The 55,457-nt window shown below is 70.1% G+C and carries 55 protein-coding genes (2 of these 55 running past the window's edge); 21 read left to right on the top strand and 34 right to left on the bottom strand.

The window, feature by feature from the left end:
- The 4 genes in view from IEX18_RS15110 to hisC are tightly spaced (at most 45 nt apart) and all read right to left on the bottom strand, a layout consistent with a single transcriptional unit that may run on beyond the window.
- Window positions 1–15, bottom strand: partial view of a methyltransferase domain-containing protein gene (locus tag IEX18_RS15110; protein ID WP_188659586.1) — the start only. It extends 696 nt beyond the left edge of the window; the window shows 15 of its 711 coding nt (coding positions 1–15); it begins with the start codon at window positions 13–15; the stop codon falls past the left edge of the window.
- Window positions 9–1,076, bottom strand: a complete 1,068-nt coding sequence (locus IEX18_RS15105; RefSeq protein WP_188659585.1) for a type III polyketide synthase — start codon at window positions 1,074–1,076, stop codon at window positions 9–11. Before IEX18_RS15105 ends, IEX18_RS15110 begins: the two co-directional genes overlap by 7 nt.
- A gap of 45 nt (window positions 1,077–1,121) precedes the next feature.
- The gene (locus IEX18_RS15100) at window positions 1,122–2,048 is read right to left on the bottom strand and encodes a prephenate/arogenate dehydrogenase family protein (RefSeq protein WP_188659584.1); all 927 of its coding nucleotides are present in this window, start codon (window positions 2,046–2,048) and stop codon (window positions 1,122–1,124) included.
- A complete protein-coding gene (gene hisC / locus IEX18_RS15095; protein ID WP_188659583.1) occupies window positions 2,045–3,145 on the bottom strand; it encodes a histidinol-phosphate transaminase in 1,101 nt (366 codons plus the stop codon). The genes IEX18_RS15100 and hisC overlap by 4 nt, the downstream gene beginning before the upstream one ends.
- 575 nt (window positions 3,146–3,720) lie before the next feature.
- Here hisC and metX point away from each other — a divergent pair.
- From metX to IEX18_RS15080, 3 genes are all read left to right on the top strand, one after another.
- Window positions 3,721–4,836, top strand: a complete 1,116-nt coding sequence (metX, locus tag IEX18_RS15090; RefSeq protein WP_188659582.1) for a homoserine O-acetyltransferase MetX — start codon at window positions 3,721–3,723, stop codon at window positions 4,834–4,836.
- Window positions 4,833–5,426 (top strand): methionine biosynthesis protein MetW, encoded by a 594-nt coding sequence (gene metW, locus IEX18_RS15085; protein ID WP_188659581.1) that lies wholly within the window; start codon window positions 4,833–4,835, stop codon window positions 5,424–5,426. Before metX ends, metW begins: the two co-directional genes overlap by 4 nt.
- 105 nt (window positions 5,427–5,531) lie before the next feature.
- Window positions 5,532–5,933: a response regulator gene (locus tag IEX18_RS15080; RefSeq protein WP_188659580.1), complete on the top strand. Its 402-nt coding sequence runs from the start codon at window positions 5,532–5,534 to the stop codon at window positions 5,931–5,933.
- Between the two features lie 204 nt (window positions 5,934–6,137).
- Here the strand turns inward: IEX18_RS15080 and IEX18_RS15075 are convergent, their stop codons facing one another.
- The 6 genes from IEX18_RS15075 to IEX18_RS15050 form a co-directional block, all read right to left on the bottom strand.
- Window positions 6,138–7,610: a sensor histidine kinase gene (locus tag IEX18_RS15075; RefSeq protein ID WP_188660070.1), complete on the bottom strand. Its 1,473-nt coding sequence runs from the start codon at window positions 7,608–7,610 to the stop codon at window positions 6,138–6,140.
- A 59-nt stretch (window positions 7,611–7,669) separates the two neighbouring features.
- A complete protein-coding gene (gene ssb, locus IEX18_RS15070; RefSeq protein WP_188659579.1) occupies window positions 7,670–8,212 on the bottom strand; it encodes a single-stranded DNA-binding protein in 543 nt (180 codons plus the stop codon).
- Between the two features lie 15 nt (window positions 8,213–8,227).
- Window positions 8,228–10,087: a ferrous iron transporter B gene (feoB, locus tag IEX18_RS15065; protein ID WP_188659578.1), complete on the bottom strand. Its 1,860-nt coding sequence runs from the start codon at window positions 10,085–10,087 to the stop codon at window positions 8,228–8,230.
- Window position 10,088: 1 nt separating this feature from the next.
- On the bottom strand, window positions 10,089–10,334 hold the full coding sequence (locus IEX18_RS15060) for a FeoA family protein (RefSeq protein ID WP_229664642.1): 246 nt from the start codon (window positions 10,332–10,334) through the stop codon (window positions 10,089–10,091).
- Between the two features lie 63 nt (window positions 10,335–10,397).
- On the bottom strand, window positions 10,398–11,084 hold the full coding sequence (locus IEX18_RS15055) for a COQ9 family protein (protein WP_188659576.1): 687 nt from the start codon (window positions 11,082–11,084) through the stop codon (window positions 10,398–10,400).
- Window positions 11,081–12,067: a DMT family transporter gene (locus IEX18_RS15050; RefSeq protein ID WP_188659575.1), complete on the bottom strand. Its 987-nt coding sequence runs from the start codon at window positions 12,065–12,067 to the stop codon at window positions 11,081–11,083. The genes IEX18_RS15055 and IEX18_RS15050 overlap by 4 nt, the downstream gene beginning before the upstream one ends.
- Window positions 12,068–12,117: 50 nt before the next feature.
- Here IEX18_RS15050 and IEX18_RS15045 point away from each other — a divergent pair, with 50 nt between their 5' ends.
- Window positions 12,118–13,206, top strand: a complete 1,089-nt coding sequence (locus IEX18_RS15045) for an alkene reductase (protein ID WP_188659574.1) — start codon at window positions 12,118–12,120, stop codon at window positions 13,204–13,206.
- Between the two features lie 149 nt (window positions 13,207–13,355).
- Here IEX18_RS15045 and ribH read toward each other — a convergent pair whose 3' ends face one another.
- From ribH to IEX18_RS15000, 9 genes are all read right to left on the bottom strand, one after another.
- Window positions 13,356–13,769, bottom strand: coding sequence for a 6,7-dimethyl-8-ribityllumazine synthase (ribH, locus tag IEX18_RS15040; protein WP_188659573.1), 414 nt, complete (start codon window positions 13,767–13,769; stop codon window positions 13,356–13,358).
- The gene (gene ribB / locus IEX18_RS15035) at window positions 13,769–14,905 is read right to left on the bottom strand and encodes a 3,4-dihydroxy-2-butanone-4-phosphate synthase (RefSeq protein WP_188659572.1); all 1,137 of its coding nucleotides are present in this window, start codon (window positions 14,903–14,905) and stop codon (window positions 13,769–13,771) included. The genes ribH and ribB overlap by 1 nt, the downstream gene beginning before the upstream one ends.
- Window positions 14,889–15,512 (bottom strand): riboflavin synthase, encoded by a 624-nt coding sequence (locus IEX18_RS15030; protein WP_188659571.1) that lies wholly within the window; start codon window positions 15,510–15,512, stop codon window positions 14,889–14,891. Before IEX18_RS15030 ends, ribB begins: the two co-directional genes overlap by 17 nt.
- Entirely contained in the window at window positions 15,485–16,552 is a 1,068-nt protein-coding gene (gene ribD, locus IEX18_RS15025; RefSeq protein ID WP_188659570.1) for a bifunctional diaminohydroxyphosphoribosylaminopyrimidine deaminase/5-amino-6-(5-phosphoribosylamino)uracil reductase RibD, read from the bottom strand. The genes IEX18_RS15030 and ribD overlap by 28 nt, the downstream gene beginning before the upstream one ends.
- 26 nt (window positions 16,553–16,578) lie before the next feature.
- Window positions 16,579–16,926: a hypothetical protein gene (locus IEX18_RS15020; RefSeq protein ID WP_188659569.1), complete on the bottom strand. Its 348-nt coding sequence runs from the start codon at window positions 16,924–16,926 to the stop codon at window positions 16,579–16,581.
- 58 nt (window positions 16,927–16,984) lie between these two features.
- Window positions 16,985–17,665, bottom strand: coding sequence for an energy transducer TonB (locus tag IEX18_RS15015; RefSeq protein WP_188659568.1), 681 nt, complete (start codon window positions 17,663–17,665; stop codon window positions 16,985–16,987).
- Window positions 17,666–18,446: 781 nt separating this feature from the next.
- Window positions 18,447–19,775, bottom strand: a complete 1,329-nt coding sequence (gene gltX, locus IEX18_RS15010; RefSeq protein ID WP_188659567.1) for a glutamate--tRNA ligase — start codon at window positions 19,773–19,775, stop codon at window positions 18,447–18,449.
- Window positions 19,772–20,182: a type II toxin-antitoxin system VapC family toxin gene (locus IEX18_RS15005; protein ID WP_188659566.1), complete on the bottom strand. Its 411-nt coding sequence runs from the start codon at window positions 20,180–20,182 to the stop codon at window positions 19,772–19,774. Before IEX18_RS15005 ends, gltX begins: the two co-directional genes overlap by 4 nt.
- Window positions 20,179–20,433 (bottom strand): type II toxin-antitoxin system Phd/YefM family antitoxin, encoded by a 255-nt coding sequence (locus IEX18_RS15000; RefSeq protein WP_188659565.1) that lies wholly within the window; start codon window positions 20,431–20,433, stop codon window positions 20,179–20,181. The genes IEX18_RS15005 and IEX18_RS15000 overlap by 4 nt, the downstream gene beginning before the upstream one ends.
- Window positions 20,434–20,546: 113 nt before the next feature.
- Between IEX18_RS15000 and IEX18_RS14995 the strand changes: the two genes are divergently transcribed.
- Entirely contained in the window at window positions 20,547–21,482 is a 936-nt protein-coding gene (locus IEX18_RS14995) for a ribose-phosphate pyrophosphokinase (protein WP_188659564.1), read from the top strand.
- A gap of 593 nt (window positions 21,483–22,075) precedes the next feature.
- On the opposite strand, the gene IEX18_RS14990 is transcribed toward IEX18_RS14995, so the two are convergent.
- The 3 genes from IEX18_RS14990 to alr are packed head-to-tail and all read right to left on the bottom strand — an operon-like array spanning window position 22,076 to window position 24,793.
- Entirely contained in the window at window positions 22,076–22,423 is a 348-nt protein-coding gene (locus IEX18_RS14990; protein WP_188659563.1) for a RidA family protein, read from the bottom strand.
- 10 nt (window positions 22,424–22,433) lie between these two features.
- Entirely contained in the window at window positions 22,434–23,687 is a 1,254-nt protein-coding gene (locus IEX18_RS14985) for a D-amino acid dehydrogenase (protein ID WP_188659562.1), read from the bottom strand.
- Entirely contained in the window at window positions 23,684–24,793 is a 1,110-nt protein-coding gene (gene alr, locus IEX18_RS14980; protein ID WP_188659561.1) for an alanine racemase, read from the bottom strand. The genes IEX18_RS14985 and alr overlap by 4 nt, the downstream gene beginning before the upstream one ends.
- A 105-nt stretch (window positions 24,794–24,898) precedes the next feature.
- Here alr and IEX18_RS14975 point away from each other — a divergent pair, with 105 nt between their 5' ends.
- Both IEX18_RS14975 and IEX18_RS14970 read left to right on the top strand, forming a co-directional pair.
- Window positions 24,899–25,366 (top strand): Lrp/AsnC family transcriptional regulator, encoded by a 468-nt coding sequence (locus tag IEX18_RS14975; RefSeq protein ID WP_188659560.1) that lies wholly within the window; start codon window positions 24,899–24,901, stop codon window positions 25,364–25,366.
- A 63-nt stretch (window positions 25,367–25,429) separates the two neighbouring features.
- Window positions 25,430–25,858 (top strand): DUF3291 domain-containing protein, encoded by a 429-nt coding sequence (locus IEX18_RS14970; protein WP_188659559.1) that lies wholly within the window; start codon window positions 25,430–25,432, stop codon window positions 25,856–25,858.
- Window positions 25,859–25,862: 4 nt separating this feature from the next.
- On the opposite strand, the gene IEX18_RS14965 is transcribed toward IEX18_RS14970, so the two are convergent.
- On the bottom strand, window positions 25,863–26,369 hold the full coding sequence (locus IEX18_RS14965) for a thiamine phosphate synthase (protein ID WP_229664620.1): 507 nt from the start codon (window positions 26,367–26,369) through the stop codon (window positions 25,863–25,865).
- A 22-nt stretch (window positions 26,370–26,391) separates the two neighbouring features.
- Here IEX18_RS14965 and IEX18_RS14960 point away from each other — a divergent pair, with 22 nt between their 5' ends.
- The 3 genes from IEX18_RS14960 to mauJ all read left to right on the top strand — a co-directional run bounded on the left by IEX18_RS14960 (window position 26,392) and on the right by mauJ (window position 29,418).
- Window positions 26,392–27,060: a YggS family pyridoxal phosphate-dependent enzyme gene (locus IEX18_RS14960; protein WP_188659557.1), complete on the top strand. Its 669-nt coding sequence runs from the start codon at window positions 26,392–26,394 to the stop codon at window positions 27,058–27,060.
- Window positions 27,060–27,731, top strand: coding sequence for an HAD family hydrolase (locus IEX18_RS14955; RefSeq protein ID WP_188659556.1), 672 nt, complete (start codon window positions 27,060–27,062; stop codon window positions 27,729–27,731). The genes IEX18_RS14960 and IEX18_RS14955 overlap by 1 nt, the downstream gene beginning before the upstream one ends.
- Window positions 27,732–28,083: 352 nt before the next feature.
- A complete protein-coding gene (mauJ, locus tag IEX18_RS14950; RefSeq protein ID WP_188659555.1) occupies window positions 28,084–29,418 on the top strand; it encodes a methylamine utilization protein MauJ in 1,335 nt (444 codons plus the stop codon).
- A gap of 295 nt (window positions 29,419–29,713) precedes the next feature.
- On the opposite strand, the gene IEX18_RS14945 is transcribed toward mauJ, so the two are convergent.
- Window positions 29,714–31,573 (bottom strand): ABC-F family ATP-binding cassette domain-containing protein, encoded by a 1,860-nt coding sequence (locus IEX18_RS14945; protein ID WP_188659554.1) that lies wholly within the window; start codon window positions 31,571–31,573, stop codon window positions 29,714–29,716.
- 53 nt (window positions 31,574–31,626) lie between these two features.
- Here IEX18_RS14945 and IEX18_RS14940 point away from each other — a divergent pair, with 53 nt between their 5' ends.
- The 3 genes from IEX18_RS14940 to IEX18_RS14930 all read left to right on the top strand — a co-directional run bounded on the left by IEX18_RS14940 (window position 31,627) and on the right by IEX18_RS14930 (window position 35,413).
- The gene (locus IEX18_RS14940) at window positions 31,627–32,355 is read left to right on the top strand and encodes an energy transducer TonB (protein ID WP_229664619.1); all 729 of its coding nucleotides are present in this window, start codon (window positions 31,627–31,629) and stop codon (window positions 32,353–32,355) included.
- Window positions 32,356–32,596: 241 nt separating this feature from the next.
- A complete protein-coding gene (locus IEX18_RS18660) occupies window positions 32,597–33,511 on the top strand; it encodes a PEPxxWA-CTERM sorting domain-containing protein (RefSeq protein WP_229664618.1) in 915 nt (304 codons plus the stop codon).
- 153 nt (window positions 33,512–33,664) lie between these two features.
- Entirely contained in the window at window positions 33,665–35,413 is a 1,749-nt protein-coding gene (locus tag IEX18_RS14930; RefSeq protein ID WP_188659553.1) for a family 43 glycosylhydrolase, read from the top strand.
- Window positions 35,414–35,652: 239 nt separating this feature from the next.
- Here IEX18_RS14930 and IEX18_RS14925 read toward each other — a convergent pair whose 3' ends face one another.
- The 3 genes from IEX18_RS14925 to IEX18_RS18820 form a co-directional block, all read right to left on the bottom strand.
- Entirely contained in the window at window positions 35,653–36,645 is a 993-nt protein-coding gene (locus tag IEX18_RS14925) for an amidohydrolase family protein (protein ID WP_188659552.1), read from the bottom strand.
- A gap of 77 nt (window positions 36,646–36,722) precedes the next feature.
- The gene (locus tag IEX18_RS14920) at window positions 36,723–37,595 is read right to left on the bottom strand and encodes an SGNH/GDSL hydrolase family protein (RefSeq protein ID WP_188659551.1); all 873 of its coding nucleotides are present in this window, start codon (window positions 37,593–37,595) and stop codon (window positions 36,723–36,725) included.
- A gap of 219 nt (window positions 37,596–37,814) precedes the next feature.
- Window positions 37,815–38,456 (bottom strand): DUF5694 domain-containing protein, encoded by a 642-nt coding sequence (locus IEX18_RS18820; RefSeq protein ID WP_308419354.1) that lies wholly within the window; start codon window positions 38,454–38,456, stop codon window positions 37,815–37,817.
- Between the two features lie 619 nt (window positions 38,457–39,075).
- On the opposite strand from IEX18_RS18820, the gene IEX18_RS14910 reads away from it, so the two are divergent.
- From IEX18_RS14910 to IEX18_RS14900, 3 genes are all read left to right on the top strand, one after another.
- Complete coding sequence (locus IEX18_RS14910; protein ID WP_229664617.1) at window positions 39,076–39,516, top strand: DUF2231 domain-containing protein; 441 nt, start codon at window positions 39,076–39,078, stop codon at window positions 39,514–39,516.
- A complete protein-coding gene (locus IEX18_RS14905) occupies window positions 39,513–40,838 on the top strand; it encodes a PQQ-dependent sugar dehydrogenase (RefSeq protein ID WP_229664616.1) in 1,326 nt (441 codons plus the stop codon). Before IEX18_RS14910 ends, IEX18_RS14905 begins: the two co-directional genes overlap by 4 nt.
- Window positions 40,839–41,031: 193 nt before the next feature.
- Window positions 41,032–41,868 carry a hypothetical protein gene (locus tag IEX18_RS14900; protein WP_188659549.1) on the top strand — a complete coding sequence of 279 codons (837 nt, stop codon included), beginning with the start codon at window positions 41,032–41,034 and terminating at the stop codon, window positions 41,866–41,868.
- A 196-nt stretch (window positions 41,869–42,064) separates the two neighbouring features.
- Here IEX18_RS14900 and IEX18_RS14895 read toward each other — a convergent pair whose 3' ends face one another.
- From IEX18_RS14895 to IEX18_RS14885, 3 genes are all read right to left on the bottom strand, one after another.
- Window positions 42,065–43,729 carry a flotillin family protein gene (locus IEX18_RS14895; RefSeq protein ID WP_188659548.1) on the bottom strand — a complete coding sequence of 555 codons (1,665 nt, stop codon included), beginning with the start codon at window positions 43,727–43,729 and terminating at the stop codon, window positions 42,065–42,067.
- The gene (locus IEX18_RS14890; RefSeq protein WP_188659547.1) at window positions 43,726–44,343 is read right to left on the bottom strand and encodes an OB-fold-containig protein; all 618 of its coding nucleotides are present in this window, start codon (window positions 44,341–44,343) and stop codon (window positions 43,726–43,728) included. Before IEX18_RS14890 ends, IEX18_RS14895 begins: the two co-directional genes overlap by 4 nt.
- A 67-nt stretch (window positions 44,344–44,410) precedes the next feature.
- Window positions 44,411–45,535, bottom strand: coding sequence for a zinc-binding dehydrogenase (locus tag IEX18_RS14885; RefSeq protein WP_188659546.1), 1,125 nt, complete (start codon window positions 45,533–45,535; stop codon window positions 44,411–44,413).
- 99 nt (window positions 45,536–45,634) lie between these two features.
- On the opposite strand from IEX18_RS14885, the gene IEX18_RS14880 reads away from it, so the two are divergent.
- A complete protein-coding gene (locus IEX18_RS14880) occupies window positions 45,635–48,019 on the top strand; it encodes a glycoside hydrolase family 127 protein (RefSeq protein ID WP_188659545.1) in 2,385 nt (794 codons plus the stop codon).
- Between the two features lie 149 nt (window positions 48,020–48,168).
- Here IEX18_RS14880 and IEX18_RS14875 read toward each other — a convergent pair whose 3' ends face one another.
- The 4 genes from IEX18_RS14875 to IEX18_RS14860 all read right to left on the bottom strand — a co-directional run bounded on the left by IEX18_RS14875 (window position 48,169) and on the right by IEX18_RS14860 (window position 51,684).
- A complete protein-coding gene (locus tag IEX18_RS14875; RefSeq protein ID WP_188659544.1) occupies window positions 48,169–48,921 on the bottom strand; it encodes an IclR family transcriptional regulator in 753 nt (250 codons plus the stop codon).
- Window positions 48,921–49,310, bottom strand: a complete 390-nt coding sequence (locus IEX18_RS14870) for a nuclear transport factor 2 family protein (RefSeq protein WP_188659543.1) — start codon at window positions 49,308–49,310, stop codon at window positions 48,921–48,923. Before IEX18_RS14870 ends, IEX18_RS14875 begins: the two co-directional genes overlap by 1 nt.
- A gap of 269 nt (window positions 49,311–49,579) precedes the next feature.
- A complete protein-coding gene (gene desA, locus IEX18_RS14865) occupies window positions 49,580–50,980 on the bottom strand; it encodes a syringate O-demethylase (RefSeq protein WP_188660058.1) in 1,401 nt (466 codons plus the stop codon).
- Between the two features lie 5 nt (window positions 50,981–50,985).
- Window positions 50,986–51,684 carry an alpha/beta fold hydrolase gene (locus IEX18_RS14860; RefSeq protein WP_229664641.1) on the bottom strand — a complete coding sequence of 233 codons (699 nt, stop codon included), beginning with the start codon at window positions 51,682–51,684 and terminating at the stop codon, window positions 50,986–50,988.
- 103 nt (window positions 51,685–51,787) lie between these two features.
- Here IEX18_RS14860 and IEX18_RS14855 point away from each other — a divergent pair, with 103 nt between their 5' ends.
- The 4 genes from IEX18_RS14855 to IEX18_RS14840 form a co-directional block, all read left to right on the top strand.
- Window positions 51,788–52,657 (top strand): methylenetetrahydrofolate reductase, encoded by an 870-nt coding sequence (locus IEX18_RS14855; protein WP_188659542.1) that lies wholly within the window; start codon window positions 51,788–51,790, stop codon window positions 52,655–52,657.
- A 28-nt stretch (window positions 52,658–52,685) separates the two neighbouring features.
- Window positions 52,686–53,543: a formyltetrahydrofolate deformylase gene (gene purU, locus IEX18_RS14850; protein WP_188659541.1), complete on the top strand. Its 858-nt coding sequence runs from the start codon at window positions 52,686–52,688 to the stop codon at window positions 53,541–53,543.
- 337 nt (window positions 53,544–53,880) lie between these two features.
- A complete protein-coding gene (locus tag IEX18_RS14845; protein WP_188659540.1) occupies window positions 53,881–54,996 on the top strand; it encodes an FAD-dependent oxidoreductase in 1,116 nt (371 codons plus the stop codon).
- Between the two features lie 43 nt (window positions 54,997–55,039).
- Window positions 55,040–55,457 carry the start of a VOC family protein gene (locus tag IEX18_RS14840; protein WP_188659539.1) on the top strand. The gene runs 485 nt beyond the window's last position, so only the first 418 of its 903 coding nucleotides appear in the window; it begins with the start codon at window positions 55,040–55,042; its stop codon lies beyond the right edge, outside the window.

The raw sequence follows: 55,457 nt of genomic DNA, 5'->3' as shown, positions 1-55,457 counted from the left end.
GGGATCGTTCAGCATCGCACGCTCCGGAAACCGAGGCCCTCGGCGGCGAGACCGGGGCCGAAGGCGAGGGCGACGCCCTGCGACACCGGCGGCCCGGCGAGCATCCGGGCGAGGGTGAAGAGCAGGGTCGCCGAGGACATGTTGCCATGGTCGCGCAGCACCGCGCGCGAGGCGTCGAGCGCGTCGGCGGGCAGCGCCAGCGCCTGCCCGACCGCATCGAGGATCGAGCGGCCGCCGGCATGGACCGCCCAGCCGTCGATCGCCGCCGCGCCATGGCCGGCGGTGACGGTCGCGGTGAAGGCGGGATCGGCGAGCGCGGTGCCGATCCGGCGCGGCACCTCGCCCGACAGGGCCATGACGAAGCCCCGATCGGTGATCGTCCAGCGGATCAGCGCGTCGCTGTCGGGCAGGGTGGCGGCGAAGGGCGCATCGAGCGCGAAGCCGGTCTCGTCCGCGGTGACCAGCGCCGCGGCCGCGCCGTCGCCGAACTGGAGCTGGGCGAGCAGGCTTTCGGGATCGGGCGTGTCCTGCAAATGGAGCGTCGACAGCTCGCAGGCGATGACGAGGACGCGGGCCGCCGGCTCCGAGCGGACGAGGTGGCGCGCGGTGCGCAGCGCGACGACCCCGGCATAGCAGCCCATGAACCCGATCAGCAGCCGCTCGACCGACCCCGCCAGCCCCAGCCGGCGCGCGACGATCTGGTCGAGGCCGGGCGCGACGAAGCCGGTGCAGCTGGCGACGACGAGATGGGTGATGCCGGCGAGCGACACCTGCGCCGCCAGCCGTTCGACCGCGGCGAGGGCCAGCGCCGGCGCAGCCTCGGCATAGACGGCCATGCGCGCGCCGGTGCCGGGCAGCGGATCGACGGCGTAGAAGCCGCCGGGCGCGGTCGGCGCACCGTCATCGGGCGCAGGCGGCAGCACCGACCAGCGATGGCCGATGCCGGCGCGGTTCGCCATGCGCTGGAACAGCCGGCGCGATTCGGGCGCGACCCGCCGCTCCGCCCAGTCGATGAAGGCGGCGTGGACGTCATGGTCGGGAACGGCGACGCCGATGGCGTTGATACAGGCCGGCAAGCAATAACCCTTTCGCCCGATCAACGCCGGGCAGGGCACGCAGGTTCAAGCCGAATCGTCGTGGCGGCGACCGAAATCGACGGCGGCGTCGTCCTGACCCTCGGCGATGATCGAGCGGCGGATCGCGCGGGTGCGGGTGAACAGGTCGAACAGCGCATCGCCATCGCCCCAGCGGATCGCGCGCTGGAGCATCGTGACGTCCTCGGTCAGGCGCTGGAGGATCTCCAGCACCGCCTCGCGATTGTTGAGGAAGACGTCGCGCCACATGACGGGATCGGAGGCGGCGATGCGGGTGAAGTCGCGGAAACCGCCCGCGGAGAACTTGATCACCTCGCTCTCGGTGACCTGTTCGAGGTCGGAGGCGGTGCCGACGATCGCATAGGCGATGAGGTGCGGGACATGGCTGGTGACGGCGAGCACCCGGTCGTGATGGCGCGGGGTCATCAGCTCGACATTCGCGCCCAGCGCCTCCCAGAAGGCGCGCAGCGCGGCGACGGGGGCGTCTGGCGTGCCCTCGTCCGGGGTCAGGATGCACCAGCGGCCGCGGAACAGCGTCGCGAAGCCCGCCTCCGGCCCGCTATGCTCGGTGCCGGCGACGGGGTGGCCGGGAACGATCAGCGCATCGGGCAGGGCTGCGCGGAGCGCAGCGAGGACGCTCTCCTTCGACCCGCCGACATCGGTGACGAGCGCGTGCGGGGCGAGCGCGCCGGCGAGGTCGCGCGCGGCCGCCCCCATCGCGCCGACCGGCACGCAGAGGATGACGAGCGCGGCGTCCGCCACCGCCTCTGCGGCCGTGTCGGGAATATTGTCGGCAAGGCCGAGCCGCCGGGCGGTGTCGCGCACGGCGGGATCGGCATCATAGGCGGCGATGCGCACGCCCGGCATATAGCGCCGCACGCCCCGCGCGACCGAGGAGCCGATCAGCCCCAGCCCGACGATCGCGACGCTGGAGAAGGGCGCAGCGTCGCTCACCCGGCGCGTTCCGCCTCGGTGCGGAGGATTTCGGCGACCGCGCGCATATCCGCCTCGGCGCCGATGGTGATGCGCAGGCCATGGGCGAGGCCCTGGCCGGGCAGCCAGCGGGTCGCATAGCCGGCGGCCATCAGGGCCTGATAGGCGGCCCCGGCAGTGAGCGCGCCCTCGAACAGGACCATGACGAAATTGGCCTTGCTCGGCACCGCGCGCAGGCCGTGGTTCGACAGGGCGGCGATCTGTCGCTCGAACCAGCCCCGCCATGTGCGATTATGGTCGCGGCTGGCGGCGATGAAGTCATGCGCGTCGAGCGCCGCGATCGCCGCGCGCTGCGCGCCGATCCCGAAGGAGAAGGGCGCGCGGATGCGGTGCATCGCGTCGATGATCGCGGGCGAGGCATAGCCCCAGCCGATCCGCTCGGCGGCGAGGCCGAAGATCTTGGAGAAGGTGCGCGTGACCAGCACATTGGGCTCGGTGCGCGCCAGCGCCAGCGCGCCGTCGTCGTCCTCGGGATCGAGATATTCGGTATAGGCCTGGTCGATCACCAGCAGCACGTCGCGCGGCAGCGCCGCATGGAGCCGGGCGATGTCCTCGCGCGACGTATAGGTGCCGGTGGGATTGTTGGGATTGGCGACGAAGATCACCTTCGTCCGCTCGGTGACCCGCGCCAGGATCGCGTCGACATCGGTCGCATAGTCGCGGTCGGGCGCGACCACCGGCACCGCGCCGACGCGGCGGGTGGCGATGTCGTAGACGGCGAAGCCGTAGCGGACATGGATGATCTCGTCGCCGACCCCGGCGAACGCGCCCGCGGCGAGGTGGAGCACCTCGTCCGAGCCGGTGCCGTAGACGATCCGGTCGGCCTCGATCCCGTAATGCGCGGCGAGCGCCGCGCGCAGCTCGGCGGCGCTGGCGTCGGGATAGCGCTCCAGCTCGGTCGCGGCGCCGCGATAGGCTTCGCGCGCGGTGTCGGGCGTGCCGAGCGGGTTCTCGTTCGAGGACAGCTTGACGACGCGCCGCCCGTCATCGGCGGTCGCGCGGCCGGGCACATAGGGAGCGATCGCCGCGATCCACGGCTTGGGGGCAGGTGCGGTCATGCCGGTGCGCATAGCCGGGCGGTGGAGGGAGGGCCAGTGGGGGCGGCGATGGAGAACTCGCGCAGAGGCGCGGAGGGCGCAGAGAGAGGGTCACGCGACGGCGCGAAGAGCTGGGGTTGGTGGGTGGAGAGCGGTGCTCGGGTCTGATCCATTGGCCGGAAGCGTCGCCCCGGCAAAGGCTGGTGCCTTCTGCAGCTCTTGCCGTTTTCCACGACAGGGAGGTCCATCCTTCGCGCGACCTCTGCAAGACTCCTCTGTTCACCCCGGCGAAGGCCGGGGTCCAGCTGGGTGAAGCTTTGCGATGACTTACGACCGTCTCCCAACTGGGCCCCGGCCTTCGCCGGGGTGGACGTGGGGGTGGGTCGTTGCACTGACTTTCGCAGAGGTCTCGTCTTCGCGGGGATGACGGCGTTTGTGCGGAGGCCATGCAAAGGACGCGGTGGACGTTCGATGATGGCGCGGGCTCCAGCCTCGGGCGACTTGGCGCTGCGGTCGGGAAAGGCCCCAGCCGCCGCCGGGGCGACAACGGGAGGGTGGCTTGCCACGTCGCGCCGGTCGCCGTAGCGCGCTGGCGCATGGACGATCAGCGCTTCGGTCTGGCCCGGAAGGTGACGCTGCCGGGGCTGTTGCGGCTCGACGGCGGCGGCACGCTGAGCGGGGTGGAGATCGCCTATGAGACGCATGGGCAGCTGGCGCCGGATGGCGGCAACGCGATCCTGATCTGCCACGCGCTGACCATGGACCAGCATGTCGGCAGCGTCCATCCGCGCACCGGCAAGCCCGGCTGGTGGGCGGCGATGGTCGGGCCGGGCAAGCCGATCGACACCGACACCCATTGCGTCATCTGCTCCAACGTCATCGGCAGCTGCATGGGCTCGACCGGGCCGGGGAGCATCGACCCCTCGACCGGCCAGCCCTATGCGATGACCTTCCCCGTCATCACCATCCGCGACATGGTGCGCGCGCAGGCGATGCTGCTCGACCATCTGGGCATCGCCACGCTGAAGGCGGTGGTGGGCGGATCGATGGGCGGGATGCAGGCGCTGAGCTGGCCCGCGACCTTCCCGGAGCGCGTCCGCTCGGTGGTGGTGATCGCCTCGACCGCGCGCCACACCGCGCAGAACATCGCGTTCCACGAGGTCGGGCGGCAGGCGGTGATGGCCGACCCGAAATGGCGCGGCGGCGACTATTACCGGCACGACGATCCGCCCGCCGCGGGCCTCGCCGTGGCGCGGATGGCGGCGCACATCACCTATCTGTCCGAGGCGGGGCTGACCGAGAAGTTCGGCCGCAAGCTGCAGGCGCGGCAGGCCAAGGGCTTCGGCTTCGACGCCGATTTCCAGGTCGAGAGCTATCTGCGCCACCAGGGGCTGAGCTTCGTCGACCGGTTCGACGCCAATAGCTATCTCTATATCACCCGCGCGATGGACTATTTCGATCTGGCCGAGGAGCATGGCGGGCTGCTCGCCAACGCCTTCCGCCAGAGCGCGGCGCGCTTCTGCCTCGTCAGCTTCGACACCGACTGGCTCTATCCGACGATCGAGTCGCGCCACATCGTCCATGCGCTCAACGCCGCGGGGCGGGCGGCGAGCTTCGTCGAGCTGTCCAGCCCCTATGGCCATGACGCCTTCCTGCTCGACGCGCCCGAGATGAACCGGGTGGTCGAGGGTTTCCTGCGGGGCGGGGCATGACGGCCTCGCTGCGCCCCGACCTCGCCGTCATCGCCGGCCATGTCGCAGCTGGCGCGCGCGTGCTCGATATCGGCTGCGGCGACGGGGCGCTGATGGCGGCGCTGCGCGACGAACGGGGAGTCGACGCGCGCGGGCTGGAGATCGATGCGGCCAATGTCGCCGCCGCGGTCGGGCGCGGGCTGCCGGTGGTGCAGGGCGATGCCGATCGCGACCTGGCGGGCTATCCCGACAAGAGCTTCGACTATGCGATCCTGAGCCAGACGCTCCAGACCTGTCGCGCGCCCGACCATGTGCTGGACGAGCTGCTGCGGATCGGGCGGCGCGCCTTCGTCTCCTTTCCCAATTTCGCGCACTGGCGGGTGCGCCTCTCGCTGCTGGTCGGCGGACGGATGCCGGTGACGGGGCTGCTGCCCGAACAATGGTACGACACGCCCAATATCCACCACGTGACGATCGACGACTTCCGCGCCTTCGTCCGCGAACGGCAGGTGACGGTGGAGGGGGCGTGGTTCCTGTCGCGCCGGCGGCTGCGCGGCGCGGCGGGGGCGAACCTGCTCGCCGAACATGCGGTCTTTCTGCTGCGCCGTTAACACAGCTGCGGACAATCCGGCGCTCGTTCTATGACTTAGCATGTTTCACGTGGAACATTCTTGTCGAGCCCTCGTTTCGTGGGGCCAGATGCAGCAGGCATGGCGATGAGCAAAACAGCCCTGATAGTCGAGGACGAGATCTTCGTAGCCCTCGACCTCGAGCGGATCCTGCTCGACGCCGGCTACGAGGTGGCGGCGATCGCCGCCGATGCCGAGAGCGCGCTGGCCGCGGCACCGGAGTGCGGCTTCGCCTTTGTTGACGTGAACCTGCGCGACGGGCCGACCGGCCCCGAGATCGCCGAGCGGATGGCGAAGGACTATGGGATCAAGGTGGTGTTTGTCACCGCCAATCCGACGCAGATCGGCACCGGCCAGGGTGCGCTCGGCTATATCCGCAAGCCGTTCAGCGAGCGCGCGATCCTCGCCGCCGCGGCGCTGGCGACGACCGGCGACGAGGCAGCGGCGCGGGACGAGGTGGTGCCGTTCCCGGAGGAGCGGGCGGCCTGAGGGTCGACCAGAACGAGCCGCAGGTTTCTCCACGGACTTCCACAGCCGCGTCATCCCAGCGAAGGCTGGGATCTCCCCGTTGTGCACGCGAGGCAGGAGCCGCGAAAGGCCCCAGCCTTCGCTGGGGTGACGATGCTGGCCAAACAGACTCAGCCGTGCTTCGACTGCGCTCAGCACGAACGGGGCAGGCGCTGTCGCCCGGTTCTAGCGCCGGATCGAACCCAGCGGGATGCGGATGGTCGCGACGAGCCCGTCCTCGCGCCAGTCGCGGGTGACAGTACCGCCCATCTGGCGCACGGCGGAAAGTTCGATCAGCTGGCTGCCGAAGCCGCCGGGACCGTCCGGCGCGGCCGTGACGCGCGGGCCACCCGTTTCCTGCCAGCGGAGCAGCACATCCTCGCCCTCGCGGGAAATCGCGACGGTGACATGGCCCCCCTCGACCGAGAGCGCGCCATATTTGCTCGCATTGGTGGCGAGCTCGTGGAAGAGCAGCGCGAGCGGGGTGGCCGAGCGATCGTCGATCATGACGTCCTCGCCCTCCACGGTCACGCGCGGCGCGGCGGGGCCGGCATAGGGCTTGAACAGCTCGCCGAGCAGCCCCTTCATGCTGTCCTGCTGCGCCGAGGGGCGCGACTGGGCGCTGTGCGGACGGACGAAGTCGTGGGCGCGGCCGAGCGCCATCACCCGCTGGCGCAGGTCGGTGGCGATCGGCGCGAATTCGGGGCGCGCACGCGCGGCGAACTGGATCAGCCCGGCGATCACCGCGAAGATGTTCTTGATCCGGTGCGACAGCTCCTGGCTGATGATCTCGCGCTCTTCCATCGCGAGCTTCTGCTCGTGGATGTCGGTGCAGGTGCCGAACCAGCGGACGATGCGATCCGCATCGTCGCGCAGCGCCACGGCGCGGCCGAGCACCCAGCGCCAGCCGCCGTCGCGATGGCGCAGCCGATATTCGATCTGATAGGGCTCGCCCGTCTCCAGGCTGTGCCGCCAGCGCGACCAGGCGATCGGCTGGTCGTCCGGGTGGAACATGCCGTTCCAGCCCTCGCCGTCGGTCGACCCCTCCGGCACGCCGGTGAATTCGTACCAGCGGGCGTTGTAATAGTCGTGGAAGCCATCCGGCAGGGTCGACCAGACCATCTGCGGCATCGCGTCCGCCAGGGTGCGGAAGCGCAGCTCGCTTTCGGCCAGGCGGCGTTCGGTGCGGCTGACCGCCTCGCCCCGCTCGCGCGCCTGACGCCGGTCGGCGAGCCGGTCCATCGCCGCGCGCGCCAGCACCGCCAGCCCCTCGCGCTGGAGCGGGGTAAGGCCGGGATGCGGCTCGTCATGCAGGACGCAGAGCGTGCCGAGGATGTCGCCGTCGTCGGTGCGCAGCGGCGAGCCCGCATAGAAGCGGATGTGGAGGTCGCCGGTGACCAGCGGATTGTCGGCGAAGCGCGGATCGGCGAGCGTATCGGGCACCTCGATCGCCTCGCCCGCCGCGATCGCGTGGCGGCAGAAGCTGTCGTCGGTCGCCGTCCCCTCCAGCGTGGTGCCGGTGCGGCCGAGGAAATGCTGGCGATCGCCCTCGATCAGCGTGACGAGCGCGAAGCGCGCCTCGCACAGCCGCGTGGCGAAGCCGGTCAGGTCGTCGAACACCCCGCGCTCGGCCACGCCGTGCGCGTCGTAGAGGTTCATCAACGATCCGGGCGCACCGGCCTCGCAGGCGGGGAGGGGGGGCTGGCCCAAGGCGGATCCTAGAACGGCACGTCGTCGTCGAGATCGTCGGCGAAGCCGCCGCCGCCACCGCCGCCGAAGCTGCCGCCACGGCTGCCGCCGCCGCCCGCGCCGCCGCGGCTGCCGCCGCCGCTACCGCCGCCAAAGTCGTTGCCGCCGCCCCATTCGTCGCCGCCGCGCCCGCCGCCGCCCTGGCCGCCACCGCCGCCATTGGGGCCGTCGAGCATCGTCAGGACGCTGTTGAAGCCCTGCAGCACGATCTCGGTCGAATATTTGTCCTGCCCGTTCTGGTCCTGCCATTTGCGGGTCTGGAGCTGGCCCTCGATATAGACCTTCGACCCCTTGCGCAGGAACCGCTCGGCGACGTTGGCCAGCCCCTCGTTGAAGATCGCGACCGAGTGCCACTCGGTCTTTTCCTTGCGCTCGCCGGTGTTGCGATCCTTCCACGATTCGGAGGTGGCGATGCGCAGGTTCACCACCTTGCCGCCGTTCTGGAAGCTGCGGCTTTCCGGGTCGCGACCCAGATTACCGACCAAAATCACCTTGTTGACGCTGCCCGCCATGATCTTCCCGAAAATCTACAGGCCGACGGCGACCGCCAGCCAATATGTCAATCCGGCCATGATGTAGGCTGCGGCGAACAGATAGCCAACCATGAAGGCGGGCCATTTCCATCCGTTCGTCTCGCGCCGGGTCACCGCGATGGTCGAGATGCACTGGGGGGCGAAGACGAACCACATCAGGAAGGCGAGCGCGGTCGGCAGGCTCCAGCGGCCGCGCAGCTTGTCGCCCAGCGCGCGCTGCCCGCCCGCACCTTCCGGATCGTCGATCGCATAGACGGTGCCGATCGCCGACACCGCCACCTCGCGCGCGGCCATGGCGGGGATCAGCGCCAGCGCGATGTCGCGGTTGAAGCCGATCGGACGCACCACCGCCTCCAGCCCGCCGGCGATCCGGCCCGCGACCGAATAGTCGACCGGCGACACGCGGCTGCCCTCGGGCGGCTTGGGGAAGGAGAGGAGCGCCCAGAGGACGACGGTGGTCAGCGCGATGATCGTGCCCGCGCGCTTGAGGAAGATCAGCGTGCGCGTCCACAGGCCGAGCGCGACGTCGCGCCATTGCGGCCATTGATATTTGGGCATCTCCATCATGAAGCCCGAGGACGCGCCCTTGGTCACGGTCCGCCGCAGCGCCAGCGCCGCCACGAACGCGCCGAGGATCCCCATCACATAGAGGCCGAGCAGGACGAGGCCTTGCAGGCCGATCCAGCCCGCCACCGTCCGGTCGGGGATGAAGGCGCCGATGATGATCGTATAGACGGGCAGCCGCGCCGAACAGGTCATCAGCGGCGCGATCAGGATGGTGGTCAGCCGGTCGCGCTCGTCGTCGATCGTGCGGGTCGCCATGATCCCCGGCACCGCGCAGGCGAAGGAGGAGAGGAGCGGGATGAAGGCGCGGCCCGACAGGCCGACGCGCGCCATCATCCGGTCCATCAGGAAGGCGGCGCGGACCATATAGCCGCTCGCCTCCAGCACGAGGATGAAGAGGAACAGGATCAGGATCTGCGGCAGGAACACCAGCACCGCACCGACGCCGGCGATGAGGCCGTCGGTGATCAGCGAGCGGAGGAAGCCCGCGGGCAGCGCGCCCGACACGAAGGCCTCGAGCGCGGCGAACCCGTCCTCGATCCAGCCGATCGGCGCTTCCGACCAGGCGAACACCGCCTGGAACATGACGAACAGCAGCGCGAGGAGGAGGAGGGGGCCGAACACCGGGTGGAGCGCGACCGAGTCGAGCATCATTCCCCAGCGGCGGCCGGGCGTCTCCGCCAGGATCGCAGCCTGGGCGATCTGGCGCGCGCGGCGCTGGAGGACGGGCATCGGCGCCTGCGCCTCGGGGGAGACGGCGGCGGCCGGCGCGGAGCCGCCGACCAGTTCGGTCAGCGCCGCGCGCAGCGAATCGAGCCCCCGCTTCCTCACCGCGACGGTGGGGATCACCGGCACGCCGAGCTCGCGCGCGAGTACCGCGGGATCGAGCGTCAGTCCGTCGCGCTCGGCAAGGTCGACCATGTTGAGCGCGACGATCACCGGCAGGCCGAGCGCGATCAGCTGGAGCGCGAAGCGGAGGTGATTGTCGAGATTGGCGGCGTCGACCACCACGACCAGCGCGTCGGGCCGCCGCTCGTAGCGGCCGCTGCCGGTGACGACGTCGCGCGTCACCCGCTCGTCGGCGGAGGCGGGGTCGAGGCTGTAGGCGCCGGGCAGGTCGACCAGCTCGACCGGGCGGCCGTCGTCGAGCGCGAGCCGCCCGGAGTGGCGCTCCACCGTGACGCCGGGATAATTGCCCACCTTCTGCCGCGCACCGGTGAGCGCGTTGAACAGCGCGCTCTTGCCGGCGTTGGGATTGCCGACGAGCGCGACCAGAGGCGGGTGGATCACGTCAGTCGTTGGCGGAGACGCTGATCGCCGCCGCCACGGTGCGGCGCAGCGCCACGGTCATCCGGCCGATCCGGCAGGCGATCGGGCCGCTGCCGAGCCGCGCGCGGTGCAGCACCTCGACGCCCACGCCCTCGTCGAACCCCAGCTCGCGCAGCCGCCGCGCCTCGGGCTGGGCGAGTCGCTCCCACTCGATCGCGAACACGGTCGCGCGCTGGTTGCGGGGCACGGTGACGAGGCTGTCGATCATGGTCGCCATGCGTGGCAGATAAAGCGTTTGCGAACGATTATCAATTGCCTTTACGCGTCCAATTCACACCGCCGGGTACCGCAACCGGCCGATGAAGCGCGACAGGCTGGGCCGGTGCTCGGTGCGGCGGAGGAAGCCCGCCTTGGCCTGTTCGAAGCGCATGATCCCGTCGATCCGGCGGGCGAGGAAGGCGCGGGTGTCGGCCTGATCCTCGCTGTCGTCGTCGAGGAAGACGGTGACGGTCGCGCCATAGACGGCGAGCAGCATCGCGCGCTTGGTATAGTGGTTGTAGTCCGTCGCGGTGTCGCCGGCGAGCCGCCACATCCGGTCGACGCTGCGCCAGCCGAGTCGCGCGGCAAGCGCGAGGTTCTGCGGCATGGCGAGGATGGCGAGCGCGCGGCGCAGCGCCTCGCGATCCGGGGCGACGATGCGCAGCCGCGCCTCGACCAGCGCGGTGATGCGCGCGCGGATCTTCATCGTTGCCAGCGCCTCGGGCGGCAGCGCGGCAGCCATGGCGGCGTCGATCGAATCGAACCAGGCGTCGATCATCGCGGCCGGCCCCTCGGCATAGGCGAGTCGCGCGATGTCGGGGTCGACCCCGGCCGCCTGAGCCGCATAGTCGCGCGCGGCGTCGCCCCAGCCGTCGAAGGCGGCATTGCTGGCGATAGCGGGGGCGAGATCGCGGCGGATCTCGTCCAGCGTCGGGTCGGCGGGGGTTTCGGCGGGCGTCGAGGCGGTCAGGTCGGTCATCGCGGCTCCTCCGCCTCCACATGCGCATCGACCGGCGCGAGCGCAAGCTTCGGCTCGCGCCGGACGCCTTCGGTTTTCGGCTCGCGCCGGACGAGTACCAGCGCGGCGGCGACCATCGCGACGCCGATCAGGTCGGGCGCGGCGAGGCGCTCGCCATAGGCGACCCAGCCGATCGCGCCCGCCACCATCGGCTGGATCAGCAGCGCGATCCCGACCACCAGCGGCGACAGCCGCCCGAGCGCGTAGATCATGCAGCCCTGGCCCAGCACCTGGCTGGCGAGCGCCATGCCGATCAGCGGCGTCCAGTCGCCCGGCCACAGCCGCTCGCCGAGGAGGTGCGCGTAGAGGAAGAGCGGCAGGATGCTGGCCAGGGTGGACAGCGCCAGCGCCGACAGCGGCGCCATGCTGGCCCGCACCCGCGCCATCAGCACGAAATAGAGGGTGTAGAGCAGCCCGGCGAGGAGCGAGAGCATGTCGCCCAGGAGGTTGCGCGGGTCGAGCTGGTAGGAGCGTCCGAGCAGCAGCCCGCCGCCCAGCGCCGCGAGGAGCAGCGCGAAGCCCTGCATCCGGGTCGGCCAGGCGCGCGCGACGAGGAAGCCGTAGAGGGGGAAGATCAGCGTCGCGCAATTGCCGAACAGCGTCGCGTTGGCGAGCGTGGTGTGGATGATGCCGATATGCCAGGTGCCGAGATCGCCGGCAAAGGCGATGCCGGCGAGCGCGAGCAGCCACCACAGCCCGCCCGGCAGCCGCTGCGGCCGCGCGCCGCCGGCAAAGGCGAGGACCGCGAGGAGCGGGGCGGCCAGCGTGATCCGCCAGAAGGCGGAGGCGACCGGGCCGGTATCGGCGGCGCGGACGAAGACCGGGCCGAAGGCGAGCGCGACATTGGCGACCACGATCGCGGCAAAGGCGAGGCCGCCCCCCTCCGCCGGCGCGCCCGCGCTTTGTTGCTGCGCAGTTTTTCTTTTCCCGGGCGCCTGATGCATGCGGCCCTCTAGCCTCCTATCTCGCCGGCCGACAATCAGCAGGAGCCTTCATGCCCAGCCTTTTCGACGCGATCGACCTCGGCGCGATCCACGCCCCCAACCGCATCCTGATGGCGCCGCTGACCCGGGCGCGGGCCGACCGGCGGGCGGTGCCGACGCCGCTGATGGTCGACTACTATCGCCAGCGGGCGAGCGCGGGGCTGATCATTTCCGAGGCGACCGGGATCAGCCGGTCGGGGCTGGGCTGGCCCTATGCGCCGGGCCTCTGGTCGGACGAGCAGGTCGAGGCGTGGAAGCCGGTGACCGAGGCGGTGCACCAGGCGGGCGGGCGGATCGTCGCGCAGCTCTGGCACATGGGCCGGCAGGGGCATTCGAGCGTGTTCGAGGCACAGCCCGTCTCCTCCTCCGCCACCGCGACCAGGGGCGAGGCGCATACCTATGACGGCAAGCAGCCGTTCGAGACCGCGCGGCCGCTGACGCTGGACGAGATCCCGGCGCTGCTCGACGATTATGCCAACGCCACCCACAACGCGCTCGCCGCCGGGTTCGACGGGGTGCAGATTCATGCCGCCAATGGCTATCTGATCGACCAGTTCCTGCGCGACGGCGCCAATTACCGCGACGACGCCTATGGCGGCGCGCCGGAGAACCGCATCCGCCTGCTGCGCGAGGTGACCGAGCGGGTCGCCTCGGTCGCGGGTGCGGGGCGGACCGCGGTGCGCCTGTCGCCGAACGGCGATTCGCAGGGGGTGGACGACAGCGATCCCGCCGCGGTCTTCCTGCCGGCGGTGACGGCGCTGTCGGAGATCGGCATCGGCTTCCTCGAACTGCGCGAGCCGGGGCCGGACGGCACCTTCGGCCGCACCGACGTGCCCAAGCTCTCGCCGCGCATCCGCGAGGTGTTCGCAGGGCCGCTGGTGCTGAACTCCGACTATGACTCCGCCGAGAAGGCGCAGGCGGCGCTCGACTCGGGCGTGGCGGACGCGATCAGCTTCGGCCGGCCGTTCATCGCCAATCCGGACCTGCCCGAGCGGCTGCGCACCGGCGCGGCGCTGGCGACGAGCGAGATGCGCACCTGGTACAGCCAGGGGCCGGAGGGGTATGTGGACTATCCGGCGCTGGAGACCGAGGCGGCGTAAAGGGGGGGGGCTTCTGCCCCCTTCCTTGATCCGTCATCTCAGCGAAGGCTGAAATCTCCCGGTGAAAGCGCGGGACAGGAGCCGCGGAAGGCCCCAGCCTGCGCTGGGGCGACGCTCGGGGCCGAGTGGATCGGGCTTTTACGTCACCTTCACCCGAAGCGCTGCTGCAGCTCCAGCATCGCGAGCGCGGCCTTCGCCGCCTCGCCGCCCTTGTCCTTCTGCGCGGGGTCGGCGCGGACCAGGGCCTGGGCCTCGTTCTCGACGGTGAGGATGCCGTTGCCGATCGCCAGCCCGTCCATGGTCAGCGCCATGATGCCGCGCGCGCTTTCGCCGGCGACGATCTCGAAATGATAGGTCTCGCCGCGGATCACGACGCCGAGCGCGACGAAGCCGTCATAATGGTCGGCCGCCAGCGCGATCGCGCCGGGCACCTCGAGCGCGCCGGGGACGGTGACCGTCTCGTGGCCATGGCCCGCCGCCTCGATCGCGGCGCGGGTGCCGGCGAGGAGCAGGTCGTTGAGATGGTCGTAGAAACGCGCCTCGACGATCAGAATACGGGCCATCAGCAATCCTCGATGCGGCGCTCGGCGACGATCGACAGGCCATAGCCGTCGAGCCCCACGAGCGTGTGGTGGGTGTTGGTGAGCAGGATCATGTCGTGGACGCCGAGTTCGGCGAGGATCATCGCGCCGACGCCATAGTCGCGCAGCTCCTCCATCGGCACCTCGACCCGCTCGCCGGCCTGGGCGCGGACCGCGGTGGTGAAGGCGTCGGCGCGCTGGCGGTTGATGAGGACGATGACGCCCGACCCCTCCGCCGCGATCATCTCCATCGAGCGCTGGAGGATGCGGCCGCGCGGGCTATCCTCGCCGAACACGTCGGCGAAAGGCGACAGGGCGTGCATCCGCACCAGCACCGGCCGGGTCACGTCGAGCCGGCCCTTGACCAGCGCGACCTGCTCCGTCCCCGTCGCGGTGTTGCGATAGGCGCGCACCGCCCACTCGCCGCCCCAGCGGCTGGTGAAGCGCGATTCGCTGACCAGCGCGACGAGATGGTCGTAGCGGCGGCGATAGGCGATCAGGTCGCGGATCGTGCCGATCTTGAGGCCGTGCAGCTGCGCGAAGGCAACGAGGTCGTCGAGCCGCGCCATCGTCCCGTCCTCGTTCATGATCTCGCAGATCACGCCCGAGGGGTTGAGCCCGGCGAGGCGGGAGACGTCGACCGCCGCCTCGGTATGGCCCGCGCGGACCAGCACGCCGCCGTCGCGCGCGACGAGCGGGAAGACATGGCCCGGCGTGACGATGTCGGCGCGGTCCTTGGTCGAATCGATCGCCACCGCGATCGTGCGGGCGCGGTCGGCGGCGGAGATGCCGGTCGTCACCCCCTCGCGCGCCTCGATCGAGACGGTGAAGGCGGTCTCGTGCCGGGTGCCGTTGTTGCGGCTCATGAGGTCGAGGCCGAGCGCGTCGACCCGCGCGCGGGTCATGGCGAGGCAGATCAGCCCGCGGCCGTGCCGGGCCATGAAGTTGATCTTCTCGGGCGTCGCCATTTGGGCGGGGATGACCAGATCGCCCTCATTCTCGCGATCCTCGTCGTCGACCAGGATGAACATGCGGCCGTTGCGCGCCTCGTCGATGATCTCCTCCGGCGAGGAGAGGAAGGCGTGGCGCAGGCGGGCGACCTCAGCGGGGACGGACACTGTACTGCTCCATGCGTTGCAGATAGCGGGCGAGCACGTCGATCTCGATATTGACCGTGTCGCCGGCCGCGAGCGCGCCGAGCGTGGTGGCGGCCTGGGTGTGCGGGATGACGTTGACGGCGAAATGCGTCGCCTCGGGATGATCCTCGACCGTGTTGACGGTGAGCGAGACGCCGTCGACCGTCACCGAGCCCTTGGGCGCGACGAAGGGCGCGAGCGCGGGCGGCAGCGCGAAGCCGATGCGGCGCGAGTCGCCCTCCGCCGCGAGCGCGACGACCGTGGCGACCCCGTCGACATGGCCGGTGACGATATGGCCGCCCAGCTCGTCGCCCAGCTTCAGCGCGCGTTCGAGGTTGAGGGCGCGGCCCTCGCGCCACTGGTCGGCGGTGCGGCGGATCGTCTCGGCCGAGACGTCGACCGCGAACCAGTGGTCGCCATCGGCATCCCCGCCCTTGTCGACCACCGTCAGGCAGACGCCCGAACAGCTGATCGACGCGCCGAGATCGACGGTGGCGGTGTCATAGGCGGTGGCGATGGTGACGCGCAGGTCGCCGCCGCCCTCCACCTGCCGGATGGTGCCTATGTCGGTGACGATGCCGGTGAACATGGGGTGCGCTCGTAGACCTCCAGCCGGTCGCTGCCAAGCTGACGCGCGTCGGTGAGCCGCCAGCGGCCATGCGCGGCGGCGAGATCGGGAAGGCCGATATCGGGCAGCGTCCGCCCGCCGCCGATCAGGATCGGCGCGCGGTAGAGGAGGAGCCGGTCGACGAGGTCGGCGCGGAGGAAGGCGGCGGCGGTCCGCGCGCCCCCCTCGACGAAGAGATGGTCGGCCGGGAGGATGGCGATGGCGGAGGGGGTGGGAAGGCGGACGATATTTTGGTCTTCGTCACCCCAGCGCAGGCTGGAGTCTTTCGCGTGGCGCGTATCGTCCTCCGCCGCCGGGAAGCCCCAGCCTTCGCTGGGGCGACGGTCTTGGGGGGCGATGGGGGCGCGGGAGGACAGCACCACGCGCAGCGGCGAGCGGTCCTCCAGCCCCGGCAGGCGCACGTCGAGCCGCGGCTGGTCCGTATCCCATGTGCCGCGCCCGACGAGGATCGCGTCGTGGCGGCTGCGCTCGAGATGGGTGTGGGCGCGCGCCTCCGGCCCGGTGATCCAGCGGCTGCTCCCGTCCGCCAGCGCCGCCGCGCCGTCGAGCGACAGGGCGAGCTTGAGCGTGACGAGCGGCCGGCCGCGCGCGCGACGGGTGAGGAAGCCCGCCATCGACCGGCGCGCCTCGGCCGCGAGAAGGCCGGTATCGACCGCGATCCCGGCCGCTTCCAGCCGGGCGAAGCCTGCGCCGGCGGTGCGCGGATCGGGGTCCTCGATCGCCGCCACGACCCGCGCGACGCCGGCCGCGACCAGGATGTCGCTGCACGCCGGGCCGCGCGGCGAGACATGGGCGCAGGGCTCGAGCGTGACATAGGCGGTCGCGCCGCGCGCCGCCGCGCCGGCCTGGGCCAGCGCCTCCGCCTCGGCATGGGGGCGCCCGCCGGGCTGGGTCCAGCCGCGGCCGACCACCCGGCCGTCGCGGACGATCAGGCAGCCGACATTGGGATTGGGCGCGGTCCGCCCGCGGCCGCGCGCCGCGAGCGCCAGCGCGGCGGCCATCCAGCGCGCGTCGTCGTGCCGGTGTGTCAGAGGCCCCAGCGCGACATGGCGTCGTCCATCCGCTTGAACTCGGCCTGCTTCTTCTCGCGCGCCGCCTTGTCCTCGGCGAGCCGCTTCGCCTTGATCGGCGCGTCGATCGCCTGTTGCGCGCGGATCTCCGCATCGGTGCGGTCGGCGCGCCACTGTTCGACATAGACGATGTCGCGCTTGTACGGCGCCTCGACCGAACTGTCCTTGGCGAAAGCATAGATGAAGAAGCCGGTGATGAGCATCGCGGCGATGAGGAACCACAGCTCATAGGGCTCGCGGCCTGCGAAGAAGACGCGCAGGTCCCGGTACGCGCGCAGCGGCGACATGCGACCGAAGAAGTTCATGGCGCCAAGATAGGCGTTCCCCCGCCGCCGCGCCAGAGGCGGCGGCGGGGGCGCCCGCTCACTGTTCGGTGAGGAGGAAGGTGACGCTCATCGTCCGCCACGCTTCTTCGGCGACGCCGTCGCGGGTGGCGGGGCGGAAGCGCCAGCGTCGCAGCGCCTGCTGCTCGGTGGCGCGGAAGAAGGCGTCGCTGGTCGCCTCGACCCGCTCGACCTGCTTCACCCGGCCGTCGGTGCCGATCAGCACGCGGACCGTGACCCGCCCGTCGCGCCCCGCGCGCTGCTCGGACGGGGGATAGGCGGGCTGGAAGGCGTCAGCATAGCGCGGGTCGACCGCGGCACCGACGAGGACGGGGGCGGGCTTGGCCTGTTCGGCGGTGCCGGTGCCGGAGCCGGTGCCGGTCCCCGCCTCCGTGCCGCCGGTGAGCGGCGGGAAGGGTTGGGGTGGATAGGCGTCGACGCGCCAGTTGTCGCTCGGGGGTAGCGGGATCGGTGGCGGGGGCGTGTCGATCCGCGGCTCGACCGGCGCGGTGCGCGGCAGGGTCTTCGCGACCGGATCGGGCGGCGGCGGCGGCTCGATCGGGACCGGATAGGTCTCGATCGGGGGATCGATCGGCGGCTTGCCCGTGACATAGGGCGCGGCGACCATCAGCGCGCCGATCACCGCGGCGTTGACGCCGATGGCGACGGCAAGGCCCGTCGGGCTGAACCGCTGTCCGCCCGTGTAACGATCCGCATACATGCACCCGTCTCCTCGTAATCGAGAGTGAGCGAGTCGGCCGTTTCGCAATTTGAGATGCTATATCATATGAGGGTGAATGCAAGGGGGGCGGAGGGGTTCGCGCGGAGGCGTGGAGATGATGATGTTCGCGCGAAGGCGCTAAGGCGCGACGAAGAGGGGATTCACGCGGAGACGCGGAGACGCGGAGAGGAAAAGGAGGTTCGCGCAGAGGCGCTGAGGGCGCAGAGTTGTTTGAGGGCCTTCGGCGGTTTTTTGTGACGCCTATCTCCACGATCCACCCCGGCGCAGGCCGGGGTTCGACTGGGTGAAGCTTCGCGATAGCCTACTGCCGTCTCCTAACTGGACCCCGGCCTTCGCCGGGGTGGACGGAAGAGCTTCGCAGATGTTTCGCCTTGCGGGGTTGACGGCGTTTTGTGCGAGGATTCTGTCTTCGCCGGGGTGGTTATGGGGATGTTTCGGGAGCCTTGTCCCGCCCCACAAGTCACCCTCTTCGTGCCTTGGCGCCTTCGCGTGAACCCCTTTCTCTCCCTGCGCCCTCCGCGTCTCCGCGTCTCCGCGCGAACCATCTCGCAGCCTTGCGCCTGCGTCACCCCGGACGTGTTCCGGGGTCCACAGTGCCGCGCATTACGTGCCCGATCATGTGCGGAACGGTGGATGCCGGGACAGGCCCGGCATGACGATGGGTTATGCGGACGCCGCTTCGCTCCTTCGCGTCTTTGCGCGAAAACCCCTCTGCGCCCTCCGCGCCTCTGCGCGAACCCAATCCACGTCGCCGCGCGCCCTATCCTCCCAGCCGCGCCACCGCTCGCTCGCGTCCGATCAAAGGCAGGAGCGCGGCCATGTCGGGGCCGTGGTCCATGCCGGTGAGCGCGCGGCGCAAGGGGAGGAAGAGGGGCTTGCCCTTGCGGCCGGTCGCCGCCTTGAGCGCGCCGGTGAGCGCATGCCAGGGGTCGGCGCCCCAGTCGAGCGTCGCGGCGAGGCTGGCGGCTTCGGTGAGGAAGGCGCGGTCTTCGGCGTCGGGCTCGGGCGGCGAGACCGGGCCTTCGATCACCTGCCACCAGCCGGCGGCCTCGGCGACGGTGGAGAGGTTGGGGCGCACCGCGTTCCAGGCGGCCTCGTCCATGCCGGCGGGCAGGCGGTCGGCGACGGTCGCGACATCGAGCTGGTGGACGATGCGGGCGTTGAGCTGCGCCAGCTCCGCCTCGTCGAAGCGTGCGGGCGCCCGGCCGAAGCGGCTAAAGTCGAAGCCGGCGACCAGCGGCGCGGCCTCGACCAGCGGCTCGACGGGGTCGCTGGTGCCGATCCGGGCGAGCAGCGCGCGCACCGCCTGCGGCTCGATCCCTGATCCACGGAAATGATCGACGCCGAGCGAGCCGAGCCGCTTGGACAGCTTGCCCTCCGCCCCGGTCAGCAGCGCGGCATGCGCGAAGGCGGGGGCGGGGGCATCGAGCGCGGCGAACATCTGGAGCTGGAGCGCGGTGTTGGAGACATGGTCCTCGCCGCGCACGACATGGGTCACGCCCATGTCGATATCGTCGATGACCGAGGGGAGCATGTAGAGCCACGAGCCGTCGGCGCGGCGGACGACGGGGTCGCTCATCGTCGCCGGGTCGAAGCTCTGCGGACCGCGGACCAGATCGTCCCAGGCGAGCGGCGCGTCATGGTCGAGCCGGAAGCGCCAGTGCGGGTGCGTGCCCTGCGCCTCCAGCGCGGCGCGTTCGGCCCCGGTCAGGCGCAGCGCGGCGCGGTCATAGACCGGCGGCAGGCCGCGGCCGAGCAGGATCTTGCGCTTGAGGTCGAGCTCCTGTGCACTCTCATAGGCGGGATAGAGGCGGCCGGCTTCGACCAGGGCGTCGAAGCGACGCTGATAGAGCGCGAACCGCTCCGACTGGCGTACGACGGCGTCGGGGGCGAGGCCGAGCCACGCCAGATCGGCATGGATCGCCTCGACGAACCGCTCCTCGCTGCGTTCGGCGTCGGTATCGTCGATGCGGAGCAGGAACCGCCCGCCATTCCGCTGCGCCCAAAGCCAGTTATGCAGCGCGGTGCGGATATTGCCGACATGCAGCCGCCCGGTGGGCGACGGGGCGAAGCGGGTGGTGATGGTCACTGTATGAGGGTCTCGACTTCTTGCGACCGCGCTGCCTCGGCGAGACGGCGGTCGAACGTCAGCAGGGGCGCATTCTGGCTTTGTGCAGCAATGATATAGGCGGCGTCATAGGCGCTGATACCGCAGCTCAGGGCAAGCGTGACGATCTGGTCGAGGGGTGCTTCCGCAACGGTCGTGACGGTTCGTGCCAGCATCGCGCCGATCCGCAGCGCGGCGGCAAGCAACGCATCGTCAAGCCGCTCGCGCCGACGCGCCTTCCACAAGATGTTGGCGATCTCGGCCGACCAGTGGTTCGGTACGAAAAGGTGGCGTTCGCGGCAGAGGGCACGGGTGAAATCGGCGGCTGCTCCCGCCTCGTCAGGCAGCAGGATCGTCGCGATGGCGGAGGCATCGGGAACGAGGATCATGCGCGCCCGTGTTCCGCCCATTGCCGGATCTCGTCGGGATGCGTCGGCCCGTGACGGCGGCGGACATCCTCTCCCAACGCGCCGAGCGCGTCGATCGCCTCGCGCTGGCGCGCCAGCCGCTCAAGCTCAATGCCGACAAGACGAACCACATCGCGGCCGTGGCGGGTGATTACCACCTCCTCACCCGCCTCGACCGCGGCAATGATTTCGGATGCCTTGTCCTTGAACGCGGCGATCGGTACGTGGCGCATGGCTGCTCCTTCTGGCCAGAAATCTAGCCAGAATGTGCGCAGGGCGCAATCTGCGCCGTTGCCGTCGCTCGGCCGTGACCCTAAGGGCGGGCGCGTCGCGGGGAGTCACGAACATGAAACTCATCACGGGTAACTCGAACCTGCCGCTCGCGCGCGCGATCGCGGGCTATCTCGAACTGCCGCTGGCCGATGCGCTGGTGCGGCGCTTCGCCGACGAGGAGATCTTCGTCGAGGTGCAGGAGAATGTCCGCGGCGAGGACGTGTTCGTCATCCAGTCGACCGGCTATCCGGCCAACGACAATCTCATGGAGCTGCTGATCATCATCGACGCGCTGAAGCGCGCGTCGGCGAAGCGGATCACCGCGGTCGTGCCCTATATGGGCTATGCCCGGCAGGACCGGAAGCCGGGGCCGCGCACGCCCATCTCGGCTAAGCTGGTCGCCAATCTGATCACCGTCGCGGGCGCCGACCGCGTGCTGTCGGTCGACCTGCATGCGGGGCAGATCCAGGGCTTCTTCGATATTCCGACCGACAATCTCTATGCCGCGCCGGTCATGTCGGCGGACATTTTGGCGCGGTTCAAGGGCCGCAACCTGATGGTCGTCTCGCCCGACGTGGGCGGCGTGGTGCGCGCGCGCCAGCTCGCCAAGCGGCTCGACAATGCGCCGCTCGCGATCGTCGACAAGCGGCGCGAGCGGGCGGGCGAATCCGAGGTGATGAACATCATCGGCGATGTCGAGGGACGCTTCTGCATCCTGATCGACGACATCGTCGATTCGGCCGGCACGCTGTGCAATGCGGCGGCGGCGCTGCGCGAGGCGGGGGCGGAGGACGTGGTCGCCTATGTCACCCATGGCGTGCTGTCCGGCGGGGCGGTGGCGCGGGTCGAGGGCTCGGCGCTGACCGAGCTGGTGATCACCGACTCGATCGGCAACCACGAGTCGATCGGAGCAGCCGGCCGCATCCGCCACCTGCCGATCGCGCCGCTGCTGGGCGAGGCGATCAAGCGCATCGCGGACGAGACGAGCGTGTCGTCGCTGTTCGACTGAGTGTCTGCCGCGGGACCGGCGGCTGGAAGAAGGTTTTCTCGCGCGGAGGCGCGGAGGCGCGGAGGTGGTGGGCTTGGGGGGTGGCAAGTCCCTCTTCCCCTAAGACGGAATAGCGAGATCGCGTAGGCTCGGTTGGTGCATCTTCGCGTTCTTCGCGCCTTCGCGTGACATGATTTTTTTGCTGCCGCGGGTGCTGAGCTGGCGTTGAGTTGCCGGAGTTGCCCTGTTCGCCCCCTCTGTCAGCGCTCCGCCCTGCCACCTCTCCCTGGCAGAGGGAGATTCTCGGGGGCACTTCTTGCGGGTTCGTGATCGCGACCGGGTGCGATTTTTCGAGATTTGAAGAAGGTTTGTTCGCGCGGAGGCGCGGAGGCGCGGAGGCGTTGCGCCCGGCGTGGCCGTCTGCTCTTTTTGAGGCATCGGAATGGCGCGATGACGCTGCCGCGGGCGGTACCTCTCTGCGTACTCCGCGCCTCCGCGTGAAGTCCATTTGTTGCTGCCGCGGGCGCTGGTGCGGGTTGGAGTCGCGGGAGTTGCCCGGTCCTCCCCTCCGTCAGCGCTGTGCGCTGCCACCTCCCCTGGCGGGGGAGGATTGTTCAGGCCCTGGCGGCCGTCACGATGATCTCGACCTTGTAGTCGGGGCTCGCCAGCTTCGCCTCGCCGGTGGCGCGGGCGGGGGCGGCGTGGTGGGCGATCCAGGCGTCCCAGACGGCGTTCATCTCGGCGAAGTCGGCCATGTCGGCCAGCCAGATCTGCGCGCGGAGCATATGGTCGCGGCTGCTGCCGGTGCGTTCGAGCAGCGCGTCGATCTCGGCGAGGACGGCCCGGGTCTGCTCGGTGACGCTCTCGCCCGGCGCGCCGACCTGACCGGCGAGGTAGATGGTGTCGCCATGGATCACCGCCTCGCTCATGCGCGGGCCCTGGTCGATGCGGGTGATGGTCATGCGGGGTCCTTCAGGCGTAGCGGGCGATCGACAGATCACCGGTTTCGATCTCGGGCCGGCGCCCGCCGATCAGGTCGGCGATGACATGCCCCGAACCGCAGGCCATCGTCCAGCCGAGCGTGCCGTGGCCGGTGTTGAGGAAGAGGTTGGGCAGCTTCGTCGCGCCGATCACCGGCGTGCTGTCCGGCGTCATCGGGCGGAGGCCCGACCAGAAGGTGGCACCGGCCAGATCCCCCGCCTGCGGGAAGAGCGAGCCGACCGAATATTCGAGCGTGCGGCGGCGCGCGGGCGGCAGGTCCTTCGAATAGCCCGACAGTTCGGCCATGCCGCCGACCCGGATGCGGTCGCCCAGCCGGGTGATCGCGACCTTGTAGCTCTCGTCGAGCAGGGTCGAGACGGGGGCGCGGCTCTCGTCGAGGATCGGTGCGGTGATCGAATAGCCCTTCACCGGATAGACCGGCAGGCGGATGCCGAGCGGGGCGAGGAGCAGCGGCGAATAGCTGCCCATCGCGACCAGATAGGCATCGGCGACCACGTCGCCCGCATCGGTCGCGACATGCGTGATCCGGCCGCCCTCGGCGACCAGCCGGTCGATGCCGCGGTTCCAGAGGAAGGTGACGCCGCGCTCCGCCGCCAGCGCCATCAGCGCGTTGGTGAACTTGAAGCAGTCGCCGGTCTCGTCATGCGGCAGGCGCAGCCCGCCCGCGATCGGCACGGCGCTGTTTGCCAGGCCGGGCTCGGCGGCGAGGCAGCCGGCGCGGTCGAGGACCTCGAACGGCACGCCGTCCGCCTCCAGCACCTTCACGTCCTTGCCGATCCCGTCGAGCTGCTTCTGCTCGCGGAACAGCTGGAGGGTGCCCAGGCTGCGCTCGTCATAGTGGATGCCGGTGAACTGGCGCAGCGCGATCAGCCGGTCGCGGCTGAACTCCGCCAGCCGGACCATGCGGCGTTTGTTCACGGCATAGGCGCGGGCGTTGCAGTTGCCGAGCATCGCCGCGATCCAGCGCAGCATCGCCGCATCGGGGCGCGGACGGACGATCAGCGGGGCGTGCTGCATGAACAGCCAGCGCGCCGCCTTGGCCGGGATGCCGGGCGCGGCCCAGGGCGAGGCATAGCCGGGCGAGATCTCGCCGGCATTGGCGAAGCTCGTCTCCAGCGCGGGGCCGGGCTGGCGGTCGATCACCGTCACCTCGTGCCCGGCCTGCGCCAGATACCAGGCCGAGGTGACGCCGATCACGCCGCCGCCGAGGATCGCCACCTTCATGCCGTCATGCCTTCCGTCGCATAATGCCGGGCATAGCGATGCCCGAGCCGGGTCAGGATCTCGTAGGAAATGGTGCCCGCGTCGCGCGCGACCATGTCGATCGTCTGGTGCGGGCCCAGCAGCTCCACCAGCGAGCCGGGGGCGAGCAGCGCGTCGGGCACGTCGGTGACGTCGAGCGTCAAACTGTCCATCGAGACGCGGCCGGCGATCGGCACCCGGATGCCGCCGATGAACGCCGCGCCGATATTGCCGAGGTGGCGGGGCCAGCCATCGGCATAGCCGACCGGCACCGTGGCGATGCGCGACTCGCGGGGCGCGACCCAGCTGAGGCCATAGCCGACGCCGGTTCCGGCGGGGACCGTGCGGGTCTGGACGATGCGGGTCGTGAGCGAGACCACGGGCCGCATCGGGTTCTCCCCCTCCTGCGGCGCGCCGCCATAGAGGGCGATGCCGGCGCGGACGAGGTCGAGATGCCCGCGCGGCAGGAGGCTGCCGCCGCTATTGTCGAGCGAGCGCCGCGCGGCGGGGAGGCGTTCGGCGAGCGACAGGAAGGCGGCGCGCTGGCGTGCGTTGGCGGCGGCGGCGGGATCGTCGGCGCAGGCGAGGTGGCTCATCACCAGCACCGTCTCGATTCCGTCGAGCCGGGCGGAGTCGGCGGCGAGCGCCTCCACCTCCTCGGGCGGCAGGCCGAGTCGCGACATGCCGCTGTCGAGCTGGAGCGCGGCGGGCAGGGTGCGGCCGCGCCGCTGCGCCTCCGCCGCCCAGCGGTCGATCTGGTCGAGCGAATTGAGCACGGGGATCGCGCCGATCGCCGCGCAGGCGGGCTCGGCGCCGGGGTTGAGCCCGTTGAGGACGAAGAGCGGGATGTTGGGCGGCAGCTGCGGCTTGAGCGCGGCGGCCTCGGTCAGCAGCGCGACGAAGAGGTGGCGGCAGCCCGCGCCGATCAGCGCCTCGGCGACCTGCGCCGCGCCGAGGCCATAGCCGTCGGCCTTGACCACCCCCGCCACCGCGGCGGGCGCGACGGCGCGCTGGATGATCCGGTAATTGGCGGCAAGCGCCCCCAGATCGATCCGCAGCACCGCGCCGGCGATCACATCCTCGTCCATGCCTCGTCCTTTACGCCGATCACGTTCGAATATCCTGCCGATTGATCGCAGGATCGTGCAAAGTGATGAGCATCATCACAGACCCTTTCAGGAATTCCATCGATCATGCCCGATTCGCTCGACGCGACCGACCGCGCGATCCTGCGCCAGCTGCGCCTCAACGCGCGCCAGTCCAATGCGGAGATCGCCAAGGCGGTGGGCCTGTCCGCCTCCGCCTGCCACCGGCGCATCCGGCTGATGGAGCAGGGCGGGGCGATCCGCGGCTATACGGTGCTGACCGGCCCGGCCGAGGAGGAAGGGGGCATGGTCGACGTGCTGGTGCAGGTGACGCTGGAACGGCAGACCGAGGACTATTTGGCGCGATTCGAACATGCCGTGCGCCAATATCCGGAGATCCGCGCCTGTTTCCTGATGACCGGTGGGGTGGACTATTGGCTGCGCGTCCAGACCGACAGCGTCGCCGCCTATGAGGCGCTGCACGGCGAGATCCTGTCGCGCATGCCGGGCGTGACGCGGATCAATTCGAGCATCGCGATGCGCGACGCGCTCCACCCGCGGCGGCGGCGGGGCTGAACGCGGCGGATTGCGCGCGCCCCGCCGATCGGCGAGGGTGAGGCCGCGGCAGGAGACAATGCGATGGGCTTCGTCAGTGTCACCCGGTTGCGGCTGCGGTCGGTCCGCTTCCTGCCGGGCTTCGCCTGGCATACCCGCCGCACGCTGGCGCAGATCCGCGTGGCCGAGGGCTATCGGGCCGGGCAGCTGCTCGCCGACCGGCGCTTCGCCTTCTGGACGGTGACGCTGTGGCGCGATCCGGCCGCGATGCGCGGCTATATGGCGAGCGGCGCGCATCTGCAGGCGATGCCGCGGCTGATGCACTGGTGCGACGAGGCGAGCGTCGTCCACTGGCCGAGCGAGGCGGACGGGCTGCCGGACTGGGACGAGATCGACCGGCGGATGCGGGCCGAGGGGCGCCCGTCCAAGGTGCGGCACCCGACGCCGGACCATGCGGGCCTCGGCTATGCGCCGCCGCGCACGACCGGCGTGGTGCCGATCGCGCGGCGCTGACGCGTCACGGCAGCCAGGCATCGATCGCCGCCCAGCCGCCGAAGCCGAGCGTACGGATGCGGCGGTAGCGGCGGGGCGTCATCCCGCCGAGCGCGATCATCGGCAGGCCGCTCCCCCGCGCCATGCGGGCGAGGCGGGCGGGGCCGGTCGCCGGTGCGCCGGGATGCGAGCGGGTGGGGAAGGCGGGGGAGAGGACCAGCAGCCGCGCGCCGGCCCTTGCCGCCGCGCGCACCTCTGCCCGGTCGTGCGCGGGCCATGTGAGGGCGTGGGGCACGCGGCCGTGCGTCCCCGCCGCGCCGGGGAGCGGCGGGTCGGCGGCGACGAGCAGCAGCCGGCGCGCCTGCGCGATGCGGCGGACGCGGCGGAACAGGCGACGGCGCGCGGCGGGCGGGGTGGCGTGGTGGCGGAAGATCACGCCGCCGCCCGGCGGCACCCGCGCGAGCATCGCCCAGAGCGCGTCGCCGACCCGCTCGTCGGTCACCAGCCAGCTCTCGGGGTATCGGCGCGCCACGGCCCCGCCTATAGCGCCGCGCATGACCCAAGACGACAGTGGCGCGCGGCTGCAACAGGTGACCGCGCAGATTGCCGCGGCGGCGAAGACCGCGGGGCGCGAGCCCGGCAGCGTGACGCTGGTGGCGGTGAGCAAGACCCAGGCCGCGGACGCGATCGAACCGCTGCTCGCCGCCGGGCAGCGCGTGTTCGGCGAGAACCGCGTGCAGGAGGCGCAGGCCAAATGGCCGGACATGCGCGCGCGCTGGCCCGATGTCGAGCTGCACCTCGTCGGCCAGCTCCAGTCGAACAAGGCGACCGATGCGGTGGCGCTGTTCGACGCGATCCACAGCGTCGACCGGCCCTCGCTGGTCACGGCACTGGGCGCGGCGATGGCGAAGAGCGGGCGCCGGCCGCGCTGCTTCGTGCAGGTCAATATCGGCGACGAGCCGCAAAAGGGCGGCTGCGCGGTCGCCGACCTGCCGGCGCTGCTGGCGACGGCGCGCGAGGCCGGGGTGCCAATCGCGGGGCTGATGGCGGTGCCGCCGGCGGGGGTGGAGGCCGCGCCCTATTTCGCGCTGCTCGCCAAGCTGGCGCGCGACCAGGGGCTGGCGGAGCTGAGCATGGGCATGTCCGACGATCTGGAGACGGCGGTGATGCTGGGCGCGACCTATGTGCGGGTCGGCACCGCATTGTTCGGGGCGCGCGGTTGATGTTCCGGCCCGACGCGATCCTGTTCGACTTCGACGGCGTGCTGGTCGAGAGCGAATATGAAGGCAACCGCCACGTCGCCGAATGGCTGACCGCGGCGGGCCATCCGACCACGCCGCTCGACGCGATGACGCATTTCATGGGCCTGTCAGGGCAAGGCTTTCTCGACGCGATCGCGCGGCATATCGGCGGACCGGTGCCGGAGGAGTTCGCCGCGGCGCGGACGATCGAGAATGAGCGGGTGCTGCGCGAGGGCGTGGGCGAGGTGGCAGGCGCGGTCGCCTTCGTCCGCAGCCTGCCCGCCGATCTGCCGCGGGCGATCGTCTCGTCGAGCACCACGGCGTGGATCGACGCGCATCTGCGCCATATCGGGCTGCGCGAGGCGTTCGGCCCGCACCTCTATTCGGGCAAGGAGCATGTCGCGCGCGGCAAGCCGGAGCCCGACCTCTATTGGTATGGCGCCAAGGCGCTGGGCGTCCCGATCGAACGCTGCGCGATCATCGAGGATTCGCCCGTGGGGGTGACGGGCGCGGCGAAGACCGGGGCGTTCGTGGTGGGGCTTTGCGCCGGGCGGCACTGCGCGGTGGACCATGGCGAGCGGCTGACGGCGCTGGGAGCGGATGCGGTGGCGGGGGATTTCGGCGAGGTGGCGCGGGTGCTGGGGCTGGGGTGAAGTGCTTCGCGCGGAGGCGCGGAGGGGGCGTTATTATGAAGGGGGCGGCGGGACCGCTGTTCGCTCCAATGTAGGTGCGCTGAAGCAAGGGCGTGTGGGCTCTCTTTTCAGGTAAGGGCGATGACCAATTCCGCCCACTTGCCGACGATCCACGTGCGCTTAGGATCCGCCGATAACACCGACGTCTACGCTACCCGAAACTTGGCGCTGGTTCAGGTATTAGCGAACAGCTTAGACTGGGACAGTTGCTGTCTGGCCGCTATTGGGCGACTTATCGCGCAAGGCAGCCCCTCGGAGAGCCACGACCTAAAGGCGCTGGCGATGTGGCGCTGATTGCGGGGAACATCGAGCGATGATCAACCTGAAGATGAAGTCGCTCAACGAGATCGTCGCTGACACACCCGGTCTATTAGTAAGCGGCGAATGGGTGTGCTTGAATATTGATACTCGTACCGCTTGGCCGACGAAACCACAATTCTTCGCGTTCGAAGGATGCCAAGTTTGGATCATGCCACTCACAACAGACCACTATCCGGGGCTAGCCACGAGCAAGCCCGCCGAAATGGACCGCGATGAGTGCTTCGCTCTCCTTCATCGCGCGTTGAGCCTTTTGGCTTGGCAGCAGGATACGGGGGCAATGGTCGTCCATATGAGCGGCGGGGATTTGCCACGCATGATGGGACGCCAGCAATCGACCGGAAACGCGATCCTCGATGAGTTTGACTTATCTGACTTGCCGGTATTTGAGAACGGCCCTCAAAAATTGGCCTTGGCTCTGGTTCGCGAAGGCCGCGGCCTGAACCATCCGGGCTATTCCTTTTTGTCATTTTATCGTGCGCTCGAAACCGCAATCCCCGACGGACCAGCGCGGGGCAATTGGGTGACGGCAAACATTGTTCGTGTTGAGGGACACCGCGCAAAGGATGCACTCGAAAAACTCAAAGCGAACATTCAAGGCGATATTGGCAAGCATCTCCGAGAATCCGGTCGGCATGCAATCGCGCACGCGAAAGCCGATCCCATCATCAACCCCGATGATCCGCGCGACGCCCGGCGATTGGAGGCGGAACGGCCGATCATAGAAGCGTTGGCCGTACTCGCTATCGAAGACCATCTCGGGATTCAGACAAGGCATAAAGCTTGGCGCGAGCACCTGTATGAGTTACGCGGTTGGAAGCGCATTCTACCGCCTGCAGTCATTCAGGCCAGCGTGCTCCCAGAGCCTCCAGACCTGCAGGCTAATGTCGATCTTCCTACGATTAATTTTCGATTGCGGCGCAGCGACCCGTTCCCACTGCTAAAGGGGTTGATGCCGGTGCATGCCGGGTTGACCAATCAGCGTATTGAACTGGTGTATCGCAGCGTCGACGGCTTGGCCGAAATCGTGTTTTGGCTGAACTTCGCGGACGAACGCCTCGAGTTTGACCTCGACCATAGCTTCCAGCTCTATGACGATGGCAGCGTCGCTGCCGCCAAGAATGGGAAAGAGCGCTGCCAGTTTGTTTGGGACTATTTCGGTAATGGAGAAATTCAGCTTTGGGATGCGGACTACGGCGCACTGATCTCCCGAGTCGATGCCTATATTCCTCTGAACATGATGGCGAACTTGGACGGCCATGTGGCGGAGCTCGCGGCGTGGGACAAGTTCATTGCAGACCGTGAGCGCGCTGTGAACGCTGACGGGTAACGGCAAGCGCCATTTGGCGGCATCTTCCAAGGGGGTAAGATGCTTGCCGAACGACCGGAATGGAGCGTCAAGCTGCCGTAGAAGCCGGCGTGAATAAATGGCCGCAACGGCGCCCCACTGCTCCAAAGCGGCCATTCCGCTCTCCGCCAATACAGGACATTCCTAGTTAACCACAGTTCCCTAAAGGATCAGTTTGGTCATTAGCGGTGGGACCATATCCCGCCGTCGTCCGGCGGCGGCCGACATGGCTTGGCAGGCAATGTTTTAAGGCTACCCAGACCCTTTCCGCCCCCCCTCACACCGTCTCCAGCGCCTCGCTCGCCTCCAGCCATGTCGCCTCGGCCGCCTCGATCCGCGCGGTCAGGTCGGCGCGGCGTTTCATCAGGTCGGTCATGGTGAGTTTGGCCAGCGCGGGGTCGGCGCCCTTGGGGTCGAACATCGCCTGGTCGATCGCGCTGCGCTGCGCGGTCAGCTTCTGGAGTTCGGCCTCGGCGTCGCGGGCCTGTTTGCGCAGCGCCTTGTCGGCCTCGCGCCGGCCGGCGGCGGCCTTGCGTTCGTCCTTCTTGTTCGCCTTGGGCTCGGCCGCCGGCTTGCCGTCGCCGGCGAGGATCAGCGCGATATAGTCGTCGAGGCTGCCGTCGAACTCGCGCGCGGTGCCCTGGTCGACCAGCACCAGCCGGTCCGCCGTCAGCTCCAGCATGTGGCGGTCGTGGCTGACCAGCAGCACCGCGCCGGTATAGGCGTTGAGCGCCTGGACCAGCGCCTCGCGCGCATCGACGTCGAGATGGTTGGTCGGCTCGTCGAGGATCAGGAGGTGCGGCGCCTCGCGCGTGACCAGCGCCAGCGCGAGCCGGGCGCGCTCGCCGCCCGACATGGTGCCGACGCGCGCGGTGGCGCGGTCGCCCGAAAAGCCGAAGCGGCCGAGCTGCGCGCGCACCGCGGCCGGGCTCGCGCCGGTCATCACCCGGGTCATGTGCGCGAGCGGCGTGTCGTCCGCCTCCAGCTCCTCGACCTGATATTGGGTGAAATAGCCGACCTTCATCTTGCCGGTCGCGTTCATCGCCCCGTCCATCGGCGCGAGCTGCGCGGCGAGCAGGCGGGCGAGCGTCGTCTTGCCGTTGCCGTTGCGGCCGAGCAGCGCGATCCGGTCGTCCGGGTCGAGCCGCAGGTTGAGCCGGTGGAGGATCGGCGTGTCGCCATAGCCGACACTGGCATGGTCGAGCGTGATCAGCGGCGGGCGCAGCTCCGACGGATTGGGGAAGTCGAAGCTGAGCGTCGGATCATTGGCCAGCTCGGCGATCGGCTGCATCTTCGCGAGCATCTTGGCGCGGCTCTGCGCCTGTTTGGCGGTGGAGGCGCGGGCCGAGTTGCGGGCGATATAGTCCTGCAGCTTGGCGCGCTGCACCTCCTGATTGGCGCGGGCGGCGGCGATCTGCGCCATGCGCTCGGCGCGCTGGCGTTCGAACGCGTCATAGCCGCCGACATAGAGGGTCACCTTGCCGCCCTGGAGGTGGAGGATGTGATCGACGACATTGTTGAGGAAGTCGCGCTCGTGGCTGACCACGACGATCGTCGCCGGATAGGTCTTCAGGAAATCCTCCAGCCACATCACCGCTTCGAGATCGAGATGGTTCGAGGGCTCGTCGAGGAGGAGGATGTCGGGCTGGGAGAAGAGCAGGGCGGCGAGCGCGACGCGCATCTTCCACCCGCCCGAGAAGCTGTCGAGGCTGCGCTGCTGCATCTCCGCATCGAAGCCGAGGCCGACCAGGATGCGCGCGGCGCGGGCGGGGGCGGCGTGCGCGTCGATCGCGATCAGCCGCTCATGGATGTCGCCCAGCCGGTCCATATCCTCGCACCCCTCCGCCTCGGCGAGGAGCGCGGCGCGCTCGGTATCGGCCGCGAGCACCGTGTCGAAGGGGGTGGCGTCGCCCGCCGGCGCCTCCTGCGCGATATAGCCGAGGCGCGCGCCGCGCGGCATCTCGACCGCGCCGTCATCGGGTTCGAGCAGGCCGGCGACGACCTTGACCATGGTCGACTTGCCGGCGCCGTTGCGCCCGATCAGCCCGACGCGACTGCCCGGCGGCAGCGCCGCGGATGCGCCGTCGAGGATCGTGCGGCCGCCGAGGCGCACGGTGATGCCGTTGAGGTTGAGCATGGGCCGCCGATAGCAGGCTTGTACGCGGTGCGGGAGTGCCCAGCTATAAGCCTATGTACGGCGAGCATATTCCGCGCCGGGAGCGGCTGGGATCGGCGGCGCTGACGGCGCTGCTGACGGTGGCGGTCGGCTGGGCGCTGGTGAGCGGGCTGGCGATGCGCGGAACGGGCGGGGCGGAGGAGAGCCTGGCGACCTTCGACGTCACGGTGCCGCCGCCGCCGCCCGCGCCGCGGGTGGTGCCGGAGCGACGGCATGTGTCGCGGCCGGAGGGGCGCGCGGCGCCGGCGGGACTGCGCTCGCAGGCGACCGAGATCGTCGCCCCGCCCGTGCCGGCGATCGTGCCGCCGCCGGTCGTCGCCGCCCCGGTGGCGGGGATCGGACGTGCGGCCACGCAGGGGGCGGCGGTACGGCCCGGCCCCGGTCCCGGCGCGGGCGGTCTCGGCGACGGACGCGGCGCGGGCGGCGACGGAGACGGCGATGGCGGCGGCTGGGGGGCCGAAACCGAACCGCATTATCTGAAGGGCTATCTGACCTTCCAGGACGGCGCGGACGTGATCGGGGAGGCGGTGATCGGGCGATCGATATCGGTCAAGTGTATCCTCCTCGTCAATACGAGATTGACGGAATGCGAGGCCACCCGGTCGACCGGCTATCCGGCGCTCGATGCGCGGATCCTCAAACTGGTCGAGAAACGCTTCCGCTACGCCCCCTGGCGCGACGGGCGCGGCCGGCCGGTCGAGTCGACGGTGCTGGTCGATTATGCGTGGACCGAGGAGGAGTGAGGACGGAATCGTCCGTGCGGATTTTTCCTGAGCCGAGCCGTATCGTGCACAACCGCCGACGACAGTGCGCGGATCGTACCTGAGTCCGCTCGAGCGGCAGGATCAGGTTCAAGATCTGAGTCGGTCATTACGCTTACGCAATGAGTGTTGTTCGACTTTAGGACGGTCGCTCGAGAAAATTGGCCTCTTGTCAGCATCTTGATTCAGTTTACACCGCGTTTACCACACGGGGGAGGAACTAGTGAGCAAGTTGATGCTGGTCGCAGCGCTGGTCGCTGCATTGCCGACGTGCGCCTTCGCGGCGACGACCGAGAATACAAGCCTGCAGAATATCAACGGCGTCTATGGGGCGGGCGTCGCATCCACCGAAACCGATGCCACGGGCACGCGGACCACGGTTGTCGGCCCGGCAGGGGGCGCCAATCGCGCCTCTGGTACCCTGACGACCGGTCAATGGTATCAGGCGAATGTCGGCGGTGGCGGCACTGTGGGCATCACCACGGACTTTGCCCGCAGCGGTAACGGCTCCGCCTTCTTCTCGACGACCTCGGGAGACAGCAAGGCCGACCTGCAATATTATATGAGCGCACCCGTGGCACTGTCGTCGTTGAGCAGCATCTCCTACGACTTCTATCGCAGCAGTGCGTCCACCGTCTCGAGCGGCCTTGCGCCGGTCATGCGGATGGACATCGCCAAGAACGGCTCGTTCGCAGGCTCGCTGGTGTTCGAGAATATCTATCAGCAGCAGCAGGCCGCGCCGGTCGATGCCTGGACGACGCTGACCGGCGATCTGAACAGCGGGATCTTCTGGGCGACCAACGCGGCGCTGGGGCCCACCTTCGCCAGCGCCAATGGCGGACAGAAGACCCTGTCGCAGTGGATCGCCGACAATGGCGGAGCCGACCTGACCGTCTACGGCATCAGCATCGGCGTGGGTTCCGGGTTCAATAATGGTTCGACGAACGCGGGCACGTTCCGCGGCGGCATCGACAATGTGAACCTCAGCTTCGCGGGCGGCCAGACCATCTCGACCAATTTCGAGGTGGCGACCGCCGTACCCGAGCCGGCGACGTGGGGCATGATGCTGGTCGGTTTCGGCATGATCGCCGCAACCGCACGCTACCGGCGCAAGTCGATCGCGGCATCGGTCGCCTGAACCGACGCGACCGGAGCGGAGAAGCCGTCGACGGTGAGTCGGCGGCTTCTTCGTACAGGTGCCCCAGTCCTACAGCTTATCTCGGCTTGCCCCGGTTTATTTCTCAGAGTAATCCGCCGGAGCATGTCGCGACAGGGCGGCGGGGAGGGGCGGATGACCGGGCGGAGTTGGGCGGCGGCGGCGGCGGTCGTCGCGTCGGGGCTGATGGCGGGGCTGGCGGTGCCGGGGGCGGCGCAGACGGTCCAGGCGCAGGGGGACCGGGCGCGGGTCTATGCCAATCCGATCGACCTGCCCTATCGCTTCCAGGCGCCCTATCCCCCGTTCAGCGAGCCGCGCATCCCGTTCCGCGAGGCGGCGGACCCGATGGTGGTGGCGTTCAAGGGCGAATACTGGCTCTTCGTCTCGCACTCGCTCGGCTATTGGCGATCGACCGACCTGCAGCACTGGCGGTTCGTCAGGGCGAGCGGCTATGCGGTCGAGAAGTTCGCGCCGACCGTGGTGGCGATCGACGGGCGCCTCTATCTCGCGACCAGCGAGGACGTGCCGCGGATCTGGACGACCGACGATCCCGGCTCGGGCCGCTGGACGGTCGCGGCGGAGCTGCCCGGCGGGTTCCAGGACCCGTGCCTTTTCCTGGACGATGACGGGCGGCTATACGTCTATGACGGGCTGAGCCCGACCGCGCCGCTCAACGCCGCCGAGCTCGACCGCAAGACCTTTCGCACGCTGCGCCGCGTGACCCTGCCCGCCTCGCGCGACAAGGCGACGCGCGGCTGGGAGGTGCCGGGCAACGCCAACGAGCTGGTCGACAACCCCTCCTATATCGAGGGGGCGGCGATGACCAAGCATGACGGCCGCTACTATCTCGAATATTCGGGGCCGGGGACCGAGTTCAAAGGCTATGCCAACGGGTTGCTGACCGCGACCGCGCCCATGGGGCCCTTCGCCTATGCTCCCTATAGCCCGTTCGCGGCCAAGCCCTCGGGCTTCATCACCGGGGCGGGGCATGGCGGGACCTTCCAGGGGCCGGGCGGGGCCTGGTGGCATGTCGGCACGATGACGATCTCGCGCCGGCATATCTTCGAGCGGCGGCTGGGGCTGTTCCCGACGCGCTTCACCGCCGGCGGCGAGATGGTCGCCGACACCTATCTGGGCGACTATCCGCATTATTACGACGGCGCGCGCGGGCTGACCGGCTGGATGCTGCTGTCGCGCGGCAAGCCCGCCACCGCCTCCTCGTCGCTGCCGGGCTTCGGCCCCGAGCGCGCCGCGGACGAGGATGTGCGCAGCTGGTGGTCGGCGGCGAGCGGCAGTGCGGGGGAATGGTACCGGCTCGACCTCGGTGCGGGGCGTACGGTCGAGGCGGTGCAGGTCAATTTCGCGGACCAGGATGCCGACACGGTGGGAATGAGCCGCGGCGGCTATCGCTTCGCGGTCGAGGCGTCGGACGACGGCAAGGCCTGGCGCGCGATCGTGCCCGAAAGCCGGACGGGCGCGGACACGCCGCACGCCTGGTTCGTGCTGCCGCGGGCGACCGCGGCGCGCTTCGTGCGGGTGCGCAACCTCGCCAGCCCCAACGGCGCGAAATTCTCGCTCTACGACCTGCGCGTGTTCGGCCATGGCGCGGTGCCGCTGCCCGGGCGGGTGACGGAGGCGAGCGCCGTCCGCGACGCCGCCGATCCGCGCCGGGCGAGCTTCCGCTGGGTGAAGGTGGCGGGGGCGGACTTCTACATCGTCCGCTACGGCATCCGCCCCGACCTGATGATCCAGAGCCAGCAGGTCTATGGCGATACGCAGGTCGCGGTGCGCAGCCTGAATGCGGGCGTGCCCTATGTGTTCACCGTCGATGCGGTCAACGAGCGGGGGATCACCCCCGGCGGGCCGGCGCAGCCGGTGCGGTGAGGGCTGGATCGCGATGACACAGGATCGATCCGCCCCCCCCCTGAAGGGGAGCGCTGCATAAGCCCCCGCCATGCCCCGAAAGCACCGTCACCCCAGACCTGTTCCGGGGGCCACCGTGCCAGAAGATCAAGTGCCTGATCGTATGCGGACCGGTGGATGCCGGAACAGGTCCGGCATGACGGATGCATCTTGCGACGATCCCTGAGGGGGAGGGCGGTTCCGTCCTGTCCCGTGCCGCCCTATCCCTCGATCCGCAGGAAGCGGGCGGCATTGTCGTGCAGGATCAGGCGTTTCTGCCGGGCGGAGAGGAAGGGGACCGTCTCGATCCGGCGGATCGCCACGGGGATCGCACCGGGCCAGACCATATTGTCGGACCCGAACATGATCCGCCGCTCGAACCCCGCCTCGACCAGGCGGCGCAGATAGGCGTGGAAATGTGCGGGCGGATAGGCCCAGTCGAGCACCGCGACGTCGACATAGACCTGCGGATGGGCGAACATCAGCGCGATCATCGCATCGGCGAGCGGCCAGCCGGCATGCATCACATAGACGCGCAGCCGCGGATGGCGGATCAGCACCGGCTCCAGCCGCAGGGGATCGCCGAGTGCGGCGCGATAGCCGGGCGTGGCGAAATAGGCGGTGCCGGGCGGGCCGGGACCCATATGGATGCCGACCGGGATGTCGAGCTCCTCGGCCAGCGCATAATAGGGCTCGAGCCGGGGATCGTCGGGCGCGATGCCGGCATATTGGGTCGTGATCTCCGACAGGGCGGCGAGCCGCCCGGCGGCGTGGAGCGCGCGCAGCTCGGCAATCGGCGGCAGTTCCCCGCTGCTGCCGAAGCCGCGTGCGGGTAGGATATGGCCCTCGGCGTGGCTGCGGTAATCCTCGACGGTGGCGGCCGCGCCGCCCGCGAGCGCCAGCACCTTGTGGCGCTTGAGCATGGCGATGCCGCGGTCGCGCAGCACCACGGGATCGGTGGGGGACGCCAGCACGGTGCGGCAGGGCGGCGCGCCGGTGAACCATTGCAGATAGGCGTCGATGTCCGCGCCCGGGTCGCGCGGCGCCCATTCCTCATAGGGCCCGCATGCCTTGCCGCCGGGCGGCCCCTCGTCGTCCGGCCGGTCGGCGTGGAAATGCATGTCGATCACGGCATAGCGTGGCGGCGCCTGCGCGGCGGCGGGCGCGGCGGCGAGCAGCGCGGTCGCGACGAGCGTGGCGATCCGGTCGAGCATCGACGTTCCCCCTGTGTCCCCGCTGCGACTGTCGCGCGGATGCGGGCCGGGGGCAAGGGCCGGAGAGCTGCCTCGCCTTATGCCCCGCAGGCGCCGTCGCTGGCGATGGCGTCATGCGCCGCCCGTTGCAGCGCGCGGGTCTCGGCGGGGGAGAAGCCCAGGTCGGCGGCGGCGCGTTCGCGGTCGCCGAGCGCCAGCGGGTCGCGACCGGTGACGCGGGCGAAGAGGACCAGCGCCTCGAGATAATAGCCGTAGCTGCTGGCATGATAATGGTCGAACGACCAGAGCGGCACCCGGCCGAATGCGATCCCGTCATAGGGGTCTTCGTCCGCCGCGCCGGCGCGGATCGCGCAGGTGAAGGCCTGTCCGACCGGCGCGACGCGGGCGCGCGCGGCCCCGGCGGCCCGGTCGGCGGCGCGGCGCAGGTCGTTGGCCATGGCCGCGACGCCGCTGCCGGTCCAGCGCCCGCCGGGCTGCGCGTCGGGGGCGAGCGCCAGATCGGGTCGGGTCCAGGTGGCGGTCAGCGTGATCGCCACCGACGGATTGCGGGCGCGGAGCATCGCGGCGAAGCGGTGGGCATCGGCGATATAGGCGGTCGCGTCCCCCGGCCGTTGCGGGTCGAGCGTGCTGTATTCCTGGAGCACCACCGCATCCCAGGCCCGGTCGACCAGGGGCCGGCGGTTGGCGAGGTGCCAGCCGAGCGTGCGGCCCGGCGCGGTTTCCAGCGACACCTGCCAGTCGAGCCCGGCCTGCTCGGCGAAGCGGCGGAACAGGCCGGGGACGCCGCCGACCCCCTCGCCGTTGAGGTCGGTGACGCGATCGGCATCGAGCACCCGCACCGGCGAATTCGCGCCGAAGGTGAAGCTGTTGCCGACGAACAGGATCGTCTTCGCCGAGGCCGGCGCGGCCGTGCAGAACGCGACGGCGAGGAACGAAGAGAGCGGCTTCATCACCGCCATCCTAGGCACGATCGGCGGGCGGGGGAATGGGCGGCGCGGCCGGCTCATCCACTTGGCCACGGTCGTCGCCCCAACGCCGGCCGCGGCCTGCTGCGACGCCTGCGTCATGCCGATACCCGCAGAGTCCAGCCTCCGCGGGGATGACGGCGTTTATGCGAAGGTCTCGCCTTTGCCGGAATGACGTCCGCTTCGGTGCGGATGGACCGCGGTCTAGCGCAGGAAGGCGGCGGTGTCGGTCAGGCGGACGTCGTGCATCTGGTTGAGATAGGCCTCGTAATAGCCCTTATGCGAGGCGCCGACGATCGCGAGCAGGCGCATGCCCGGATAGCGGCCCAGCACGTCGCGGATATTGGCGACCATGCGCAGATTGCGCGTCTCCCAATAGCCGACATAGCGGCGCCCCGCCTGGATCGGCGAGCGCTCGACCAACGCGGCGCCGAAGTCCGACCGGAAGGCGAGCATCGGCGCGTCCGGTGCGTTGAGCCAGCGATAATAGGCGAGCACGCCGCCGGGCTGGGCCAGGCCTGCCATGAAGCGCGTGTCCGCCGCCAGTCGCTCCCGCGTTGCCGGATTGTCCCAGGCGCGCGTGATCGCGTCGCCATAGGCCTTGGCGGCGGCGGGATCGTCGCCATCGGGGGTGTCGGCGCTATGATCATCGACCGACCAGAGCCGTTCGAGACCGAGCCGGGCGGCGAGCGTGGCGCCGATCATCGCCGTCTCGTTGGGCCGGGCGGCATAGCGGACGACGCCCGCAACGAGATCGTCGGTCAGGCCGTCGCCCGCATGCCGTTCGGCCACCGGCAGGCGAAGCCACTGGACGAGCGCCGAACCCGGCTCTCCCGCGGCGAGCATCACGGCGATGAGATGGCGCCGCTCGGCGGGGGTAAAAGGACAGGGCGGGCGCGGCAAGCCGTCGTTCCATCTCGGCATAGGCGGTCGGCACGTCGAGGCCGGTCGCCCGGTGGGCGGCGGCGGGATCGTAGCAATAGGTCTCGACCGTCTCCCTGTAGCGCGACGGATACCGACGAAGCATGTCGCATTGCGGACCCGACAGATCCTCGGTCGCGATGCCGGTCGGTCGCCAGCCGGCGAGCCGGTCGAGGAGAGGCTCGAGCAGGGCGGGATCGAAGGGTTTGGGCAGGCCGGAGAGATGCTGCGTACCCAGTACCAGCACCTGATTGGGCGCGCCGGCCGGCGGACCTTTCAGCGTCTCCGGGCGAAATTCGGGGCGATAGCCCTGCGCCGTGGCGGCCATGCCGGCGGCGAGGAGGGCAACCAGGACGATGGCGACGGCGGCGATACGGAGCATGATCCCTCCCTAGCCTGTATTATAAACATAATACAGCGCAAATCGGGGCCGTGTGGAGCTGTGCCGGGGCGGCTCCGACCATCGCCGGTCCGCCCCCCGCAACCATGCGGGCCTCTGGGGGATTATCCGGGGACATCCCGTCCCCTGCACCCCGGAGGTACCATGGCGTCCCTGTTTCCCGCGTCCCGCGCGTCCGCCATGGCGCGACGGGGCGTGCATCCGCTCCATGGCCTGTTGCTGGCGGTGCCGGTGACGCTGTTCCCGGCGGCGCTGCTCGCCGACATCACCTATCTGAACAGCGCCGAGATGCAGTGGTCGAACATCGCCGCCTGGGCGATCACCTTCGCGCTGCTCTGCGGCGGGCTGGCGCTGCTCTGGGGACTGGTCGACGCGCTGCGGCGGCGGGGGACGCTGCTGTCGCCGCTGCTCCTCGCGCTCGCCTGGGGCGTGGGGCTGGTCAACGCCTTCCACCACAGCCGCGACGCATGGAGTTCGGTGGGGACGGCCGGACTGCTGCTGTCGCTGATCTCCTCGGGCGCGGCGGTGGCGGCGGGGTGGATCGCGTTCGGCGGCGGCCTGGGCCGGCGGGAGATGGCACGGTGAGCCGCGCCCGTCTTCCGCTCGCCGCGCTGGCGCTGCTCGCCGGATGTGGCGGCCAGCCGACCGATGTCCGCCAGACCGGCCCCAACCCGCAGCTGCCCGCGCAGAACCAGACGCTGGTGCCGCCGATGAAGATCGCCCGGCCCGAGGCGTGGGGCGACAGCCGGCCGACGGTGCCGGCGGGCTTCGCCATCACCCCGGTCGCCACCGGGCTGAAGGTGCCGCGCCAGATGCTGGTGCTGCCGAACGGCGACCTGCTGGTCGCGGAGGGCAAGGGCGGCCATGCCCCCAAGCTGCGGCCCAAGGATGTGATCGCGGGCTATATCAAGAGCCTGGGGACGACGAGCGTGAAGGGCGGCGACCGCATCACGCTGCTCCGCGACGCCGATGGCGACGGCCGGCCCGAGCTGCAGACGGTGTTCCTCGACGGGCTCGACGCGCCCTATGGCCTGGCGCTGGTCGGCAACGATCTGTTCGTCGCCGAGCAGGGCGCGCTCAAGCGCTTCGCCTATACCCCGGGCGCGACGCGGATCGCGCAGCCGGGCTGGGAGGTGACCAAGCTGCCCTCGCGGGTCAACCATCACTGGACCAAGTCGCTCGCCGCCAGCGCGGACGGCAGCAAGCTCTATGTCGGCATCGGTTCGAACAGCAATGTCGGCGAGCGCGGGCTGGAGGTGGAGGAGGACCGCGCCGTGGTCTGGGAGATCGACCGCGCGACCGGCGCGCACCGCGCGATCGCGACCGGCATCCGCAACCCGACCGCGCTGGCGATCAACCCCGGCACGGGCCGGCTGTGGAGCGTGGTCAACGAGCGCGACGAGCTGGGTGCGCGGCTGGTGCCCGACTATCTGACCGAGGTACGCGACGGCGCCTTCTATGGCTGGCCCTACAGCTATTGGGGACAGAATGTCGATCCGCGGGTGCGGCCGCAGCGGCCCGACATGGTGGCGAAGGCGACGGTGCCCGACTATGCGCTGGGCTCGCATGTCGCGGCGCTCGGCCTGTCCTTCGCGACCGGCGGCGGCTGGGGCGGACCCTTCACCGAGGGCGCGTTCGTCGGCGAGCATGGCAGCTGGAACCGGCAGGATCTGGCGGGCTACAAGGTGACGTGGATCCCGTTCCGCGGCGGGCGGCCGGCGGGGCAGCCGCGCGACCTCGTCACTGGCTTTATTGGCCCCGACGGCAAGGCGCGCGGGCGGCCGGTGGGCGTCCTCTACGACGCGCCGCGCCGGGCGCTGTTCATCGCCGACGATCTGTCGAACACGATCTGGCGGGTGACACCAGCCAACCGGACCGCGAGCCGCGCTGCGCCGCCGCGTGGGTGAGGCAGGTCGCCCGCGCGCGGTGCCGCTCGCGTCCGCTCGTGCCGGCGACGGCGGAGCGCCGCCCGGTCTCTCCCGCGACAGGGGGGATGAAAGATCGGGAACGGCTCGCCGTCGCGCCCGGCGACACGCGACAGGCGGGCGGGGCGGGCGCGCGGGACGGAGCCATCTCGGCGCATCGCTGCTGACGCTCGTCATGCTGTTCCCCGCCGGCGCGACCGCGCAGCGCGCGCCGGTGATCGATACCGAGGATGCGGGGCTGGGCGGCACGGCCGTGGGTGCCGGCCGGTTCCACCCGATCATCGGCCTCGACCTGCGCAACGGCGACTTCGCGCGCGGCGGCTATGACGACGATGCCGCCAATCTCGACCGGGTGCCGGTGCATGCGCAGCTCGGCTTCGCCTGGGAACTCGGGCGCGACCGGGCCGGCAAGGCCGACTTCTGGCTGGTCGGCACCTCGTCCAACGGCCTCCACGCCCCGGTCGCGGCGGAGTGGGCGCGGCCGCGCGGCTGGTACGAGAGCAACAATCTGGTCGGGCTGGTCGTCGCGCCGGGGGGCGGCTGGCGGCTCGGCGCGGCCTATACGATCAAGGCGAGCCCCAACGGCGTCTCGGCCACCACGCACGAGGCGAGCCTGACCGCGGCGCTCGACGGCGAGCGGGGGCTGGCGGCGCTCCATCCCGCCGCGGCGGTGACGACGCGGACGCGCGGCGACGGCGGCGTCTATGCGCAGGCCTCGATCCAGCCCGAGCTGGCGCTGGGCCACGGCGAGGACGCACCGAGCCTCAGCGTGCCGCTGTTGGTCGGCACGGGCTGGGGCGGCTTCTACGGGCCGGGCACGGGGACCGTCGCCTATGCGAGTGCGGGGCTGGCCTATGCGCACCCCTTCACCGCCGGCGGCGCGCACTGGCGGCTGCGCGCGGAGGTGCTGGCGCTGCTCCGCGACGCGACGCTGCGCCGGCTGGGCAGCGAGGACGCGGAAACGGCCGCGGTGGTGCCGCTGGCGACGGTGGGCGTGACGATGGCGTTCTAGGGGGCCGCTCCATCAGTAAGGAAGCGGAGCGATTGCCGGCGTAGGTGGAAGCTCATCGGAACAGCGCAAGATGGCTGTCGCTCGAGCGACCGGCCAGCGTCGTGCAACGATCCCGCCCGAGTGGATCAGGCTGCAAGGTCGGGTGGGGGCGACTAGGCCAAGGAAGCACTGGCCGGATCCTTGCCGTGGCGAGGCATCACGCCGACGGGCCGAGCACCTCCTCGCTGGCGCCCTTGACGAGGCCGTCGAGCGTGGCACCGCCGAGGCCGAGTTCCTTCATCAGCCCATCGATCACGGGTGCCTGCGCACGATAGCGAAGCGCGGCGGAGACTGCCGCATTGGCCAGATTGCCGTCATTGCTGCCATTCTCCTTCGAAGACGAGGTCGCCGTCGTAGAGCCGGAGCCCAGCCCGTCGACCTGGACAATGCGGATGCTGTCGATCGCCTCGAGCGGGCGTGCGGCTTCGCGAACGAGATCGGGCAGGACCTTCAGCAGCGCGAGCTTCGTCTGGAGCGACACCTGTTCGTTGGACAACAAATTGGCTGCCTCGTTGACCGCCCGCTGGCCCGCTGCCTCGACCTCGAAACGGACGCGGGCAGCGTCTGCGCGCAGCTTCTCCGCTTCCGCCTCGCCTTCAGCGGCGGCCCGCAGCGCGGCTGCGCGGTCGGCGGCTGCCTGCGCCTCAGCCTCCGCCTGGACCTTGACCGCGATGGCGGCACGTTCGGCCTCGCGCGCGGCGTCGATGAGTTCGATTCGCTTGGTTCGCTCGGCGATTTCGGTCTGGCGGGCGGTCGAGACCTTCTCCTCGGCTGCGACGGCCTCGGCGCGGGCGCTGTCAGCCACCGCCTTGGCCTGACTTTCCTCGCGGCTCTTGTTCTGGACGGCGATCTGCTGCTCCTGGCGGGCGATGGCGAGCGCCTGCTCCTGCGCGATCCGTGCTTCCTGGATCGCCCGGTCCGCCTCGATCTGCGCGGCGTCGGTCTGCTGCTTGGCGGCGATGCGGGCCTGATCCGCCTCGCGCTGGCGATCGGTCTGCTGCCGCGCAATCTCCGAGGCCTGTTCGGCGCGGCGTACCTCCAGCTCCCGCTCCTGCTCCAGCCGGGCGAACTCGGCGTCGCGGGCAATGGTGAAGCTGGTGCGCGACGCCTCCAGATTCTTCGCCTCGATCTGAACGCGGGTATCCTGCTCGATATCGTTGCGCGCCTTCTTGCGCAGCTCGATCTGCTCGGTCAGCTTGGTCAGACCCTCGGCGTCGAAGGCGTTGTTGGCATTGAAATGCTCGATCGACGTCTGGTCCAGCCCCGTCAGCGACACGCTTTCCAACTCCAGCCCGTTCATCGCCAGATCGGCGGACGAGACCTGCTGGACCTTCTGCACGAATTCGCTGCGCTGTTCGTGGAGCTGGTTCATCGTCATGCCGGCGGCCACCGAGCGGAGTGCGTCGACGAACTTGCCTTCGACCAGCTCCTTCAGCGCCTCCGGATGCATGGTGCGCTGGCCGAGCGTTTGCGCGGCAGTGGCCAGCGCCTCGCGATCGGGGCGGACGCGTACGTAGAATTCGGCACGCACGTCGATGCGCAAACGGTCGAGCGTGATCAGCGCGTCGCCGTTGCGCCGCTCCACTGCCAGACGGACGGTGTTCATGTTGACCGGCATCGTCTCGTGCAGCACCGGCAGCACGAGCGCGCCGCCGTTCATCACCACCTTTTCCCCGCCAAAGCCGGTGCGCACGAAGGCGATCTCCTTCGACGCGCGCTTGTAGAGGCGCGCCATGACGATGCCGATGATGACGAGCGCGAGCAGCGGCACGCCGGCATAGAGGATCACCGGGCCAAGGCCCGCGGGGACCAGATCGGTCATAGCGTCATCCAATCCGTAAGACGGGGCGAATCATGAAGAATGGCACGGAAGGTCTGGCCTTCGCGCCGCACGAGCCGCACCGTGTCCCCTTCGTGGAATTCGGTGTCGGCATCGTTCGGTTCGACCAGCACGTGATGGGGCTGGCCGTGCGGATCGAGCACGCGGACCCGCGCCGGCGATCCCGCCGCGGCCCGGCCGACGACGATCGCGCCGGTGCGGCCGATCAGATCGTCTACTTCGATTGCCGTGGTTTCGTCGCGCGGCATGACGCGTGCGAGAATGCGGGCGAGCCCCGCGGTGACAGGCAGGGACGCGAGGGCCGCAGCGGGCGCGGCGATCCAGCCGGTGACCAGTCCGCCCGTGCATGCCCACGCGATCTGCTGTCCGGCGAGGCCGAGGCCGCCGAATGCGGCAAGGAAGGCGACGAGAAGAACGAGCAGCGGCACACGGCCGATGCCGAGCCAGTCGAGCAGTCCGGCATCAAGGTCGAGATCGAGTCCGAGGCCGCCCGTCCCCAATCCAAGCGCCTCGATGAGTCCGATCGCGGCCATCAGCACGAGCGCCGCGGTGAACGCGACGGCCTGAGGCGCGGTCAGCAGGTCCAAAAGCGGCATCGATCCCCCCGGATGGACCGAAACCTAGCGTGCCCGTCGTCGGGGTCAATCGGAGCGGTCGGTCTATCTATCCCAGCGTGGGATCGATCAGCACCTTCTCGCCGGTCGCCTTGCGCTCATAGGCGCGCAGGGTGTCCGGATCGAGCGCGTCGGCGAGGCCGATGGTGCGGCTGTAGCGGCTGGCGAAGGTGGTGGTGAGCTCGGCGGCGACGCGGGCGCGCAGGCGGGCGGCGACCTCTGCCCCGGCGCGCTGGAGGAAGGGGAAGAGGAGCCAGCCCGACACGCTCCAGCGGAAGCCGAAGGCGAGGCGGTTGAGGGTGAGCGGGGCGAGATCGAGCGCGCCATAGACGTAGAGCTGCTTGAACGTGTCCGACCCGTAGCGGCTGTATTCGGTCATGCCGCGCACCGCGGCGCGCTCCATCGCGGCGAGGATGTCGCCGCCGAGCGTGCCGCCGCCGATCGCGTCGAAGGCGATGGTGGCGCCGGTCTGGGCGATCGCGTCGGTCAGCCGGGCGGTGAAGTCGGGGGCGCGGCTGTTCAGCACATGCGTCGCGCCGAGGTCGCGGAGCAGCGCCGCCTGCTCGGGCGAGCGGACGATATTGACCAGCGGCACGCCGTCCGCGGTGCAGATGCGCTGGAGCATCTGGCCGAGATTGGAGGCGGCGGCGGTGTGGACGATCGCGCGATGCCCCTCCATCCGCGCGGTCTCGACGAAACCCAGGGCGGTGAGCGGATTGACGAACATCGCCGCGCCGTCGGCGGCGCTGGCGCCGTCGGGCAGGGGGATGACATCGCGCGCCTTGATCCGGCGATAGTCGGCGAACATCGCGCCGCCGATCATGCCGACGCGGCGGCCGACCAGCCCGGCGGCGTTCGCGCCGGCGGCGACGACGGTGCCCGCCCCCTCGTTGCCGACCGGCAGCGACTGGCCGAGCCGCGGCTTGACCGCGCCCATCCGGCCGGGCGGCACGTCGAGGACGAGGCCGGTCCGGCCTTCACCCAGGGGACGCATGGTCGCGAGGTCGGCGGGCCCGAGCAGCAGGCCGAGGTCGCTGGGGTTGACGGGCGCGGCCTCGATCCGGACGAGCAGCTCGTCGGGGCCGGGATCGCCCGTCTCGACCTGTTCGAGGCTGAGGGTGAGGCGGCCGTCCTCGTCGATCCTCGACCTCAGCTCGCGACCCGTCACGCTCATCCTCGCTCTCCCGACACTCTGATCGGGACAGGATAGGCCAAGTCGCGGCCGCTGAACAATTCGCTCGATATTATACGAAATACCCGATAGCCTCGCATCATGCAGACTCGACGCGCAATGATGACCGGGAGCGCCGCGGCGGCGCTGGTGGCGACGGCCCTTCCGTCGCGCGGGCTGGCGATGGCGGCGGCCGATCCGGGCGCGACCCGGGCCAAGCCCCTTCCCCTGTCGGCGGTGCGGCTGAAGCCGTCGGACTATGCCACCGCGGTCGAGGTCAATCGCGGCTATCTCCATCGGCTGAGCCCCGACCGCTTCCTCCACAATGTCCGCAAATATGCCGGGCTGGAGCCCAAGGCGGCGATCTATGGCGGCTGGGAGAGCGATACGATCGCGGGCCATTCGCTGGGCCATTACATGACCGCGCTGGTGCTGATGTACCAGCAGACCGGCGATCCCGAGATGCGCCGGCGGGCCGACTATATCGTCGGCGAGCTGGCCGAGGCGCAGGCGAAGCGCGGCACCGGCTATGTCGGCGCGCTGGGGCGCAAGCGGAAGGACGGCACGATCGTCGACGGGGTCGAGATCTTCGACGAGATCGTGAAGGGGGACATCCGCTCGGCGGGGTTCGACCTCAACGGCAGCTGGTCGCCCATGTACACGGTGCACAAGCTGTTCGCCGGGCTGCTCGACGTGCATGGCGGCTGGGGCAACGCCCGGGCGCTGGCGGTGGCCGAGGGGCTGGGCGGCTATTTCGAGCGGGTGTTCACCGCGCTGTCGCCCGAGCAGCTCCAGACCGTGCTGGGCTGCGAATATGGCGGGATGAACGACAGCTATGCCGAGCTCTACGCCCGGACCGGCGACGCGCGCTGGCTGCGCATGGCGAACCTGTTCTACGACCATCGCGTGCTCGATCCGCTGACGCGGCAGGAGGACACGCTCGCCAATTTCCACGCCAATACGCAGGTGCCCAAGCTGGTCGGGCTGGCGCGCATCCACGAGGTGACGAAGGGCGGCGACCAGCCCAAGGCGACCGCGGCGCGCTTCTTCTGGGAGCGGGTGGTCCACCATCACAGCTTCGCGATCGGCGGCAATGCGGACCGGGAATATTTCTTCGCGCCCGACAGCATCGCCGACCACGTCACCGAGCAGACGTGCGAGCATTGCAACACCTACAACATGCTGAAGCTGACTCGGCACCTGTATAGCTGGGCGCCGGACGGCGCGCTGTTCGACTATTACGAGCGCGCGCATCTGAACCATGTGATGGCCCAGCAGGACCCGGCGACGGGCGGCTTCGCCTATATGATGCCGCTGATGACCGGGGCGGCGCGCGACTTCTCGACCACCGCCGACGACGCCTTCTGGTGCTGCGTCGGATCGGGGATGGAGAGCCATGCCAAGCATGGCGAGAGCATCTTCTGGGAGGGCGACGACGGCGGGCTGACCGTCAACCTCTATATCCCCGCGACCGCGCAATGGGCGGCGCGCGGCGCGGCGGTGACGCTGGACACGCGCTATCCCTTCGAGGGGACGTCCACGCTGACCTTCGACCGGTTGCGCGGCGGGCGCTTCCCGGTGGCGCTGCGCGTTCCCGGCTGGGCGGCGGGGCGCGCGCTGGTGACGGTGAACGGCCAGCCGGCCGAGGCGCGGTTCGCGCGCGGCTATGCGATCGTCGCGCGGCGCTGGAAGGCGGGGGACCGGGTGGCGATCACTTTGCCGCTCGACCTCAGGCTGGAGCCGGCGGCGGGCGACGCCAAGACGGTGGCGGTGCTGCGCGGGCCGCTGGTGCTCGCCGCCGACCTGGGCGGGACCGACACGCCGTGGGAACAGGCGGACCCGGCGCTGGTCGGCGCCAATATCCTGTCGGGCTTCGCGGTCGCCGACGCGGCGTCGGGCCGGGTGGCGACGCGCGGGGTGGTGCGGCCGGGCGACCTGCCCTTCGTCCCCTTCTATCGCCAGTATGCCCGGCGCAGCGCGGTCTATTTCAAGACCTTCTCCGAGGTCGAGTGGCAGCGCGAAGCGGCGGCCTATGTCGCCGAGCAGACGCAGCGGCGCGCGATCGCGGCGCGCTCGGTCGACGTGATGCACCTGGGCGAGATGCAGCCCGAGCGCGACCACGGGCTGACCAGCGAGATCTCCTATCCGGGCACCTATCGCGGGCGGCAGAGTCGCGAGGCGCGGACCGGCGGCTATTTCGAGTTCGGGATGAAGGTGAAGCCGGGTCCGCTGGTGCTGCAGGCGACCTATTGGGGCGGCGAGACCAACCGCGCCTTCGACATCCTGGTCGACAATGTGAAGGTCGCGACCCAGCGGCTGGAGAATGACCGTCCCGGCAAGTTCTTCGACGTCGACTATCCGCTGCCCGAGGCGCTGACCCGCGGCAAGGCGTCGGTTCGCGTCCGCTTCGTGCCGCACGACCGCAAGACGGCGGGGCCGGTGTTCGGCGTGCGGCTCTATGCGGCCGCGCCAGGGGCGACGGCATAGCAGGATTGCGCGTTCCTGCCTTGAAACGTCACTCCAGCGAAGGCGAGACCTTAGCAAAAGGCCAGGGTCGCGCCTCGCTTCCACTTGAACGCGGGCGATTCCAGTCGCGGCGAAGGGCTCTTCGATCCGCCCTGCCGCATTCGGCCGCGTCAGCCGCGCCGCGCCTCGAGCTGGCGTTTGGCGGCGAGGAGGTCGGCGGCGATCTGGTCGCCGAGCGCCGGGCTCATGCGGATCGAGGGGACGGCGACGCCGATCGACAGGGCGGTGCGCGCGTCCTGCACCACCGCGACGCCGAGGCCGGAAATGCCATGGGTCAGCTCGTCGCGGGTGAAGGCGATGCCGGTGCGGCGGATATCGGCGAGCTGGCGGCGCAGCGCGGCCTCGTCGGCCAGGGTGTGGGGGGTGAAGCGGGCCCGCCCGGTCGATGCGAAATAGGCGTCGACCCGCGCGTCGGCATAGCTGGCGAGCAGCGCCTTGCCCGCCGCGATGGCGTGGAGCGGCACGCGCACGCCCACTTCCATCGCGTAGCGCAGATTCTGGGTCGAGGTCTCCGTCATCGCGACGCGCATGTCCCATTCGACCGGGACGAAGAGCGAGGCGGTCTCGTCGAAGCGGCGGCGCAGCGCGTGGACGATCGGACGCGCCGCATCGAGCAGCGACGGCGGCGCGCGGCGGCTGAGCCGGTCGAGCCCTTCGCCGGGCAGGAATAGCCGTCCCTCACGGCGCAGATAGCCCCGCTCGACCAGGGTGGTGAGGAGATAGGTCAGGCTACTCAGGGGGATGGCGAGCGCGGTCGCGATCTGCTGGGCGGCGAGACCGTCGGGATGGCCGAAGACATGCTCGATCAGGTCGAGCGTGCGCACCGCGGACTTGACGCCGGCGGTGTCGGACCGGGTCGCCATCAGAACGTCAGATAGCCGCGCCGCTCGGCGAAGAGCCAATGGTCGCCGATCCGGACCAGCCGGTCGTGGAAGCCGCCGACCCGGACGGGCGCGTCCGCGACGAACAGGGCCACCGCCGACTCGGCGACCGCCGTGTCGGCGTCGAGGACGTCGACGACGATATTGGCGCACAGGTGGCGCGTGATACGGGCGGGCCGGGCGAGAAAGGCGGCGCGGATCGCGTCACGGCCGACGATCCATGCGTCCGGCGCGGTCGGCCGCGCCATGCGGCCGTCGGGCGCGTAGAGCGCCGCGACCGCATCCCAGTCACCGGCATCGTTCAGATTGGCATAGCGCGCGATCAGCCTGGCGCAGGCCTGTTCGATCCGGGCAGTCTCGTCGGCCGTCACGGGGTGCCTTTCGTCAGCGGGGCGCCGCAGCGCGGTTCGGTCGGCCTCGCCACCGGCGGAGGCGAGCGGCCAGCGGGGCCTCTTGCGCGGGCGGGCTATGGCTGGAGCCTGATCCGCCTGGCCGCAATCGTCGCCCCGGCGCAGGCTGGGGCCCTCCGCGGCTCTGCCTCGTGTGATCACCGGGAGATCCCCGCCTGCGCTGGGATGACGAAGCGGATCGGACAGCGCCGCGCCGCCGCTCCGGGAGCGACGGCACGGCACCCGGGCGCTCAGGCGGCGCGGGAGCGCCAGCCCTCGGCATAGCTGTCGCGCGCGACCTCCGAATAGGGAACCGGCGAGACGATCGCGCGGATCTCGGTCTGGACGTGCGGCTCGACGGTGGGCTTGGCGGTGCCGCCATCCGGCTCGCCCCAGAGCAAGGTCACCTCGGTGCCCGGCTCGGCGACATCGGCATCGACCATGGCGAGCGCGAGGAAGCGGCCGGCATTGACGGTGTAGCCGATCCAGGTCGAGATGCCGACCGTCTTCCCGTCCTTCAGCACCGCGTCATAGGGATGCATGCAATAGACGGCGCTGGGGAATTCGAGGAACTTCGCCTTGTCGCCGGTCTGCAGCATCGAGGACAGGACGCGGACGATGTCCTCGTTGTCGAGCGCCAGCGTCACCTTCTGGCGGTGCGGCTGGTCCTTCTTCGCCTCCAGCGCCTCGCGGCCGACGAAATCGTGGTCGAACTTGACCATGATGCCGTAACCCAGCTCCCACGGATCGAGATAATAGTCCTCGATATTGTCGGAGACGAAGCTGCCGCCGAGCGAGCACTTGCCCTCATAGCTGCTCGCGCCCAGCCATTCGCGGAAGGCGCGCGAGCCCTCGCCGGTATAGGTGGCGGGGAGCGGCGAGGGGATCCAGCCCGATTCGAGCGTGTTGGACGAATAGGTGCGGCCGCCGCACAGGGTGAGGCCGTGATCCTTGCCCGCCTCGATCAGGGCGTTGCGGACGGTGTCGTAATCCTGCCACGGGCCGAACAGCTCGTAGCCGGGCTGGCCGGCCATGCCGTGGCGCAGCGCGCGCACCTCGACACCCGCGATCCGGATCGGGGCCATGTGGAAGAACTTCAGGTCGGGCGGGGTCTGGCCCATCGCCTTGTCCAGCACCGCCATGGCGTTCGGCCCCTGCAGCTGGAAGCGGTAGTTGCGGCGGTAACCCTGTTGGTCGAGCGGGCGGGCGGCGGTGCGCTCGTCGCGCTCGACGGTGACGTCCCACTTGCCGGTCGAGGCCCAATATTCGACCCATTCGATCGCCGGGGCGCGGCCGACCAGCTCGAACGTCTCCTCGGCGAGGTAGAAGAGGATGACGTCGCCGATCACATAGCCCTCGGGCGTGACGGGGGCGAACTGCTTGGCGCGGTTCGGCACGAAGCCCTTGAAGCTGTTGGGCGCGAGATAGGCCAGCATGTCGAACGCGCCCGGCCCGGTGACGCGCAGGTCGACCATGTGGAAGCTCTGGTTGAACAGCACCGCGCTTTCCGCCCAGGAGCGCTGCTCGTCGCGCCAGTTCGAATATTCCGCCGGCACGCCCGGATAGACGTTCGGCCCGGTCTGCTGGTTGCGCAGGAAGTCGACGATGTTGGGCTGCTCGTCGAGCAGTGCCTGAAGGCTCTTGTCGGTCACGTAGGTCATCCTCTGCTGGGTAGGTCGGAAGGGCGCGCCAGCCAGTCGGCGAGGACGCGGTTGAAGATCGGGGGGTTCTCCGCCGAGGCCATGTGGCCGGCGGTGGGGATCATCGCGAGCTGCGCGTTGGGGATGGCGGCGGCGATCGCCCGTTGCTGGGCGGGCGGCGACCAGCCGTCATGCTCCGCACCGATGATCGCGACGGGGCAGGTGAGCGTCGGCAGCACCGCGGCGGCATCCGGCCGGCCGAGCAGCGCGCGGATCTGCGCGGCAAAAATGTCGAGACCGGCATCGACCGCCATGGCGTGGAGGGAGGCATAGACGGCGGTGCCCGGCTCCGCCTCCGGCCCGACCATCGGCGGCAGCCAGCGATCGACCAGCGCCGCCACCCCCTCTCGCCGGCCAAGATCGAGCAGCGCGTGGCGCGCCTCCGCCTCGCCGGGGCGGACGGGGTGGATGCCGCTGTTGGCGATGGCGATGCGGTCGATCCGCTCGGGCGCGCGACGCCAGAGTTCGAGCGCGATGCGGCCGCCCATCGAATGGCCGAGCAGCGCGCAGCGATCGGGCAGGCGCGCCAGGACGAAGTCGGCCATCGCTCCGATACCGTCCGCCCCGTCATAGAAGCCGTCGATCACCTGCGCATCGAACGCGGCGACCGTGTCGGCGAACATGCGACCGTCGCACATCAGTCCGGGCAGGATCACCAGTCGCAAGGCCGCCTCTCACCGTTTTCGTGTCTATGAAGTTTCATCTATACGAAGCTGGCCTGACCGGCTAGAGGCTTTTTCAAGCGAAGGAGAGCGCGCCATGTCGACACCGATCCTCCACCCCAATTGGGCGCGGCCGGCGCGCAACATGGTCGACGGCTATTCGATCGAGATCACCGCCAAGGACGTCGCCGCGCTGGAGGCCGCCGCGCCGGCCATGCCGGGGGAGACGCCGGTCGCGATCACCTTCCTGCCCGGCGAGGCGATGGCGGCGCGGGTCGCGGCGGCGGTGCGGGTGCGGGCGCTGGGGTTCGAGCCGATGCCGCATTTCTCGGCGCGGCGGATCGTGTCGGCCGACGAGTTCGAATCCTATCTGGCGGCGGTGGCGGAGCAGGCGGGGGTGCGGCGCTGCTTCGTCGTCGCGGGCGATCCGGCGGAGGCCGAGGGCCCCTATTTCGACAGCGGCGCGCTGATCGCCAGCGGCGCGTTCGAGCGATCGGGGATGCGCGCGATCGGCATCGGCGGCCATCCCGAGGGGCATCCGCACATGACCGCCGAACAGGGCTGGGCGGTGCTGCAGAGCAAATGCGCCGCCATCACGGGCCGCGGCATGGCGCCGCTGATCGTGACCCAGTTCGCCTTCGACGCGGGCGCGGTGCTGGACTGGCTGGCCGAGCTGAGGCGGCGCGGGATCGACGCGCCGGTGCGCCTCGGCGTCCCCGGGCCGGCGGGGATCAAGACGCTGGTCCGCTTCGCCGCGCGCTGCGGCGTCGGCGCATCGGCGGCGGTGCTGGGCAAATACGGCATCTCGATCGGCCAGCTGCTCGGCACGGCCGGGCCGGACAGGCTGCTCGCCGCGCTGGCGACGGGCCTGGGGCCGCAGCATGGACCGGTGCGGCTGCACTTCTACCCCTTTGGCGGGGTCGAGAAGACGGTCGCCTGGATCGGGGACTATGATCGCGCGCATTGAGACGCGATGAGCACAGGGAGAGAATGTGATGGCCGATATCGCGGTGCTGCGGCTGCAATGCCCCGACTCGCTGGGGCTGGTGGCGCGGGTGTCCGGCTTCCTGGCGGAGCGCGGCTGCAACATCGTCGACGCGCAGCAGTTCAACGACAGCGGCAACGGCCGCTTCTTCATGCGGGTCGCGTTCGAGCATGACGGCGCGGTCGGGCTCGCCGCGCTACGTGACGGCTTCGCGCCGATCGCCGCGGCGGCGGGGATGGACTGGACGCTGAAGGATGCCGCGGCGAAGCGGCGCGTGGTGCTGATGGTGTCGCGCTGGGACCATTGCCTGGGCGACCTGCTCTACCGCACGATCCTGGGCGAGCTGCCGATGGAGGTGGTGGCGATCCTCTCCAACCACCCGCGCGAGCGGCTGCACACCTCGCTGATCGGCGACATTCCCTATCATTACCTGCCGACCACGCCCGCGACCAAGGCGGCGCAGGAGGCGGCGGTGAAGCAGGTGATCGCCGAGACGGGGGCGGAGCTGGTGGTGCTGGCGCGCTACATGCAGATCCTGTCGGACGATCTGGCGCGCTTCCTGTCTGGGCGGTGCATCAACATCCACCACAGCTTCCTGCCCGGCTTCAAGGGCGCCAAACCCTATCACCAGGCGCATGCGCGCGGCGTGAAGATGATCGGCGCGACAGCGCACTATGTCACGTCCGATCTCGACGAGGGGCCGATCATCCACCAGGACGTGGAGTTCGCCAGCCATGCCGACACGCCTGACGAACTCGTCCGCAAGGGCCGCGACGTCGAGCGGCGGGTGCTGGCGGAGGCGGTGCGGCTGCACCTCGACGACCGGGTGCTGCTCAACGATGCGCGCACGGTGGTGTTTCGGGGATAGGCCGTGATTCGTCCGACCTGAAGTTAAGGTCGTCCCGGCGAAGGGCGCGGCTTTTCGGCATCGGCGTGACGCAGGAACCGCAAAGGCCCCAGTCTGCGCCGGGGCGACGATAGTGCCCGAGCGGATCGCAAGGCGGAGCCGGACGGCATCATCCCGACCCGTCCGGGCCGGGCGCGGGCGAGGCATAGGCAGGCATTGGGTGCTTCGACGCCTTCCATCCATCAGATCGATCGATCAGCATCCAATAAACTCATTTTTGCTATTCGACCGACCCTTCTAGACTCCGCCCATAAGACAAGCGGAGAGGCGAGATGGGCATGGCGGGCGGGTCGGGGGCATGAAGGCGCTCGACATACTGGTCATCGGCGGCGGGATCGGCGGGCTGACCGCGGCGATCGCCCTGCGCCGGGACGGCCACCGGGTGACGGTGGTCGAGAAGGACCCCTCCTGGTCGGTCTATGGCGTCGGCATCATCCAGCAGTCGAACGTCATCCGCGCGATGAAGTCGCTGGGGCTGATCGACTCCTATCTGGGCGCGGCGAGCGGCTTCGACCATGTGGAGGTGTTTACCCCGGCCGGGGTCTGCGTGGCACGGGTGCCCTCGCCCAAGCTGGTCGAGGGCTATCCCGCCAATGTCGGCATCGGCCGGCCGGCGCTGCACCGGGTGCTGGCCGACCGCGTGCTGGCCGACGGGGTCGAGGTGCTGCTGGGCCTGACCGTCACCGCGCTGGCCGAAGAGGGGGATCGCGTGCGCGTCACCCTGTCCGACGGGCAGGAGCGCGAGGCGGATATCGTGGTGGGCGCCGACGGCGTCTATTCGCAGACCCGCCGCCAGCTCTTCCCGGAGGCACCGGTGCCGGACTATACCGGCCAGGCGGTGTGGCGCTACAACCTGCCGCGCCCCGCCGGCCTCGATGCGCTCCAGGCCTTTAACGGGCCGATCGGCATCGGGCTGGTGCCGATGAGCGCCGACCAGATCTACATGTTCGTCACCACGCCCGAGCCGGCGGGGACGCGCTACCCGGTCGAGGGGCTCGCCGCGGCGATGCGCGCCAAGCTCGCCGCCGCGCCGCCGGCGGTGCAGGCGCTGGCCGAGGGCATCACCGAGGACGAGGGTGTCGTCTACCGCCCGCTCGAGACGCTGATCGTCGACGGCGACTGGCATCGCGGGCGCGTCGTGCTGCTGGGCGACGCGCTGCACGCGACGACGCCGCATCTGGGCCAGGGCGCGGGGATGGCGATCGAGGATTCGATCGTGCTGGCCGAGGAGATCGCCCGGCACGACACGCCCGAGGCGGCGTTCCGCGCCTATCGCGACCGCCGCTACGAGCGCTGCGCCTATATCGTCGGCGCGAGCCTGGCGATCTGTCGCGGGCAGCTGGGCCTGGCCCCGCCCGTCGATAACGCCACCGCCACGCGCGAGATGTTCGCGATGGTCTCCCGACCGATCTGACCTGCCGTTCCGCCACCTGCCGCATCCCGAAAAGGACTGACCGATGAGCCGAGTGACTGACATCCGCTATGTCGGCTACGCCATGCCCGACATGGCCGCCGAACGGGCCTTCTACGCCGACACCTGGGGGCTGGAGCCGGTGCCGAGCGACGATGGCATGGCCTATTTCAAGGCGCAGGGCGACGACGAACACCATGTCGTGCGCCTGCGCGAGGACGCGACGGAGCATGTCGACGTGATCGCGCTGGCGACCGAGAGCCGCGCCGATGTCGAGGCGCTGCACGACCGCGTGGTCGCGGCCGGCTGCCGGATCATCTTCGCCCCCCGCGACCTCGCCTCGCCGGGCGGCGGCTATGGCTTCCGCTTCTTCTCGCCCGACGGCCTGCCGTTCGAGGTGTCGAGCGATGTCGCCCCGGCGGGCAAGCGCACGATGGCGCGCTGGGACGCGGTGCCGCAGAAGA

The sequence above is a fragment of the Sphingomonas metalli genome (genome assembly GCF_014641735.1).
Lineage (GTDB): Bacteria > Pseudomonadota > Alphaproteobacteria > Sphingomonadales > Sphingomonadaceae > Sphingomonas > Sphingomonas metalli.
Note: the sequence above shows the minus strand (reverse complement) of the source record. Positions and strands in the feature narration are given on the sequence as shown.

Bases quoted from the DNA above. Each gene is read 5' to 3' on its own strand.
- IEX18_RS14955 (WP_188659556.1), top strand. From the start codon at position 27,060: ATGTTCCGGCCCGACGCGATCCTGTTCGACTTCGACGGCGTGCTGGTC.
- IEX18_RS14940 (WP_229664619.1), top strand. From the start codon at position 31,627: ATGTACGGCGAGCATATTCCGCGCCGGGAGCGGCTGGGATCGGCGGCG.
- IEX18_RS14885 (WP_188659546.1), bottom strand. From the start codon at position 45,535: ATGAGCGTGACGGGTCGCGAGCTGAGGTCGAGGATCGACGAGGACGGC.
- IEX18_RS14900 (WP_188659549.1), top strand. From the start codon at position 41,032: ATGCTGTTCCCCGCCGGCGCGACCGCGCAGCGCGCGCCGGTGATCGAT.
- IEX18_RS14875 (WP_188659544.1), bottom strand. From the start codon at position 48,921: ATGGCGACCCGGTCCGACACCGCCGGCGTCAAGTCCGCGGTGCGCACG.
- ssb (WP_188659579.1), bottom strand. From the start codon at position 8,212: ATGGCGGGCAGCGTCAACAAGGTGATTTTGGTCGGTAATCTGGGTCGC.
- IEX18_RS14960 (WP_188659557.1), top strand. From the start codon at position 26,392: ATGACCCAAGACGACAGTGGCGCGCGGCTGCAACAGGTGACCGCGCAG.
- IEX18_RS14845 (WP_188659540.1), top strand. From the start codon at position 53,881: ATGAAGGCGCTCGACATACTGGTCATCGGCGGCGGGATCGGCGGGCTG.
- IEX18_RS15045 (WP_188659574.1), top strand. From the start codon at position 12,118: ATGCCCAGCCTTTTCGACGCGATCGACCTCGGCGCGATCCACGCCCCC.
- hisC (WP_188659583.1), bottom strand. From the start codon at position 3,145: ATGACCGCACCTGCCCCCAAGCCGTGGATCGCGGCGATCGCTCCCTAT.
- IEX18_RS15020 (WP_188659569.1), bottom strand. From the start codon at position 16,926: ATGAACTTCTTCGGTCGCATGTCGCCGCTGCGCGCGTACCGGGACCTG.
- IEX18_RS15080 (WP_188659580.1), top strand. From the start codon at position 5,532: ATGAGCAAAACAGCCCTGATAGTCGAGGACGAGATCTTCGTAGCCCTC.
- IEX18_RS14985 (WP_188659562.1), bottom strand. From the start codon at position 23,687: ATGAAGGTGGCGATCCTCGGCGGCGGCGTGATCGGCGTCACCTCGGCC.
- ribH (WP_188659573.1), bottom strand. From the start codon at position 13,769: ATGGCCCGTATTCTGATCGTCGAGGCGCGTTTCTACGACCATCTCAAC.
- IEX18_RS15075 (WP_188660070.1), bottom strand. From the start codon at position 7,610: ATGAACCTCTACGACGCGCACGGCGTGGCCGAGCGCGGGGTGTTCGAC.
- IEX18_RS15050 (WP_188659575.1), bottom strand. From the start codon at position 12,067: ATGCATCAGGCGCCCGGGAAAAGAAAAACTGCGCAGCAACAAAGCGCG.
- metX (WP_188659582.1), top strand. From the start codon at position 3,721: ATGGACGATCAGCGCTTCGGTCTGGCCCGGAAGGTGACGCTGCCGGGG.
- purU (WP_188659541.1), top strand. From the start codon at position 52,686: ATGGCCGATATCGCGGTGCTGCGGCTGCAATGCCCCGACTCGCTGGGG.
- ribD (WP_188659570.1), bottom strand. From the start codon at position 16,552: ATGGCCGCCGCGCTGGCGCTCGCGGCGCGCGGCCGCGGGCGGACCGCG.
- IEX18_RS14880 (WP_188659545.1), top strand. From the start codon at position 45,635: ATGCAGACTCGACGCGCAATGATGACCGGGAGCGCCGCGGCGGCGCTG.
- IEX18_RS14890 (WP_188659547.1), bottom strand. From the start codon at position 44,343: ATGCCGCTTTTGGACCTGCTGACCGCGCCTCAGGCCGTCGCGTTCACC.
- IEX18_RS14920 (WP_188659551.1), bottom strand. From the start codon at position 37,595: ATGAAGCCGCTCTCTTCGTTCCTCGCCGTCGCGTTCTGCACGGCCGCG.
- IEX18_RS15000 (WP_188659565.1), bottom strand. From the start codon at position 20,433: ATGCGCCACGTACCGATCGCCGCGTTCAAGGACAAGGCATCCGAAATC.
- IEX18_RS15055 (WP_188659576.1), bottom strand. From the start codon at position 11,084: ATGACCGACCTGACCGCCTCGACGCCCGCCGAAACCCCCGCCGACCCG.
- metW (WP_188659581.1), top strand. From the start codon at position 4,833: ATGACGGCCTCGCTGCGCCCCGACCTCGCCGTCATCGCCGGCCATGTC.
- IEX18_RS14975 (WP_188659560.1), top strand. From the start codon at position 24,899: ATGCCCGATTCGCTCGACGCGACCGACCGCGCGATCCTGCGCCAGCTG.
- IEX18_RS14945 (WP_188659554.1), bottom strand. From the start codon at position 31,573: ATGCTCAACCTCAACGGCATCACCGTGCGCCTCGGCGGCCGCACGATC.
- IEX18_RS14995 (WP_188659564.1), top strand. From the start codon at position 20,547: ATGAAACTCATCACGGGTAACTCGAACCTGCCGCTCGCGCGCGCGATC.
- IEX18_RS14925 (WP_188659552.1), bottom strand. From the start codon at position 36,645: ATGCTCGACCGGATCGCCACGCTCGTCGCGACCGCGCTGCTCGCCGCC.
- IEX18_RS15015 (WP_188659568.1), bottom strand. From the start codon at position 17,665: ATGTATGCGGATCGTTACACGGGCGGACAGCGGTTCAGCCCGACGGGC.
- alr (WP_188659561.1), bottom strand. From the start codon at position 24,793: ATGGACGAGGATGTGATCGCCGGCGCGGTGCTGCGGATCGATCTGGGG.
- IEX18_RS15060 (WP_229664642.1), bottom strand. From the start codon at position 10,334: ATGATCGACAGCCTCGTCACCGTGCCCCGCAACCAGCGCGCGACCGTG.
- IEX18_RS14930 (WP_188659553.1), top strand. From the start codon at position 33,665: ATGACCGGGCGGAGTTGGGCGGCGGCGGCGGCGGTCGTCGCGTCGGGG.
- mauJ (WP_188659555.1), top strand. From the start codon at position 28,084: ATGATCAACCTGAAGATGAAGTCGCTCAACGAGATCGTCGCTGACACA.
- IEX18_RS14895 (WP_188659548.1), bottom strand. From the start codon at position 43,729: ATGACCGATCTGGTCCCCGCGGGCCTTGGCCCGGTGATCCTCTATGCC.
- IEX18_RS14990 (WP_188659563.1), bottom strand. From the start codon at position 22,423: ATGACCATCACCCGCATCGACCAGGGCCCGCGCATGAGCGAGGCGGTG.
- IEX18_RS14970 (WP_188659559.1), top strand. From the start codon at position 25,430: ATGGGCTTCGTCAGTGTCACCCGGTTGCGGCTGCGGTCGGTCCGCTTC.
- IEX18_RS15030 (WP_188659571.1), bottom strand. From the start codon at position 15,512: ATGTTCACCGGCATCGTCACCGACATAGGCACCATCCGGCAGGTGGAG.
- IEX18_RS18820 (WP_308419354.1), bottom strand. From the start codon at position 38,456: ATGCTCGCCGCGGGAGAGCCGGGTTCGGCGCTCGTCCAGTGGCTTCGC.
- IEX18_RS14910 (WP_229664617.1), top strand. From the start codon at position 39,076: ATGGCGTCCCTGTTTCCCGCGTCCCGCGCGTCCGCCATGGCGCGACGG.
- IEX18_RS14855 (WP_188659542.1), top strand. From the start codon at position 51,788: ATGTCGACACCGATCCTCCACCCCAATTGGGCGCGGCCGGCGCGCAAC.
- IEX18_RS15005 (WP_188659566.1), bottom strand. From the start codon at position 20,182: ATGATCCTCGTTCCCGATGCCTCCGCCATCGCGACGATCCTGCTGCCT.